The following is a 57,178-nucleotide window of genomic DNA, read 5'->3' as shown; positions in this document are numbered from 1 at the left end:
GGGGGACTTGTTGAGCACCAGCACCATCGCGTACTCGTTCCACGCCGCGATGAAGCCGAAGAGCGAGGTGGCCATGAGGCCGGGGGCGAGCAGCGGGAAGATCACCCTCAGGAACGCCTGGGCCCGGTTGCAGCCGTCGATCATGGCCGACTCCTCCAGCTCCTTCGGCACGGCGGCGATGAAGCCGCGCAGCGTCCAGATGGTGAAGGGCAGCGCCATGACGAAGTAGATGAGCGTCAGGGTGACCAGGCTGTTGAGCATCTCGGCGTCCCTGGCGTTCAGGTAGACGACGATGATCAGGATCTCCCAGGGCGCCATCTGCGCCATCATCACCGCGATCACCATTCCCCGGCGGCCCCTGAACTCCATCCGGGCGATGGCGAAGCTGGCGGCCAGCGCGACCAGGAGGGCCAGCAGCACGGCCCCGACGGTGACCACGAAGCTGTTGGCGACATAGGTCCAGAAGAGGTCGACCCCGGTGGCCGTCGAGTAGTGGTCGAAGGTCGGCGTGAAGAAGAAGACCGGGTCCTTCGTGAGGACCTGGGAGTTGTCCTTGAGGGAGGTGCTGAGCATCCAGTAGACCGGGAAGATGAACAGCACGGACAGCACCAGGGCCGTGCCGTTGAGCCAGAGCTTCCTCATGAGTTCTCCTTCTCCTGCTTGAGGATCAGCCGGAAGTAGAAGGACATGGCGATCATCAGGATCACCAGCGTCAGCACCGAGATCGCGGCGGCCATGCCGTACTGGTTCTGCCCCATGCCCTCGACATAGGCCATGACGGGGAGCGTCTCGGACTGCCGGTCGGGTCCGCCGCCGTTCATCGCGTAGATCTGCGCGAACGCCTTGAAGACCCAGATGATCTCCAGAAACGTGGTGATCATGAAGAAGGGCCGCATGATCGGCAGCAGGATGGACCAGAAGATCCGCGTCGAGGAGGCGCCGTCCATCCGCGCGGCCTCCCAGATCTCGCCGCTGACGGTGGTCAGCCCGGCGTAGAGGTTGAGGGCGACGAACGGGACGGACGTCCAGACGATCAGCAGGGTGACGATGGTCAGCGTGGAGAAGCCGCTGCCGAACCAGTTGTGCTGGTCGTAGCCGGAGAAGCCGAGGGTGCGCATCAGCCAGTTGGCGACGCCGAACTGGGTGTCGAAGAGCCAGCGGAAGACCGTGGTGGTGGCGATGACCGGCATCGCCCAGGCCGCGACCAGCGAGATCGCCAGGACCAGGCGCATCTTCTTGCCGAGGGCGTTGAGCAGCAGCCCCAGCAACGTGCCGATGATCATGATCAGGACCACGTTGGCGGCCATGAAGAGGAAGGTGCGGACCAGCGAGTCCCAGAAACGTTCGTTCTGGAGGACCGCCTTGTAGTTGTCCAGGCCGGTCCACTCGGTGGTGCGCGAGATCAGTTGCTTGCGGCCGAACTCCTGGAGGGAGATCAGCACGTTCCTGAAGAGCGCGTAGCCGAGGACCGCGAGGATGGCGGTCACCGCGGGCGCGAGCAGCAGGTAGGGCACCAGGCCCGAGGGCACTCTCCGGCGTGGGGGGCGGCGGTTCTCCCCCGGGCCCCGGGTGCCCTCGACCGGGGGTGGTGGTGCCGGTGCTTCCTCGATGTGCACGGTCATGCGTGTCTTCCCTCGGGTGGCGAACAAGGGCGAGGGGTGCCGTCGACGGGCGACGGCACCCCCTGGGGTGGGCTTACTCGCGGTTGATGCGGTCGGTGATCTCGGAGTCGGCCTCGCCGGCGGCGGCCTGGTAGTCCTCGCCGTTGAGCGCCTTGGTCATGAGCTCCTTGATCGGGTTGGGGTCGGTCTCGACGTTGGCCCATCCGGTGGTCAGCGGCGGCAGGTAGCCGACGTCGGCGGAGGCGACCATGGCCTCGGCGAAGCTGCCCTCCTCGGGCGTCGCGGTGACGTCGGTGCGGTTGGGCACCACGCCGCCGCCGTTGGCGTCGACGAACTTCTGCGCCCACTCCTGGGAGGTGGCCATGGCCAGCCACTCGTTGGCCATCTCGGAGTTCCCGGCGCGGCCGGAGACGGCGAGGTTGGAGCCGCCGAGGAAGACGTGGCCCAGCTGGTCGGGGGTCTCGCCGGGGATCGGGAAGTAGCCGAAGTCGGCCTCGCCGCCCTGCTCCTCGATGGCGGCGACGGCGCCGGCGGCCTCCCAGCCGAGGCCGATCCAGGAGGCGACCTCGCCGTTGGGCACGATGTCGACGGACTGCTGGGGCTCGGCCTCGTCGATCTCGGCGGGGGCGGTGGAGAACTCCTGGAGCTCGCCGTAGAACTCCATGCCGGCCTGCGCCTCGGGGGTGGCCAGCGCGCCGGCCCAGCCGTCGCCGTCCTCGACGGCGAAGCTGCCGCCCTCGTCGGCGACGAATCCGCCCATCACGTAGTAGCTCTGTCCTGGCAGGTAAATCGGTTCCGCATCGCTGTTCTCCCGGAGGGTCTCCAGCGCGGTGATCCACTCCTCGCGCGTGGTGGGCACCTCGGCGCCGGCCTCCTCCCAGATGCCCTTGTCATAGATCACCACGCGGTTGGCCCCGTACCACGGTGCCGCGTAGAGCGTGTCGTCCACCTCGGCGGACTCCAGCATCGCCTCGTTCCACGGCTCCCCCGCCAGGTCGCCCAGCTCGGCGAGGCCGCCGGTGTTGGCGTAGCCGACCGTCTGGGTGTTGCCGATCTCCAGCACGTCGACGGTGCCGTCCTCGGAGAGCGCGGTCGTGACCCGGTCCTGGATGCCGTCCCACTGCTGGATCTCGACGTTGACGGTGATGCCGTGCTCCGCCTCGAAGGCGGCGTTCAGCTCGTCGACCCACTCCTCGGGGGCCGAGCCGTCCATGAGCCAGACGGTGATGGCGTCAGAGCTGCCGCCACCTCCGCCGTCGTCGCCGGAACCGCAGGCGGCGACCGTGGCCGCCATGGTGGCCACGCCGATAGCAGCGATCAGCTTGCGCTTCACGTCACCCTCCTTCTCAGTGCCGGAACCCGTCCACATGGTGGTGGCGCGGGACGGCCGTCGCGATAGTGGTGTAGACAAGAGGTTTAGACCAGTTGACCGGAGCCTGGACCAGACCAGGAAGGGTGTCAAGGGCCGACGACTCCCCGGGCGGGTCCGTTACCGGACCGACATCTGCCCTGGGGCGGCGACCGGGACCGGCCCGTGCCACGATGTCAGCCGCGATCTTTCGGAGGAGCCGGTGACGGCAGAAAACAACGCGTCGGAGGGGTGGGACATGGCCGGTGAAACGGGTGCGGCGGACGCCGCCGACCGGGTTCGGACGGCACGCGTCCCGAAGTACTACCGCCTCAAGCGTCATCTTCAGCAGATGACGGAGACCATGCCACCCGGCACTCCGGTGCCGCCGGAACGTTCACTGGCGAGCGAGTTCGACACCTCCAGGACCACCGTGCGCCAGGCGTTGCAGGAGCTGGTGGTGGAGGGCCGCCTGGAACGCATCCAGGGCAAGGGCACCTTCGTCGCCAAGCCCAAGGTCTCGCAGACCCTGCAACTCACCTCCTACACCGAGGATATGCGCGCGCAGGGTCTGGAGCCCACCTCCCAGCTGCTGGAGATCGGCTACATCAACGCGGACGAGCGGCTGAGCCGCCTGTTGGGCCTTCCCGAGGGCGGGCGTGTCCTGCGGATCGAACGGCTGCGGCTCGCCAGCGGCGAGCCGATGGCCATAGAGACCACCCATCTCTCGCAGGAGCGCTTCCCCGCGCTGCGTCGCAGCCTGGTGCGCTACACCTCGCTGTACACCGCGCTCGCCGAGGTCTACGACGTCCATCTGGCGCACGCCGAGGAGACCATCGAGACCTCGCTGGCCAACCCGCGCGAGGCCGGGCTGCTCGGCACGGACGTCGGACTGCCGATGCTGATGCTCTCGCGCCACTCCCGGGACACCGGCGGTGAGCCGGTCGAGTGGGTGCGCTCCGTCTACCGGGGGGACCGCTACAAGTTCGTCGCCAACCTGGAGCGTCCGACGCCCTCCTGAGCCCCGCCCCGAGCCCCGCACACGCGCCGCGCGCGCTTGAAGTCACACCGGGCGGCGCACACCCCATGGTCAACGGGGCTCGCGTGGCCTAGATTCCCACGTCAGTCAGGCAGAACCGGCCGGTAGACGCGGGAGAGACCACGTGCAACTCCTCAGGCAGGCGGCGCGCCAGGCGCGACCACGTTCGATCGTCATCTGGAGCGTCGTCTCCGTCGTCGCCGCGATCGGCTGGGCCATGCTGGCCCTCGCCCGCGGGGAGGACGTCTCCGCGGCGTGGATGGTGGCCGCGGCGCTCGGCTCGTACGCGATCGGGTACCGCTTCTACTCCCGCTTCATCCTCCGCCGGGTGCTGCGGGCCGACCACAGCAGGGCCACTCCCGCCGAGCGGCTGGAGGACGGTCTGGACTACCAGCCGACCGACCGGCGGGTGCTGCTCGGCCACCACTTCGCCGGCATCTCCGGCGCGGGGCCGCTGGTGGGTCCCGTGCTGGCGGCGCAGATGGGCTATCTGCCGGGAACGATCTGGATCATCGTCGGCGTGATCTTCGCCGGCGCCGTCCAGGACATGGTGGTGCTCTTCTTCTCCACCCGCAGGGACGGCAAGAGCCTCGGCCAGATCGCCCGCGAGGAGATCGGCCCGGTGGGCGGCGTCGCCGGCGTGGTCGCGATCTTCAGCATCATGATCATCCTGCTGGCGGTGCTGGCGCTGGTCGTGGTGCAGGCGCTCGCCGAGTCGCCCTGGGGCACGTTCTCGGTCGGCATGACGATCCCGCTCGCCCTCTTCATGGGCGTCTACCTGCGCTATCTGCGCCCCGGGCGGGTCTCCGAGGTCACCATCGTCGGCGTCTCCCTGCTGCTGTTCGTCATCGTCGCCGGCCGCTGGGTGGCCAACTCGGGGATGGCCGACACGTTCACCCTCTCGCCGCGCACCCTGGTCGTGTGGCTGGTGATCTACGGCTTCGCCGCCTCGGTGCTGCCGGTGTGGCTGCTGCTGGTGCCGCGCGACTACCTGTCGACGTTCATGAAGATCGGCACCATCGGGCTGCTGGCGCTGGCGCTGGTCTTCACGCTGCCCACGCTCCAGATGGAGGCGGTCACCGACTTCGCGAGCAACGGTGAGGGACCGGTCTTCGCCGGCTCGCTCTTCCCGTTCGTCTTCATCACGATCGCCTGCGGCGCGCTCTCCGGGTTCCACGCGCTGATCTCCTCGGGCACCACGCCCAAGATGATCCAGAAGGAGACCCAGGTCCGCAGCATCGGCTACGGCGCGATGCTGATGGAGTCCTCGGTCGCGGTGATGGCGATCACCGCCGCCTGTGTGCTGGACCCGGGGGTCTACTTCGCGATGAACGCGCCCCCGGCGGTGATCGGGGACACCGTGCAGGCTGCGTCGGAGACGATCACGTCCTGGGGCTTCGTGGTCACACCCGAACAACTGAACGCCGCGGCCGAGTCCGTGGAGGAGGGTTCGCTGCTCTCCCGGACGGGCGGGGCGCCCACGTTGGCGCTCGGGCTGGCCTCGATCTTCTCGGACATCCTCGGCGGCGAGGCCATGATGAGCTTCTGGTACCACTTCGCCATCATGTTCGAGGCGCTCTTCATTCTGACCGCCATCGACGCCGGCACCCGGGTCGGCCGCTTCATCCTCCAGGACGCCCTGGCGAGCACCCACCCGCGGATGAGCCGCTTCCGCTCCACCGGCTGGCTGCCCGGCATCCTGCTGACCAGCGCGGCGGTGGTGGGCCTGTGGGGCTGGCTGCTGTGGGTCGGCGTCAACGACCCGCTGGGCGGCATCAACACGCTCTATCCGATCTTCGGCATCTCCAACCAGCTGCTGGGCGCGCTGGCGCTGGGGCTCTGCACGGTGCTGCTGATCAAGTCCGGGCGGCTGAAGTACGCCTGGGTGACCGCCGTGCCGATGGCGTGGGTGGCCGTCGTGACGCTCACGGCCAGCTGGCAGAAGGTCTTCTCCGGCGACCCGGCCGTCGGTTTCCTCGCCCGCCGCGACCAGTACCAGGAGGGCATCGACTCCGGCCAGCTGCTGCCCGGCGCCTCCGACATGGGCGAGATGCGGACCATCGTCAACAACGCGACGCTGGACGCCTTCCTCGCCGGCACGCTGGCGCTACTGGTGGTGGTCGTCTTCATCGACGCCTTCCGGGTCGCGCTGAAGGCGATCAGCTCCCCCGAGACGGTGCGGCTGCACGAGGCGCCCTACGTGAGGTCCCGGCTGGTCGCGCCGGCCGAACTCATCGCCACCAGGGAGGAGAAGGCCGAGCTGGTGCGCGCCGGCCTCGGCCCGGGCGGCGGCTTCCCCGAGGAGCGCGCCGAGGAGGCGCCCGGCGACGCGGATGCCCACGGGAACGGGAACGGCGCGGGCGCGAGGGACGCGGACGCGGAGGGGGACGGCCGATGAGCGTGCTGGCCGTACCGCGCCGGGCGCTGTCCTGGGTGCGCTGGTATGTCACCGAGCTGACCGGCGAGAACGCCTACGCGCGCTACCGGGAACGCGTCGCGCGCGAGGACCCGGACGCGAAGGTGCTCAGCCGCCGCGAGTTCGAGAAGTGGCGCACCGACCGAAAGTACGCGGACCCCACCGCGCACCACGGCTGCTGCTGATCCGCCCCGGCCCCCGGACCCGCCCCGGTCCGGGGGCCGCCGCACGCCGGGGGCCCGCACTGTCCTAGCGTTCGTCCTGACGGGGAACGGGAGGGCGAGGGAACGGGCATGGCGACCATCGAGCGGCAGCGGGTGGAGCCGGTCCGCGCTGAGCGGCCGGCGCGCACCGCGCGGGACCCCTACGTGTTGGCCGGCGTGCTCTTCGCGATGTACACGGTGCTCTCCGTCGGCCGCTACCGCGATCTGCGGACCCGCTCCTGGGACCTCGGGATATTCGAGCAGGCCGTCCGCTCCTACTCCGAGCTGCGGCGGCCGGTGGCCGACCTCAAGGGCGCCGACTTCCTCATCCTGGGCGACCACTTCAGCCCGGTGACCGCGCTGCTCGCCCCGTTCTACCGGGTCTTTCCCTCCCCCGTGACGCTGCTGGTGGCGCAGGCCGCGCTCTTCGCGCTGGCGGCGGTGCCGGTGACCAGGGTCGGCATCCGGCTGCTCGGCCGGGTGCGCGGGCTGACCGTCGGCGTGGTCTTCGGGCTCTCCTGGGGCGTGCAGCGGGCCGTGGACTTCGACTTCCACGAGATCTGCTTCGCGGTGCCGCTGATCGCGTTCTCGCTGGAGGCGCTGCTGCGTGAACGGTGGCGGGCCGCGCTGCTGTACGCGCTGCCGCTGGTGCTGGTGAAGGAGGACCTGGGGCTCACCACGGCAGCGATCGCGCTGGTGGTCGCGTGGCGGGCGCGTGGGCGGGCGCCCCGGGTGGCGCGCGCCGCGTGCGGGGTGGCGGTGCTCGGCGCGGCGCTGTGCGCGCTGACGCTGGGGGTGCTGATCCCGTCGTTCAACACCGGGGGCGGCTACGACTACTGGACCAAGCTCAGCGAGGAGGGCGGCGGGGGCGGCCCGTGGGCGGCGCTGTGGGCCGGCGCCGACACCAAGGCGGAGACGCTGCTGTGGCTGCTGCTGCCGACCAGCGGGCTGCTGGCACTGCGCTCCCCGCTGCTGCTGGTGGCGCTGCCGACGCTGGGCTGGCGTTTCGTCTCGCACGAGACGCACTACTGGGGCACGGACTTCCACTACAGCGCGGTCCTGATGCCCGTGCTGGCCCTGGCGTTGGTCGACGCGCTGGCCTCGGTCGGGGGCACGTCGGCGCGTTGGCTGCGGGACTACGCGCGCTTTCTGCCGGCGGGGCTGCTGGGGGCGACGCTGGCGCTGCTGCCGTCGCTGCCGGCCGCGCAGCTGACCGACGCGGCGACCTGGCGGCCGGGCCCGGTGGCCGAGGAGGGCGACCGGGTGCTCCGGGCGGTGCCGGACGGCGCCGAGGTGGCGGCCAACGTCCGGCCGGTCGCGCGACTCACCGGCCGCTGCCGGGTGTTCTGGATCGGCGACCGCGACATCGCGGCGCCCGAGTACCTGGCGTACCACGACCCCGGCGGGACGCGCGAGGGCATGGTGCGCCGGGCCGCGCAGCTCTACCCGGACGCCCGGTACACCGTGCTCGCCGACGGCGCCGGCTACTTCGTGCTCCAGCGGGAGTAACCCCGCTCCGGCGTGTCGCCCGCGCGGCCCGTCGCAACCGCACACACGGCCCGGCGCCCGGGCGGCGTGGAGCCGCCCGGGCGTTCGCAGGGAACTCACCGTTGCAACGAGACAGACAACACAACATATGGGGCTGCCCGTTGAACGCGGCACAAGATGTATGCTCGACCTCGCTGTCACGCAGGGGAATCCGGTGCGAGTCCGGAACTGTCCCGCAACGGTGTGTCATGGCGCGCTTTGCGCTGTCCTGACGAGTCCGAGTACCTGCCGACGGCTGATCACGTCCAAGCCCCGTGGGCTGGGCCGAGGGACGCGGTGCGGTTGAGCCATGCCTGGCACAGCCATGTCCGCACGTCGCTCGTCCCTCCCGCGGAGCCAACCGATCCGAGGGAGAGCACCGAGTGACCATCGCACCCGCCGCCCCCGCAGAGCCGGCCTCAGCGGCACTGACCCGCACCCTGGCCGACCTCACCGCCGACCTTCCCGCCACCGACCCCGCGCGGGTCGACGCGGCCGTCGCGCGGGGCCGGCATCCCGGCTCCGACGCGGCCGAGTCGCGGGAGTTGGCCATCGAGGCCGCGGCGGGGTTGATCGCCGAGGAGCCCTCCTACTCCCGGCTGGCCGCTCGGCTGCTCACCCTCGCGATCCGCGAGGAGGCCGCCGGTCAGGGCGCGGTGACCTTCGCCGACTCGGTGGCGGTCGGCCACCGGGAGGGGCTGATCGGGGACACCACCGCGGCGTTCGTGCGCACCCACGCCGAGGAGTTGAACGCGCTGCTGGCCCGCACCGTGGCCGAGGGCGCCGACGACCGGTTCGGCTACTTCGGGCTGCGCACCGTCCAGTCGCGCTATCTGCTGCGCCACCCGCTGCACCGCAAGGTGATCGAGACCCCGCAGCACTTCCTGCTGCGCGTCGCCTGCGGCCTGGCCCCCGACGACTCGGCGGACGCGCTGGCGCAGGTCGCCGAGTTGTACCGGCTGACCAGCTCGCTGGCGTATCTGCCGTCCTCGCCGACGCTCTTCAACTCGGGCACCAAGCACCCGCAGATGTCCTCCTGCTATCTGCTGGACTCCCCCGCCGACGAGCTGGACTCGATCTACGAGCGCTACCACCAGGTCGCCCGGCTCTCCAAGCACGCCGGCGGCATCGGTCTCTCCTACACCCGGGTGCGGGCCCGCGGTTCGCTGATCCGCGGCACCAACGGCGCCTCCAACGGGATCGTCCCGTTCCTGCGCACGCTGGACTCCTCGGTCGCCGCGGTCAACCAGGGCGGCCGGCGCAAGGGCGCGGCCTGCGTCTATCTGGAGACGTGGCACGCGGACATCGAGGAGTTCCTCGAACTGCGCGACAACACGGGCGAGGAGGCCAGGCGCACCCACAACCTGAACCTGGCGCACTGGATCCCCGACGAGTTCATGCGGCGGGTCGACGCGGACGCCGACTGGTCGCTGTTCTCCCCGGTGGACGTGCCGGAGCTGACCGACCTGTGGGGCGAGGAGTTCGACGCCGCCTACCGCGCGGCCGAGGCCAGGGGCCTGGCGCAGCGTCAGGTGCCGGCGCGGCAGCTGTACGCGCGGATGATGCGCACCCTGGCGCAGACCGGCAACGGCTGGATGACGTTCAAGGACGCCGCCAACCGCACCGCCAACCAGACCGCCAGGCCGGGCAACGTGGTGCACAGCTCCAACCTGTGCACCGAGATCCTGGAGGTCACCGACGACGACCAGACCGCCGTCTGCAACCTGGGCAGCGTCAACCTGGCCGCGCACCTCGGCGACGACGGCGGGATGGACTGGGAGCGGCTGGACGCCACCGTGCGGACCGCGGTGCTCTTCCTGGACCGCGTGGTGGACATCAACTTCTACCCGACCGAGCAGGCGGAGAACTCCAACTCCCGCTGGCGGCCGGTGGGTCTGGGCGTGATGGGCCTCCAGGACGTCTTCTTCCGGCTGGGGATGCCGTTCGACTCGCCGGCCGCCCGCGAGCTGTCCACGCGGATCGCTGAGCGGATCATGCTCGCCGCTTACGAGACCTCGGCGGAGCTGGCCGAGCGGCACGGCCCGCACCCGGCGTGGGAGGACACCCGCACGGCCCGCGGCGTGCTGCACCCGGACCACTACGCCGACGCGCACGCCGGCTGGCCGGAACGCTGGGAGGCGCTGCGCGAGCGGATCGGTCGCGTGGGGATGCGCAACTCGCTGCTGCTGGCGATCGCGCCGACCGCGACGATCGCCTCGATCGCCGGCGTCTACGAGTGCGTCGAGCCGCAGGTCTCCAACCTGTTCAAGCGCGAGACGCTCAGCGGTGAGTTCCTCCAGGTCAACACCTACCTGGTCGCCGAGTTGAAGCGGCTCGGCCGCTGGGACGAGGCGACGCGGCAGGCGCTGCGCGCCGGCAACGGCTCGGTCGCCGAGGTGCCGGGGCTGCCCGAGACGGTGCGGGAGCTGTACCGCACGGCGTGGGAGATCCCGCAGCGTTCGCTGATCGACATGGCGGCCGACCGCACCCCGTATCTGGACCAGAGCCAGTCGTTGAACCTCTTCATGGCCTCGCCGACCATCGGCAAGCTCAGCTCGATGTACGCCTACGCGTGGAAGCGCGGCCTGAAGACCACCTACTACCTGCGGTCGCGGCCGGCGACCCGGATCGCGCAGTCCGCGCGTTCCGCCGCCACGACGGCTCCCCTGCCCACCCCGGTCGCCGTCGCCGGCGACGACCCGCTTCCCGTCCCCGAGCAGGCCGTCGCCTGCTCCCTGGAGAACCCCGAGTCCTGCGAGGCGTGCCAGTGAGTGTCCCCACCCAGAACCCCGAACAGCCGAACGCGGGCGCCGGCCGGAAGAACCTGCTGGACCCCGGCTTCGAGCTGACGCTGCGCCCGATGCGCTACCCGGACTTCTACGAGCGCTACCGGGACGCCATCAAGAACACCTGGACGGTGGAGGAGGTCGACCTCCACTCGGACGTGACGGACCTGGCCAAGCTCTCGGCGGGGGAACAGCACCTGATCGGGCGGCTGGTGGCGTTCTTCGCGACCGGTGACTCGATCGTCGCCAACAACCTGGTGCTCACCCTCTACAAGCACATCAACTCCCCGGAGGCGCGGCTGTACCTGTCGCGGCAGCTCTTCGAGGAGGCCGTGCACGTCCAGTTCTATCTGACGCTGCTGGACACCTATCTGCCCGACCCGGACGAGCGGGCGGCGGCGTTCGCCGCGGTGGAGAACATCCCGTCGATCCGGGAGAAGGCGGAGTTCTGCTTCCGCTGGATCGACTCGGTGGACGACCTGACGCGGCTGGAGAGCAAGGCGGACCGGCGGCGTTTCCTGCTCAACCTGATCTGCTTCGCGGCCTGCATCGAGGGGCTGTTCTTCTACGGCGCCTTCGCCTACGTCTACTGGTTCCGCTCGCGCGGCCTGCTGCACGGGCTGGCCACCGGCACCAACTGGGTGTTCCGGGACGAGAGCATGCACATGGAGTTCGCGTTCTCCGTGGTGGACACCGTGCGCCAGGAGGAGCCGGACCTCTTCGACGAGGAGCTGGGCGAGCAGGTCACGGCGATGCTGCGCGAGGCGGTCGACGCCGAGTTGCAGTTCGCGCGTGACCTGTGCGGCGACGGGCTGGCCGGGATGAACACCGAGTCGATGCGCGAGTACCTGGAGTGCGTGGCCGACCAGCGGCTGGCGCGGCTGGGGCTCAAGCCGATCTACGGCTCGCGGAACCCGTTCTCCTTCATGGAGTTGCAGGACGTCCAGGAGCTGACCAACTTCTTCGAGCGGCGCCCCTCGGCCTACCAGGTCGCCGTGGAGGGCAACGTCTCCTTCGACGACGACTTCTGAGACCCCCGCTTGTCGTACCGGCCGTGCGGTCGGCGTGCTCTCACGCCGGCCGCACGGCCGTTTCGTCGCTCAGTCCGCCGGGGCCCCTCGGGGCGCGGCGTGGCTCAGATGCCGCAGCTGGGAGCGGACCAGAAGCGGCCACTCTGGGTGCCGAGGTGGGCGTGGTCGTTGTGACCGGGGTAGCCGGGGCCCAGGATCTCGTTGAAGCCGTGGTAGCGCGCCTGCTGCACGATCTGGCAGAAGGTCGGCGAGCCGACCAGGTCGATGCCACGACCGTAGAGGTGGTTGCTGTTGGAGGCGCCGCCGGCCGAGTTGTTGCACGCGTAGGAACGGAAGCCGCTGCTGGTGGTCAGCGGGCGGTCGCCGAGCGCGTGGCGCAGGGCCTCCAGCTTCCACATCGCCTGGAGCGCGTTGTTCCTGGCCGCGCTGGCGCTGACCGCGCCGCCTGACCAGTCGGAGTTGCACCGGTTCATCTCACCCCAGGTGAAGTGGATGGGGGTGCAGTCGTTGTCCTGCAACGAGTAGATCTTGCTGAAGGTCTGGTCGCCGGCGATGCCGTCGGCGCCCAGGCCGTAGGCCTGCTGGAAGCGGGTGACGGCGGCGGCCGTGGCCGGGCCGTACTCGCCGTCGATGGCCAGGACGGAGCCGTAGCCCGGGTATCCGGCGACGCGGATCTGGAGCTGCCGGACGTCCTCGCCGCTGCTGCCCTGGCTGAGGGTGCGGTTCCAGGTGTAGCAGCCGTCGGCCTGCGCCGTTCCGGCCGTCGCCACGGTACCGACCAGCGCTGCTGATGCGATCATGACAACGGCGAGGACGGTTCTCACCATGCGTCTGAACATGCTGCCTCCGAGAAGGAAGTGTGGAGAGACGCAACGAGAGTGCCCCAGCGGTCAACGCGCGTCAACTCCCTCCGGGGCGCCGATGATTGAACGCCCATCGACGCCCCGGAAGCGGAAGGAACGGTACCGCCCGAAGCTCCCCGTTCGGCCCCGTTCGCCCCCGCCCCGTCCTCGCTCCGTCCTCGCTCCGTCCTCGCCGCCCCCGCTACGCGCGCCGCTCCGCTACGCGCGCCGCGCGGGGCGTGGCTCAGCTCTCGTTGGGCACGGTCTCGTAGCGGGGAGTGCCCTCGGCCATCTGCTTCAGGGCGTTCTTGCGCTCCCGCTTGGAGAGCCGGTCCAGATACAGCCGGCCGTAGAGGTGGTCCGTCTCGTGCTGGAGGCAACGGGCGAAGTACCCCGTGCCGCGCACCAGGACGGGCTTGCCGCTGGTGTCCTGGCCGCGCACCACCGCGTAGTCGGGCCTGGCAAGCTCGGCGTAGGCGGTCGGCACCGAGAGGCAGCCCTCGTTGTTGTCGTCCAACACCCGGCGGTCGGCGGGGAGTTCTTCCAGGACGGGGTTGCAGACCACGCCGACGTGGCGCACGCCCTCGTCGTCCTCGCAGTCGTAGACGAAGACCTTGAGGTCAACCCCCACCTGGTTGGCGGCCAACCCGACGCCCGAAGCGGCGCGCTGGCTGGCGAACATGTCGTCGACCAGCGCGGCCAGACCCTCGTCGAACTCGGTGACATCGGCGCACTCGCGGTGCAGCACCGGGTTCCCCACCACGGTGATGGGCCGGACCGTCCCGCGCTCCCGGTGCGCCCGCTCCCGCTCATCGGCGTCCTGGGTGTCGTCGATGAACTCGCGCTCGTCGGTCTCTTGCTCCGCCATGGTCCGCCGTTCGCCTCTCGGTGTCTCGCCAGCGGGGCCCTCCCCGCACTGCCGGGACAAGCTTACGGCGCCACGGGACGGGGCGGCGCCGCTCCCCGGGACGGGGCGGGACCGCCCCGACGGCGTCCCGACGGCGTCCCAACGGGCTTGCTCAGCAGACCTCTTCGAGGTCCCGCCAGGCCCGCGCCTCCGGCCGGTCGCCGACCCAGCCGTCGAGCAGCCCGCGCACCAGCCCGCTGGGCGCGGCGATCCCGCACTCGCGCTCGGGCGACCACAGGGCGCCCGTGCCGGTGTGGCCGAGCGGGCCCGGGCGGCCGGGAACGCTGTGGTCGTGCGGATCGTGCTGGGCCATGCCGTCGCCCTCCTCGCTCGGCATCCGGCTCTCCGAGCACGACCGGCACAGCAGCCGGACCGACGACGACCAGTCCTCGGCCGCGTATCCGGCTTCGGCCGCCAGCCGCTCCAGAGCGTCCCTGTCGTCCTCGGTGGCCGCCTCGATCAGCACCACCCAGGTCGGCACGGCGGAGGGCGCCCACAGCTCGATCTCGTCGAAGACGGGGAAGACGGCCGAGCCGCCGCCCACCGCCGTGGTCCGCTCGCCGCGCGGCACGCCGTCGTGCAGCACCACCTCGCCCCAGCGGCGGCCGGAGGACGGCAGCGGGATGTTCCGCACCTCGACCCTGGCCGGGTCGAGGCGGCGGCCCCAGACCACCTCGGCCTCGCCCTCGGGCGAGAGGCGCACGGCGGCGCCGCCCAGCTCCATCCCGCGCGGCTCGTCGGCGACGGAGGACCCGGCCGGCACCGGCAGCCCGTACGCCTGCCAGGCGCGGCGGGCCAGCGGCCAGTCCTGGAGCGCGGTCGCGGCGATGCCCACGTTCCACCAGTCAGGAGCGCCCGCGTCCCGCTCCAGCAGGGCGACGGCGCGCAGCCCGGCGGAGCGCGCCTGCTCCCAGTCGTGGCGGAACTTGTGGAGCAGCGCGAGGTTGAACCAGGACTCCGACAGCCACGGCTCCATGTCGGCGGCGCGCGTCAGCAGCGCGTCCGCGTCCTCGTAGCGGCCGTCGTCGATGAGGGTGAAAGCCCGGTTGGTGGCCAGTCGCCAGTCCGTGGACGGACGCTGCCGCACCCTGCCGAAGATCCTCACGGTGTCCCGCCTGATTCCCGCCTCGTAGCCTGCACTTCACAGTTCTCCTGTCCGTCCCGCACCGCATCCAACCATGGGGCGAGCGCCGCCTGCTCACAGCATGGGTCAGCGAGCGGTCTCGCGCGAGACGGCGGAGGGGGGCGAAAGTCCAGCGGGGTGACCGGGCGGGTGGTCTCCTGAGGGCTCGGGGGCCCGGCTATGCCTCCTGGCGGTCCTGGGCCTCCTGGCGGCTCTGGGCCTCCCGGCAGTCCGGCTCCCCGGCCGGCCCCGCCGCGCGGCTCTCGTCCTCCCTGATGGCGTCGATCCGCTCCAGCACCTTGGCACGGAGGTCGGAGGGCACGTCGTCATGGCCACAGCAGCGTTTCACCAACTGCTTGACCGCCTGCTCCAGCCCGTACTTCTCCAGGCACGGAGAGCACTCGTCGATGTGCTCGCGCATCTTGTCGCTGTCCCCGTCGGGCATCTCGTGGTCGAGATACTCGTAGAGGTGGTCGAGCACCTCCGAGCAGTCCGAGGGACGCGGCTCCTCGCCGGTCATGACTCCGAACCCTTCTGCGCCCCGGCGGGAACCAGGCCGCGCTCCCGCGCGTAGTCCTGGAGCATGTCGCGCAGCTGTCGCCGGCCACGGTGCAGCCGGGACATCACCGTGCCGATGGGGGTACCCATGATGTCGGCGATCTCCTTGTACGCAAAGCCCTCGACGTCCGCGAGATAGACCGCGATCCGGAACTCCTCGGGGATCGCCTGGAGGGCCTGCTTCACGTCCGAGTCCGGCAGGTGGTCGAGGGCCTGGGACTCGGCGGAGCGCAGTCCGGTCGACATGTGCGACTCGGCCCTGGCCAGCTGCCAGTCCTCGATGTCCTCGGCCGCGCTGCGCTGTGGCTCGCGCTGCTTCTTGCGGTAGGAGTTGATGAAGGTGTTCGTGAGGATGCGGTACATCCATGCCTTGAGGTTGGTACCCCGGCGGAACTGGTGGAACGAGCCGTACGCCTTGGCGTAGGTCTCCTGGACGAGATCCTCGGCGTCGGCCGGGTTGCGCGTCATGCGCAGGGCCGCCGAGTACATCTGGTCCAGGTAGCCGAGGGCGTCGCGCTCGAACCGCGCGTTGCGCTCGGCCTCGGTCTCCTCGGCTCCCTCTGTCTCCCGGGACACGCCGTCTTCGGTGCCGGTGACCTGACCCACCTCCCTCGTGTAGGCGCCGAGCCCGAAAGCGGGCTCGCCCGACTGGGAGGATAGACGACGAACCGGTCCGTCCGCCGATGCGGAGCCCCCTTCCGCGGCGAGCCGCAGCGTCGCCCAGTCGACCTCGCTGGCGCGCGGGGTGCGCTGCTCGGCGGGACGTGACGGGCAGGCGATGGAACCCATCTGGCGGTCTCCCTCTCTCGCCCTCGGGCGAGGCTCGGGTGTGGTCGGTCCCGCTCGTCAACGCCGAACCCGCCCGGGGTATTCCGCCCACGCCGCGCGGGGTCCGTCTGCCCCTCTACCCCGTCTCCCGTGTCTCCCCCTCTCCCCCGACTCCCGTGCCGGTGCCGTGCCGGTGCCGTGCCGCGTCCGTCGCACCCCGGTGCCGTCCCGGCCGGAGGGGGCAGCCAGAGGGGCCAGCCAGAGGACTCAGAAGAGGGTGACCTCCTCGGGACCCGGCAGCTCGGCGACCAGCTCGGGGCCGTTGTTCCGCACGTTGCTCACGTCCGTGGAGACCGGGTAGGCGCGGAACGAGCCGGGCGGCGGCGGGGCCAGCAGCGGGCGTATCGCCTCGGGCTCCGTGGCGGCCGGGTCCAGCCAGGCGTCCCAGCGGTCCGGCGGCAGGGCCAGCGGCATCCTGGGGTGGATGTCGGCCAGGGTGCGCGGCCCCTCGTCCCCCTCGGCGCGGCCCGGCAGCGGGGCCCCCTCGGCCTCGGTGGTCACCACCGTGCAGGTCGCCCACCAGGCCGACGGGTGGTCGTCGGGCAGCGTGCCGTCCCGCCAGAACTCGTAGAGCCCGGCCAGCGCCATCACCGCCCCGTCCGCCGGGGTGACGAAGTACGGCTGCTTGCGCGACCGCTTGCGCTTCCCCTTCTCCTCTTCCGCGCGCTCCGCGTCACCGGTGACCCACTCGTAGTAGCCGTCCGCCGGGAGCAGGCAGCGGCGGGCGGCGAAGGGGCGGCGGTAGGAGGGCTTCTCGTGAACGGTCTCGGCCCTGGCGTTGATCATCCGGGCGCCGCCCTCGGGGGACTTGGACCAGGAGGGGACCAGCCCCCAGCGCAGCTTCCGCAGCTGGCGGACCGGCTCGGGGCCACGCTCGCGCACCGGGCGCTCCAGGACGGCGTACACCTCCTTGGTGGGCGCCACGTTCCAGTCCGCCGGGAGGGGCTGACCCGGGTCCACCAGCCCCACGTCGAAGAGGCCGGCCAGATCCTCGGGCCGTCGGCTCGCCGCATACCGTCCACACATGGCGCCCAAGGGTAGCGGCGGGCTCTGACAACCGGGATCCGAGCGCCGGGAGCGGCCTCGGCAGGACGGGCGCCCCGGCCAAACGACGCGAAGAGGAGGAGGAGTTGACGGCTGATGGGGCTCCCGTGGCCGTTTCGTCGCCGTCCCGTGGACGCGCTCCCGCGACGCTAGGGTGTGCGAAACCCCCACTGGTCCATCGCAACGGAACGGGGAGCCATGGACTACTGCGAGACGTGCCGCCGCCACATCAACGGCGCGCTGATCTGCCCCGGCTGCGGGGAGTTGGCCGCGTGGCCCGGCAGGGCGGGCGAGGCGGGCGCCGACCGCGCCGCCGCCGGCGAGCCCGCCGCCGCCCCGCCGGCCGCCGGCGGGCGCCGGGAGCGGCGCGAACGCGCGCGGGCCGGCGACGGCGGGACCGCCGCGCTCCCCGCCGCCGCCGAGGAGGAGCCCGGGGGCGCGTCGGAGGAGCGCCCGCGCCGGCGCGCGAGCCACGCGGCCAGCGGCCCGGGGCGCCGCCGCTATCTGATAGCCGGCGTGCTGGGGCTGCTGGTGCTGGGCGTGGCCGTGGCGGAGGTCGGCGAGGTGGTGATGCCGGCCAGCGAGTCGGAGGAGGAGGTGGCGGAGGCCAGGGACTCGCCCTCGGCCGCCGAGTCGGAGACGGCGGCGGACGACGACGCGGCGGACCCGGCGGCCGACGGCCCCACCGGCGACGGCACGGAGGACGCCACCGCGGACCCCGCGACCGCGGACGCCTCCGAGAGCGAGGACGAGGAAGGGGAGCGGACCCCGTCCGAGGAGCCCGAGGAGGAGCGGGAAGCCGAGTCGGAGCCGGCCCCCACCGAGCACGGGGGGACCGTCGAGCCGACCGACCCCGCCGACGGACCCGAGGAGCCGGGGCCGGACGACCCGGGTGAGGGCGGCGCCCCGTCCCCACCGGACCCCGACCCGACCACGCCCCCGGACGACGGCGGCGGCGAGGACCCGGGCGAGGACGAGGGGGACGACGACTCCTGCGTCCTGTGGTGGTGCTGGTGACGCCGGCCCGCCGATAGCGCCTGACACACGGGGAAGCCTGAACGGGAAGGGGGCGCGCGCCAGTTGGCGCGCGCCCCCTTCCTCTGTGCACCCGCCCCCAGGGAGGCGCGGCGAACCCGAGGGCCCTGGTGCGCTCTCACCAGGGCCCTCGGTGGTGCGTGGGGCCGGCGGGGAGCGGGGCACGCACGCGCGTCCCGTTCCCCACCGGCTACAGCTCCGTGAGAGAGGCTACGCCGCTCGGAGCCGGTTCATGCATCGTCCCGTCACTTACCGGCTCCGTTCGGCGACTTGCCGCGTCCGGACCGGGACGTAACCGGCTGTTCCGGATGGTTGGCACCGGTCCGCCACACCTCGTCGCGGACCGCCGCGCCTCATCGCGGACTCGTCACGCCTCCTCGCCGAAGAGGTTGGTGTAGGTGGCCAGCGCGATCGCGATGTCCGCCTGCGCCCAGAAGCGGTGGTAGGTGAACGTCGGCGCCTCGCCACCGTTCAGGTACTCCTCCACCTGCGGCCAGTCCGGGTCGTCCTGGTAGAAGGAGCGCAGCGACTCGAAGGTCGCGCCCGGCTCGATCACGTCGCCGTTGGGCATCGTGCCACTGAAGCCGGACGGGATGTAGACCTCGTCGCCGAAGCGGCTGAAGTCCTCGCGGGACTCCTCGGTGGCCACCCCGATGTCGTCGGAGTTGGCCAGCAGCGCGTCCAACAACCCGGCCGCCGTCTCCTGGGCCGCCGTGTCGCCGCTCGCCGCCGCGTAGTAGGTCAGCGCGTTCGCCAACGAACCGGCCACGCCCACGTCCTGGGAGTGTCCGACGACCTCGACGTGCAGGCCGGCGTTGTCGCCCGGGCTGGCCGGGTCCCAGGTGTCCGGCTGGCCGGACCAGGAGAGCGTCGCCGGGATCGCGAAGTCGGCGCCGTCGCCCACGGTCACCTCGGGCAGCACCCAGGCGACCCACTTGTCCAGCACCTCGCCGGCCAGTTCGTCGCCCGACTCGTAGTAGTACTCGGCCAGGCGCTGCATGGACCACGCCTGCATCCCGAACCACTCGTTGGACGGCGGGTCGTGGTAGACCGGGTCCTCGTCGTACCACATGCCGTAGAACGTGGAGGTGTCGGCCGGGGGATCGCCGTAGGCGCCGTCCCAGCTGTTGTTGGCGCCACCGGCGATGCCGCCCTCGGCGGACTGGAGCCAGCGGTAGAACTCGACCATCCGGTCCAGGCTCGCTCCCCAGTCCTCGCCCGCCGTCGGCGAGTCGGGGACCAGCGCGTCGTCCGAGGAGAGCGCGTAGGCGGCGAGCGGGTTCTGGTAGCCGAAGTGGTTGAAGCTGGAGCCGATCCGCCAGGACCAGCCGGCGGACGTGTCGAGCGCGCCGCCCCAGGCGAAGTACCAGGACATCAGGTACTGCGAGCTGTCCTTGCCGCTGCCGGCCGGGCACTCGTTCGGACCGACGCAGTCACCGACCTGCTTGAAGTACTTGTCGTACATCGAGTACCGCAGATAGTCGCCCAGTTGGGCCGCCTTCTCCACGGTCTCGGCGACCTGCGCCTGGTTGCCCTGTTCGGAGGCCCACTGGTTGGCCCAGTAGGCCGCCTGCACGGCGCGGGCGTCGGCGTCCGGGGCGTTGGTGTACCGCCACTGCTGGGCGTACGCCGCGTCGTCGGTGAACAGGTCGAGGTAGCCGTTCTCGCCACCGAAGCTGAAGTCGTCGCAGGAGGGGTGGGGAACGGTCTCCCACACCGACTCCTGCGGACCGCGCTGGAAGGTGTTGATGAACGACGGGCCGTCGGCGTTGCCGCCGCACGGGTCGCCCGGGGTGTTGCCGTAGCCGTAGACGTTGTCCACGTCCTGGAGCCAGTGCATGGCGTAGATGTCGTCCGTGCCGTAGGAGGACGACAGCTCGTTCGCCAACGGGTCCTCGCCGACGGGGACGTTGGGGTCCAACGGCGCCGGGTAGTTCGAGGGGTCGTCGGACTCCGGCGCGTAGGTCGCCGGGGACGACGGGTCGTAGAAGCTGTTGGTCGGCTGATCCGCGGCGCCGGGGATCATGTACTCCTCCATCAGCGCCCAGGAGTCGTTGAACGGCTCCCAGTCGCCGGTGACCTGGCCGTACTGCGCCTCCAGCCAGATCAGATAGGAGTAGGCCTCGGACGTGGTCTCGTGACCGTGGTCCGGGGCCTCGATGATCAGCGTCTCGACCGCGTGGTACGGGATGCCCTCGGGCGAGAAGTACCCGCTGGCCGGGTCCTTGATCTTCTCGTACAACTCCAGGAACTGGTCCTCGTACTGCGCCACGCCGACGCCGTCCCCGGCGGCCGGCGTGCTGGCGTTGCCGTTGCCCGCGGCGGTCAGCCCGAGCGGCAGGGACAGGGCCACGGCACCCGCGACCCAGAGTCGGCGGCTCTTGTTGCGTGTTCTCGCTCTTGTTGAAGTCCCGATGGGAGATCCACGGTGGATTCGCATCGAACCTCCTCGCGGCTCGGAGGGGGAAAAGAGGTGCCCGTCGGGGTGACGTGCACAGGCCAGTGGGAGCGCTCCCAAGAATCCGAGCATTACCTGAACACGTCAACCCCCCGAGGAAACCCCATGATTAAGCGGCAGGTCAGCGACGAATTCTTGAACGCCCCCTTGGCGGAAGGGGGGTGATTGCCCTACGGTCCCTTCAACCAGTGGGAGCGGTCCCAAGCCGATCGAGGCGCCAGGACGGGCGCAGGACGAACCGGAGCCGCTTCCGAGAGCACCCCCTTGTCCCCCACCACCCCACAGCCACCACGAGTGTTCGGCCACCCGTCGCCTGCCCGCCTCCGGCGGACGGCGGCACAGCGGAGGGCTCCTTCGCCCTCCGACCGGCCTCACCTGGAGGACGCGTGGGCGTGCGACGGGCGCGGGGCCCGGCGGCGCCTTCGGGGTCGTCCGGGCGACCGTTCCCGCCGACACGGCACGGGTCCGGTGAGCCCACCGGTTCGCCCTTCCTTACCTGACGCACGACGGCACGACCCGCACCCCAGGTCGCGCCGACGCAACCATCTGGAGGAAGCACCGCAATGAGCCGCACCAACCCCCCACGTCACCGCGCCAGGAAGCGGACCGCGCTCGTCGCGGGCGCCCTGCTCGGCGCCGGAGTGATGACACTCGGAACGCTCACCACGGCCAACGCCAACGACGACGCCCGGCCGCTCGAACGGGTCGACAACCCGTACGAGGGCGCCGGCGTCTACGTGAACCCCGACTGGTCGGCCAACGCCTCCGCCGAGCCGGGCGGCGACGCCATCGCCGACGAGCCCACCGCCGTCTGGCTGGACCAGATCTCCGCGATCGAAGGCGGCTCGGCCGGCAACAGCACCGGCCTGCGCGAGCACCTCGACAACGCGCTGGTCCAGGCCGAGGGCCAGGACAACTTCGTCTTCCAGGTCGTGATCTACAACCTGCCGGGTCGCGACTGCTCCGCGCTCGCCTCCAACGGCGAGCTCGGCCCGGACGAACTCGACCGCTACCAGTCGGAGTTCATCGACCCGATCGCCGAGATCATCGGCGACCCGGCCTACGCCGACCTGCGGATCGTCACGGTCATCGAGATCGACTCGCTGCCCAACCTGGTGACCAACGTCAGCCCGCGCGAGACCGCCACGCCCGAGTGCGACGAGATGCTGGCCAACGGCAACTACGTCAACGGCGTCGCGTACGCGCTGGAGACCCTGGGCGCCATCGAGAACGTCTACAACTACGTCGACGCCGGCCACTACGGCTGGCTCGGCTGGGACAGCAACTTCACCCCCTCGGCCGAGTTGTTCGCCGAGACCGTCTCCACCGGCGGCGCCAGCGCCGACGACGTGCACGGCTTCATCGTCAACACGGCCAACTTCGGCCCGACGGTCGAGCCCCACTACACCATCGACGACACCGTCAACGGCACCTCGGTGCGCGAGAGCGACTGGGTCGACTGGAACTACTACGTCGACAACCAGACCTTCGCCCAGGGCTTCCGCGAGGAACTGGTCTCCCAGGGCTTCAGCTCGGACATCGGGATGCTGATCGACACCTCGCGCAGCGGCTGGGGCGGCCCCGACCGGCCCAGCGGCCCCGGTCCCGAGACCGACGTGAACGCGTACGTCGAGGGCAGCCGCGTCGACCAGCGGATCCACGCCGGCAACTGGTGCAACCAGACCGGCGCCGGCATCGGCGAGCGTCCCGAGGCCTCGCCGGCCGAGGGCATCGACGCCTACGTGTGGGTCAAGCCTCCCGGCGAGTCGGACGGCTCCAGCGAGGAGATCCCGAACGACGAGGGCAAGGGCTTCGACCGGATGTGCGACCCCACCTACGAGGGGAACCCGCGCAACAACAACAACCCGTCGGGCGCCCTGGCGGACGCCCCGATCTCCGGGCACTGGTTCTCCGCGCAGTTCCAGGAGCTGCTGGCCAACGCCTACCCCCCGCTGTGATCGACCCGTCGATCACCGTGTGACCCGCGCCCCCGAGGGTCCGGCCCGGTGACTGACCGGACCCTCGGGGAGCCCGGTGGCGCACACTCCCCGAGAACCCCCCACGCGCCCGCCCCCGCTGCCCTGCCGGCAGCGGGGGCGCGGTGCGTCACGGGGCAGGCGGCTTCGGGCTTCCGGCTTCCGGCTTCCGGCTTCCGGCTTCCAGAAAGTGAACGTTTCGGCGGGGGCTTCGCGGCCGGGTCGGTCAGGGCGGCGGCAACGGCAACGGCCAGCTTCTCGCCCCGAACTGGGTCACCGTCACCAGCGTCCCACCGTCCGGCGAGAGGGCCACGCCGCCGTCGGCGGAGCCGAACGGTATCTCCGTCCACGTCCGCCGCGCCCCCGCGTCCCAGACCGCGCCCCAACCGTGACTGCCGGGGAAGTAGGCCCGGGGCCCGGCCGCCGACCAGACCAACTGGCCGTCCGGCTGGTCGAACATCGGCAGGTCGCGCACGGCGGTCACCGGCGGCACCGCCGCGCCGCCCGTCTCCTCCCCCACGGCCAGCAGCCACAGCCCCGCGTGCGCCCGGTGGGTCGCGCCGGCGACGGCCAGTGTCCGGCCGTCCGGCGCGAAGGCCAGCCCGGTGACCTGCCGCAGCCCGGCCGGAGCGGCGACCGGCACGACGCCGCCACCCGCCACCTCCCGGACCACCACCCGGCTCGCCGCGTCCCGCACGCCGAAGGCGACCCGCTCCCCCGCGGCGTCCAGCGCCGCCGTGTCCACCCGGACCCCGCGCCACGCGCTCCAGTCCCTGGCCGACCCGGTCTTCAGCGAGACCAACGGCTTCCCGCTCCGCACGTCCAACACCACGACGCGGCCGGTGACATGGGCGGCGAGCGCCACCCGCGAGCCGTCCGCGCTGAACGCGACGCGCAGCCGCTCCTCCTCGTCCCAGGGGACCGGGGGCAGCGTGTACACCCAGCGGGTGGTGCCCGTTCCCACCTCGTCGAGCGCCAGCGCCGACTCGTCGCCCAGCAGACCGCGGGCCAGGACCTCGCCCGAGGGGGCGAAGACCAGGTCGGAGAGGTAGGAGGAGCCGGGGACCTCGGGCAGCAGCCGGATGTGCGGCGGCCGTTCGCCGGCGCCGCCGTCCGGCCAGCGGCACAGGACCTGCGGCCGGCCGACCGAGTCCCGGTCCAGCTTGGCGCAGAAGGCGAGCGCCCGCGCGTCGTCCGCCACGGCGGCGACCCGCACCGACCAGTGGGAACAGGGCAGCTCGGCCGACTCGCCTCCGCCGGCCGAGACCGGTCCGGCGAGCGCGGGCGGCAGCCCGGCGAGCAGCACCCGGCCCGGCGGCGGCTCCTCCTCCGGCGCCTCCTCAGGCCGCTCAAGACCGGCGAGGAACCAGGCGTCGATCTCCTCCTGCACCACCACCAGCGCGCGGCCGTCCGGGGTGAAGGCCGCGATGGCGTTGGCCGGGTCGGCCCACAGGGTGCGGCCGGCGCCGTCGAAGAGCAGCGAACCGAAGTCGGCGCCGACGAAGCCGTAGGGGCCGCTCGGCGTCCAACAGGCCCGCGCGGTGATCGCCGCCGCGGGCGAGTCCGCGTCCAGGCCCTCGGGGAACTCGCGGGGCCGCAGCAGGGGTTGGCCGACCAGCGTGAGCTGGTCGCCGTCCCGCTCCACGGTCAGCCGACGGGCGGCAGGCCGCGCCGTCGTCCCGATGCCGGCGCGCTCCGGAGCGCCGCCCACCACCCCGCCGACCACGAAGAGCCCCTCCCCGTCCGGCGACAGCGCCAGCGCGGCGATCGAGCTGAGCCCCGTGTCGGCGACGGCCAGCACCCGGCCGTCCGGCACGGAGCGCAGCACCACCCGTCCCGCGGGCGCCGCGTGGGCCAGCGACTCCCCCGAGGCGTCCAGCGCGACCGGGCCGAACGCGTCGTCGCCCTCCAGCCGCAGCAGCACCGCGCCCGTGTCGGCGGCCAGCACGGCGACCACGTCGGAGCTGCCGGTGCCGACGGCGAGCCGCCGCCCGTCGGCCGAGAAGCCGAAGCGGACCAGGTCGTCCATGCTGACCTCGGCCTCCTCGGGGACGAGCCCCTCCTCCACGCCCTCCCCGCTCCCGGCAGCGTGGGGCCGGACCCGCCACAGCCGCTCGCCCGTCGCCGCCGACCAGGCGTGCCAGGCGCCCTCGACGGCGGCCACCGCGAGGTCGCCGTCCGGGGAGAGTTGCAGGTCGTAACACTCGTCGTGGAACTGGGTGCCGTCCAGGTACCAGACCAGCGGCGCGTCCCTCGTGGTCTCCCAGCGGGCGATGTCCCCGCCGTTGTGATGCCACTCGGCGGCGGCGGCCAACGCCAGCCAACGCAGCCCGGCGGGTGCGGCGACGGCGCTGGCGCCGTTGTAGAAGTACGCCGTGCGCGCCTCGTCCCCCGGTTGGTCGGCGGCGTGGGCCGGCGGAAGGACCACCGGGGGCGCCGTCGCCGGATCGTCCTCCTCCGCCCAGTCCTCCGCCACCGGGTGGTCGACCGTGCCGGTCTCCACGTGGTCGAGGCGGCCCAGCGCGCGAGTGCCGGCGAACGCGTGGTGCGGGCGCACGTCACCCGAGGTCCACCGCGCCCACCAGCCGTCCGGCATCGGGCGCTGGGCCGCGGGCCACCGCAGCGCCTCGGCGCGCAGCGCGTCCAGCCGCTCCGGAGGCACCAGCTCCAGCAGGCGGCATATCTCCCACCAGGCCCGCTCGCTCGGCCGCTCGGCGAGCAACGCCCGCACGGCCTCCTCGGGCGCGGTCTCCGAAGTGCCGTGCCGCGCGCGGCCGTCGGCCGGGTCGCGGGGGGTGGTGGGCGGTGGGGGGTCGGAGGCGTTCATGACGTCCGTCCTTGGTTCGGCGGGCGAAGTCAGGGGTCAGCCGAGGTCGTGACCACGTATCTCGGCCGGGGAGGCGACGACCAGCGCGCGGCCGTCGGGGGTGAGCGCCCAGGCCGTGGAACGGCCCAGGTCGGAAACGGAACGGAGCGGGCCGCCGCCGGCCAGGTCCCAGACCGTGACGGTGCGGTCGACGCGCAAAGCCGCCCTGGGGCCTGCCGCGCCCCAGACCGGGCGAAGCGTCTGGTGGGCGGCCTCGGCGGGCAGCGCGGCCAGGCGCCGCCGCTCGACCACCTCCTCGCCGGGGGGCAGCGCCGGGTCGAGAAGCACGGACTCGGCGGTGCCGTCCGCCGTGCCGACCACCATCAGCCGGGTGCCGTCGGGCGCGAAGACCAGCCCCGCGCACCAGTCGAGCCCCGTGGCCAGGACGCGCAACGCGCCGCCGTCCGGGGTGAGTACGGCGACGCCGCCGTCCGGGGCGCGCTCGTAGGGCCGGCAGAGCCGGAACGCGAGCCGCGAGCCGTCCGCGTCGACCGCGACCGCCTCGCTGCCGCCGACGCGGGGCGGCTCGGCGGAGCCGTCCACCAGCCGGGAGCCGTCGGCCGCCGACCACGCCAGCACGGAACGGCTCGCCTGGTCGCAGCCGGCGACCACCTCGCCGTCCCCGCTGACCGCGAGCCGCAGGCCACCGCACTCGCCGAAGGCGGCGTAGACCGGGCGGCTCAGCGCACGCCGCCAGCGCTCGACCGGCGTCGGCTCCAGCGTGAAGTGCGCCAACTGGCCGAGCTGTTGCTCCTCGCTGCCGCCGAGCGAGAGGGTCAGCGCCCGCCCTCCGCGGCTGAAGAGCAGGTCACGCACCACGGCGCCGCGCGGCCGGCGGGCCATGGGAAGACGCGTCGGCCGGCCGCCCTCGCCCGGGGAGAGCACCAGCAGCTCGGCGAGGCCGGGGAACCAGGGCGCCGCGGTGGCCACCGCGACACGGGAGAGCCCGGACGTGGCAGCGACCGCCGTGACCCGCTGCGCCGCGGCGGGCCGCCCGGGCAGCGGCCGGCGAAGATCGAGGTCGCCGGGCGCACAGAGTTGTCGAACAGCCATGCAAGGGACCATAGTCCGCGGCACCGACAGTCGATGCCCCCTTGCGCGGCCTTCTGGCTACCGACAACCGCCCCTACGTGGCCGATAAGTGCTGCGTGGGAGCGGTGCCATCGAAACGTCGTCGCACGGATGTGGCCAACGCGGCACCTCCGCGCCGCGCACGAGGCGGGCCCGCCCGCGCGGCCGGCCGGCCGCGCGGCGCTCCGGGGCCGGGGGCCGTGGCGCACGGCGCGCCGCGTCGGGACCGCCTCGGGACCGCGTCAGGAGGAGCCCCGCCGCACCAGCTCGGTGGGGAGCACCAGCCGGGGCCGGTCGGGCCCCGAGTCGCCGATCTCCGCCAGCAGCGCCCTGGTCATCGCGCGGCCCATGCCCTCCATCGGCTGCCGCACGCTGGTGAGCGCCGGGTCCATGTGCCGGGCCAGCGAGGAGTCGTCGAACCCGACGAGCGCCACGTCGCCCGGAACGGAACGCCCCAGCTCACGCAGGGCGCGCCGGGCTCCGATGGCCATCAGGTCGGAGGCGCAGAAGACCGCGTCCAACTCGGGCCTGCGGCGCATCAGCTTGTGCATGGCGGCGTGCCCGCTCTCCTCGGAGAAGTCCCCCTTGGCGATCAGGTCCTCGTCCGGCTCCCGCCCGGCGGCCCGCAGGGCCTCCTTGTAGCCGTCGACCCGGCACCTGGCCACGTACATGTCGGAGGGGCCCGTGATGGTCGCGACCGTGGAACGTCCCCGCCCCAGCAGGTGCTCCACGGCCAGCTGCGCGCCGCCGACGTTGTCACAGTCCACGTGGGGCACCAGCTCGTCCGAGGAACGACGTCCGTTCATCACCACGGGGATGCCCATTTCGGCCAATTGGTCGGGCATCGGATCGTCTCCGTGGACGGAGACGAGCAGCACGCCGTCCACCCGGTGGCTGGCCGCGTACTGCGAGAAGCGCTGCCGCTCCTTCGGGGTGCGGATCAGCGTCAACAGCAGCTGGATGTCGGTGTCCGCCAACTCCGCGCTCACTCCCCGGATGATTCCGGAGAAGTACGGCTCGGCGAACAGGCGCGTCTCGGCCTCGGGAACGACCAGGGCGATGGCGTCCGAACGGTTGGCGGCGAGCGCCCTGGCCGCGCGGTGCGGCACGTACCCCAGGTCGGCGATGGCCTGCTGAACGGCGGCACGTGTGCGCTCACTGACTCGCGGTGACCCGTTGATCACGCGCGAGACCGTGCCTCGCCCCACCCCGGCGCGGGCGGCGACCTGCTCCAGGGTCGGCCTTCCGTCGCGGCCCATGCCGCGCCTTGTCACTGCCATCGGTTCCTCCCGTTTGCGCCCCGGAGTCCAACTACATCACGGATACCGAAGCGACCTGTTCTATGACTTGACACTCGCCGAGGGCTCAGGAAGCCTTCAACCCATCACAACTGGGAGCGCTCCCACGCGCCCAAAACATTACAAGAACCCGCACGTTCCAAGCCCGGGCCCGACCCCCACAAGCGCAGCACCGGCCGGGGAGGCAACGTCATGTGTGCGCCAGGAGGACGATCCGTCATGCGCGACAGAGCACGCACCACTCACCGGCCCCTTCGCCGAAGCGCCAGGGTGCTCGCCCTCGGCGCCGCCGCGACCCTCGCCACCGGTCTCCTCGCCGGCTGCGGCAGCGATGACGGGGACGGGGGTGGCGACGGCGACGTGGAGATCAGCATCGGCGTCTTCGGCCAGTTCGGCTTCGAGGAGGCCGGGCTGTACGAGGAGTACGAGGAGCTGAACCCGGGCGTCACCATCACCCAGGACTCGATCACCGAGAACGGCGACTACATCGCCCAGCTCCGCACCCGCCTCGCGCAGAACAGCGGGCTGATGGACATCCAGGCCATCGAGGTCGGCAACATCGCCGAGATGACCGGAGACCTCAACGCCCGCTGGGTCGACTTCTCCGAGCACGCGGACGTGGACACCGGGCACTTCGAGCCCTGGAAGCTGGACCAGGCCACCACGGAGGACGGCCGGGTGATCGGGCTCGGCACCGACATCGGCCCGACCGGCATCTGCTACCGGACCGACTACTTCGAGGAGGCCGGGCTGCCCACCGACCGCGAGGAGGTGAGCGCGCTCTTCGCCGATTGGGAGTCCTACCTGGAGGTGGGCGAGGAGTTCGCCGCCAACGGGCCGGCCGACGTGGACTACCTCGACGGCGCCGGCGGCATGTTCAACGCCGTGGTGAACGCCTACGAGGAGCGGTACTACAGCCCCGACGGCGAGATCAACTACCAGGACAGCGCCGCCGTCCAGACCGCCTGGGACCTGTCGGTGCAGGCCGCCGAGGCGGGGCTGACCGACCAGCAGCAGCAGTTCAGCGACGAGTGGAACACCGCCTTCGCCAACGGCGCTTTCGCCACCGTCGCCTCCTGCCCCGCGTGGATGCTCGGCTACATCCAGTCCGAGGCGGGCGACAACGGGGCCGGCGTCTGGGACGTCGCCCAGTCCCCCGCGCCCTCCAACTGGGGCGGCTCCTTCATCGGTGTGCCCGAGGCGGGAAGCAACAAGGACGAGGCGGTCAAGCTCGCCGCCTGGCTGACCGCGCCCGAGCAGCAGGCCAAGCTCTTCACGGAGCGCGGCAGCTTCCCCAGCTCCGCCGCGGCGCACGAGCTGCCCGAGGTGCTGGAGGCGACGCACGAGTACTTCCAGGACGCCCCGATCGGCGAGATCTTCACGCAGGCGTCGGCCGAGATCCCGACCACCGTCATCGGTCCGCAGGACCAGGTGATCCAGGAGAACATCACCAACGGTCTGGTCGCGCTGGAACAGCAGGGGCTCTCCTCCGACGACGCCTGGAGCGGCGTCGTGAGCCAGCTGGACAACGCCCTCGCGGAATGACGTGGACAGGTAGATGACCACTGAGCACACCGCGTCCGCGCCCCCCGCCACCACGGGGGGCGCGGCCCCGCGCCCCGATTCCGAGAAGGCCGAAGGGCCGTCCCCCCAGGAGCGGAAGCGGATCGAACGCCGCTCCCGCTGGTACCGGTGGGACCTCAAGTTCAGCCCATACGCCTTCATCTCCCCCTTCTTCCTCTTCTTCGCCGCCTTCGGGCTCTTTCCCCTGCTGTACACCGGCTGGGCGGCGTTGCACCAGGCCTCGATGGTCAACCCGAACGAGATGGAGTGGGTCGGCTTCGACAACTTCTCTCGGCTCTGGAACGACGAGTTCTTCTGGAACGCGCTGCGCAACACCTTCACCATCGGGATCATCTCGACGGTGCCGCAGCTGCTGATGGCCCTGGGCCTGGCGCACGTCCTCAACTACCGGATGCGCGGCAGCATGGCGTTCCGGGTGGCCATGCTCACGCCCTACGCCACCTCGGTGGCGGCGGCCACGCTGGTCTTCGCGATGCTCTACGGGCGCGACTACGGCATGATCAACTGGGCGCTCGACCTGGTGGGCATCGACCCGGTGAACTGGGAGGCGGGCACCTGGACCTCGCAGTTCGCCATCTCGACGATCGTGATCTGGCGTTGGACCGGGTACAACACTTTGATCTACCTGGCCGCGATGCAGGCGGTGCCCAACGACCTCTACGAGTCCGCCTCGTTGGACGGGGCCTCGCGTTGGCAGCAGTTCCGCCACGTGACCATCCCGGCGCTGCGGCCGACCATCCTCTTCACCGTCGTGGTGTCCACCATCGGCGCCACCCAGCTCTTCGGCGAGCCCTACCTGTTGGCGGGCAGCGAGAACGGTGGCGCGCAGAGCCAGTACCAGACGCTGGGCCTCTACATGTACGAGACCGGCTGGTTCAACCTCCATCTCGGTCGCGCGGCGGCCATCGCCTGGACGATGTTCCTGCTGCTGATCGTCATCGGGATTCTCTACTGGGTGCTCACCCGGCTGGTGGGCAAGAGCAACGGCGAGGAGGCGTGATGGCCACGGCACCCGTCATCACCCCGGACACGGCGGAAGAGCTGGACCCGCCGCCGCCCGGCCGCGGCGGCCGGAAGCGGCGCGGAGGCGCCGGCCAGGCCGGTGGCCACCTGCGTGCCGGCTGGCTGTCCTATGTCATCCTCATCGTCTTCGGGCTCGGCTCGGTGCTTCCGCTGCTGTGGTCGGCGATCGCCGCCTCGCACAGCAACGCACGGCTGGCCGAGCCGACCCCGCCCTTCTGGTTCGGCGGGCGGCTCTTCAGCAACCTGGAGACGGCCTGGACCGACGCCCACATGGGCACGGCCATGATCAACACGATCTTCGTGGCCGGCACGATCACGGTCTCCACCGTGCTCTTCGCCACCCTGGCGGGCTTCGCCTTCGCCAAGCTCAGGTTCCGGGCGAAGAACCTGCTGCTCCTGCTGGTCATCGGCACCATGATGGTGCCGCCCCAACTCACGGTCGTCCCGCTCTTCATGGCGATCGCCGAGCTGGAGTGGACCGGGCAGCTCCAGGCGGTGATCCTGCCGACGATGGTCAGCGCCTTCGGCGTCTTCTTCATGCGGCAGTACCTGGTACAGGCGCTGCCGAGCGAGCTGATCGAGGCCGCCAGGGTGGACGGCGCCAACAGCCTGCGGGTGGTCTGGCACGTGGTCTTCCCGGCCGCGCGACCGGCGATGGCCGTGCTCGGGATGCTGACCTTCGTGGCGGCGTGGAACGAGTTCTTCTGGCCGATCATCGCGCTGACCCAGCAGAACCCGACGGTCCAGGTCGCCCTCACCGGGCTGGGCCAGGGATACGTCCCCGACCGTGGCGTGATCATGGCGGGCGCCTTCCTCGGCACGCTGCCCCTGCTGGTCGCCTTCGTGCTCTTCGGCAAGCAGATCGTCGGCGGCATCATGCACGGCGCACTCAAGGGCTGAGCCCCCCACCGACCCCGCTTCGTTACCCTCTCCACGAGCAAGAATGGGAGCGCTTCCATGACTGAAAAGCAACCACGGGTCTTCCCGGCCGACTTTCTCTGGGGATCGGCGACCGCGTCCTACCAGATCGAGGGGGCCGCCGACGAGGACGGCCGCACGCCGTCCATCTGGGACACCTTCTGCCGGACACCGGGGAAGGTCTTCCAGGGAGACACCGGCGACGTGGCGTGCGACCACTACCACCGCTGGGCCGACGACCTCGACCTGATGTCCGAACTGGGCCTGCGGGCCTACCGGTTCTCCGTCTCCTGGTCCCGGGTGCAGCCGACCGGCCGCGGCCCGGCCGTCCAGCGCGGGCTGGACTTCTACCGGGCGCTGACCGACGGGCTGCTGGAGCGCGGCATCGCCCCCGCGATCACCCTCTACCACTGGGACCTGCCCCAGGAGCTGGAGGACGCCGGCGGCTGGCCGGCGCGGGAGACGGCCGAACGCTTCGCCGAGTACGCGGCTCTCGTGGCCTCGGCGCTGGGCGACCGGATCCCGATGTGGACGACGCTCAACGAGCCCTTCTGCAGCTCCTTCCTCGGCTACGGCTCCGGCGTCCACGCGCCGGGCAGGACCGAGCCGGAGTCCGTGCTGAAGGCCGCCCACCACCTCAACCTCGCGCACGGCCTCGGCGTGCGGGCGCTGCGCGACACCCTGCCGGCGGACGCCAAGGTGGGAATCACCGTCAACCCGGGGGTGATCAGGGCGCGCACCGAGGCGCCCGAGGACCTGGACGCGGCGCGGCGGATCGACGCGCTGCACACCCGGATCTTCACCGACCCGCTGCTGCACGGCACCTACCCGGAGGATCTCCGGCAGGACACCGCGCACATCAGCGACTGGTCCTTCGTGCGGGACGGCGACGAGGCCGCGATCCACCAGGAGATCGACTTCCTCGGGCTCAACTACTACAACCCCAGCATCGTCGCGGCCCCCGTCGACGGCAGCCAGACGCCGCGCGACGACGGCCACGGCGCGTCCGAGCACTCGCCCTGGGTGGGGTCGGAGTCCGTCGAGTTCCACCTGGCGGCGGGCGAGCGCACCGACATGGGGTGGGTCGTCGACCCGACCGGTCTGACGGAGCTGCTGCGCCGCTTCGGCGCGGAGCGGCCCGACCTGCCGCTCTACGTCACGGAGAACGGCGCGGCCTTCGACGACAAGGTCGACGCCAGCGGCGCCGTGCACGACCCGAACCGGATCAGCTACCTGCACGGGCATCTGGACGCGGTGCACCAGGCCATCGGCCTCGGCGTCGACGTCCGCGGGTACTTCCTGTGGTCGCTGCTGGACAACTTCGAGTGGGCGTACGGCTACAGCAAGCGCTTCGGCGTCGTGCACGTGGACTTCGAGACGCTGCGCCGCACGCCGAAGGCGAGCGCCCGCTGGTACGCCGAGGTGGTCGGCTCCGGCCGGCTGCCCGCCGCCGGCTGAGCCACGGCCCGCGCGGGCGCCCGCGGCGGCGTCGCGCTTCCCCCGCCCACCCCGGATGCCTTCCCCTCGGGAAGGAGGGCGGGGGAGACCGGCCCCCGGCCCCGTACCGCGCCCCGCGCGGTCGGGCCGGGGGCCGCCGCACGCCGGGGCGCCGCGCGCACCCCGCGAAAGCCACCGTGTCCCCCGGCGCCACGCCCGCCGCATCCCGTCAAGGCTCCGGGCCCGCCGCACCCCGTCAACGCTCCACGCCCGCCGCACCCCGTCAAAGCTCCACGCACCCATGTGTCCCACCCCTGTCACAGCCGAAGCAACATTCGGTTACACACTGTGACACGGGGGTCTGACAACGCCCCCTCCTCCGGGGAGAACGCGGGCCAACGCCCGCCGCCCCGCGGGGAGATCAGCGGAAGACGCCGTCCGGCGGGGGCGGCGAGGGCCGGGCGGTGGCGTCGGTGACCACGGCGGCGCCGCCGGTGAAGTCCCCCAGCTCGCGCCCGGTGAGCAGCCGCGCGGGGTACGGGTCGCCGGCGGACCTGCGGGTCAGCTCGGCGACCGGCAACGGGTGGTCGGCGGCGCAGAACACTCCGTTGCCGTAGCGCCGGCCGCGCAGCACCGCCGGCTCGGCCATCAGGCAGACCTCGGGGAACCTGGCGAGCAACGTCGCCGCCTGGCCCCGCAGATGGGCGAGCGGCGGGCCGTCCGTGGAGTTGACGGCGTACCAACCGCCCACGGCGAGCGCCCCCCTGACCGCGTCGAGGAACTCGACGCTGGCGCAGTGCGCCGGGGTCCTGGCGTCGGCGAAGACATCGGTGATGACCAGGTCGGCCCAGCCCTGGGGCACCCTGGCCAGCGCCTCCCTGGCGTCGAGGGCGCGCACCCGCACGCGCGCGCCGTCGGGGAGCGGCAGCCGCTCGCGCACGAGCGCGGTCAGCCGCGTGTCCGGCTCTGCGACCTGCTGGCCCGAACGGGGCCTGGTCGCCGCGACGTACCGCGCCAGGGTCAGCGCGCCGCCGCCGAGATGGAGCACCCGTACGGGCCGCCCCGGGGGCGCGAGCAGGTCCACGAGATGGCCGAGCCTGCGCTGGTACTCGAAGGCGAGCCGGGTGGGGTCGGCGAGGTCGACATGGGACTGGGGGGCGCCGTCGATCAGCAGCTCCCAGGCGTCCTCCCGGTCCGGGTCGGGGACCAGGCGGGCCTCGCCGCCGTCCACCGTCTCGGTCACCTGTCCCCGGTCCGCCGACCGCCGCGCTCGTCTTCCCGCCACGTCCCCCAGTCTCCCCCGGCGACCGGGGGTCCCGACACTCGGGGCGCGCACGCCCGGCGCGCGGGTCGGCCGCGCGCCGTGCGGCTCAGGGGTGCGCGGTGCCTCCGCAACGGTCCACGACGGCCAGCGTGTTGACCGCCTCGTAGATCGCCGCCCGCAGCCGCTCGGGCTCCGTGGAACAGGTGACGGCGCCCTCCGGTGGCACCAGCCAGCCGCTGCCCCTGGCCCACGGCCGGCCGCCGGCGACGGGGGCCGCCGCGCCAGCCCTGGTGCAGGCGCTCCCCGGCAGGTTCCATCGGGCGGCGGTACCGGGAGGGACCAGAAAGCCCAGGGTGTCGCTCTCCCGGTCGTGCAGCACCGGGCCCACCCCGTGCCGAAGGCGCAGCAGGTCGACGGCTTCCAGTCCTTGCCGCGCCGGAACCGTGACCACGTCGCAGGCCGCGTCGCCGGTGTCCGCCATGGGTCCTCCTCCAGGGGTGCTGTCGGGTGCGCATGTCTAACGGCGGACCCCTGTCAACGGCTACGGCCGGGAACCCCTCCTTTGGATGGCAGTTCATGGCAGATCCACGAGCACGGGTGACCTCCGCCCCCAACTCCCGGTGCACGCACCGCTACAGCCGGTACCTTCGCCGTCATGGCGAGGTCATCACCCCCGTCCCGGTCGGCCACCCCCAACGAGACGTTCCGCCAACTGCGCGGCGGGCTCTCCCCCGGCGAGTTCGCCGCGGCGGTGCGGCGCGCGGCACGGGAGATCGGCGAACGCGTCTCCTGCGACGCACGCTATGTGGGACGTGTGGAAGCGGGCGAGATTCGGTGCCCTAACTACGCGTACGAACGGGTATTTCTTCATATGTTCCCGGGACGCACCCTGACCGACCTCGGCTTCGCGCCACGCCAGACGGTCCGAGGACGCGGTGCGCGCGCCGTCCCCCCGCCACGCGCCGAGCCGATTCCCCCCACAGCCGCCCCACCCCCGCCCGCGCGCGGGCGGGAGGGCACGCCCCCTGGCGGGCGCATCCACGACACGGAGGAGACCGACGTGCTGCGTCGTGCGTTCATGACGGGCGGCCCCGCCGCCCTCGCGTCCCTCGCGACGCTGGGCCCGGCGCCGCCGGTCTCGGCCGCCCCACGCCGGCCGGGGACCGCCGAGGTCGCCCGGGTCCGCGAGGCCGTGCGCGACATCCGGCTGCTCGACGACCAGCACGGGGCGCAGGCCCTCTACCGGCCTGCTGGCGAGGCGCTGCGCACCGCCTACGAGCTGCTCGACCTCGGCGCCAAGCGCTCCTCGGTCAACGACGAACTCCACTCGAACACCGGCGAGTTGGCGCTCTCCGTCGGCTGGCTCGCGCACGACTCGCGCCGCTGGGCCGAGGCCCGTTCCTACTACGGGGAGGCGCTGGCGACCGCGCGGGTGAGCGGCGATCCCGCGCTGGAGGCGCACGCGTTCTGCAACCTGGCCTTTCTCGCCAGGGACACGGGGCGCCCACGCGAGGCAGTGCGCGCCGCTCAGGCCGGCGCGCGCGCCGCCGAGGGGGTGGGCTCGGAGCGGCTGCGCTCCCTGCTGGCGCTGCGCGAGGCCGCCGGCTGGGCCGGCATGGGCGAACGCGCCGGCGCGCGACAGGCGATCGCCCAGGCCCAGGGTGCCTACGCGCGGGGTTCCGCCGCGATGACCCCGGAGTGGATGTCGTTCTTCGGCGACGGCGAGTTCGCCAGCCTGGAGGGGCAGTGCTGGGCGTTGCTCGGCGACTGGCCGCGCGCCGCCGAGTGCGCCGGGCGCGCGGTACGGGTGGCGCGGAGCGACCCGCACTTCGCCCGCAACATCGCGCTCTACTCGGCCGAGTTGGCGGGTTTTCTGGCCAGATCGGGCCGGCCCGAGGAGGCCGCCGCCGCGGGCCACCAGACGCTCGACCTGATGTCCGGCGTCCGCTCCACCCGGATCACCGAGCTGCTCGCCGACACGGCGACCCGGCTGAGGCCGGCGCGCGGTGAGCGGGCCGTCGCCCCGTTCATCGAACGGCAGCGCGCCGTCGGCGCGTAAGCGCGTCTCCCGCCGGCCGGCGCCGCCTCAGCTCGCCTCGGACAGGTGCGCGGTGTCGTTCCACCGCTCCAGGGCCGGCTCGCCGTAGGCCAGGGAGAGCACGCAGAGCGCCGCCGCCTCCAGCTTCAGCCGGGCGGCGAAGTCGACCTTCTGACCGAGCCAACGGGCCGCCACCGCGCGCAGGATGTGCCCGTGGGCGAAGACCACGGCGTCGCCCTCGACGCCGCCGGCCCAGGCGACCACCTCGTCGGCGCGCTCCGCCAGCCGCGCCATGGACTCGCCACCGCGCACGCCGTCGCGCCAGATCACCCAGTCACCGCCGCGCTCCCGGGCGATCTCCTCGGTGGTGCGGCCCTCCTCCTGGCCGTAGTCCCATTCCCGCAGCGCGTCCCAGGCGGTGGCCCGGTCGCCGAAGCCGGCCAACTCGCAGGTCTCCGCGGCCCTGGACAGCGGGCTGGTGCGGACCTCGGCCCCCGGCAGGCCGTCCCACGGCGCGCGCCGCAGCCGTTCCCCCAACGCCCTCGCCTGCGCGCGCCCCTCGTCGAGCAGGGGGACATCCGTCAGTCCGGTGTGCCGTCCGGAGACGGACCAGGCCGTCCTTCCGTGTCGGACCAACAGGATGCGCGGGGCCATGGAGTTCCTCTCGTGGGGCGGGTGCGGGTGAACGCGAGCGCTCGCGTCCCACACGTCTCACATCATTCCTCACGCAACCAGGAACAGCTCCCCGGCGTCTCTCCCGTAGCGGTTCGCCTTACGGTTAACTGACGTACGTCTGTCCAACAGTCGAAGACGAGATGATCCGGAGTTCCCGCCGATGCCCAAACAGCGGCCACGCTGGTGGACCGAGCTGCTGCTGATCCTGGTCGCCTACGGGGCCTACTCCGGAGCGAGACTGCTTGCGCGTGGGGACGTCACCACGGCGGTGGAGAACGGTCTCAGCATCCTACGGCTGGAGCGCGCGCTGTGGCTGCACGCGGAGGAGCCGCTCAACGAGCTGTTCACCCAGGAGCCCTGGCTCGGCATCCCGTCCTCGTTCGCCTACGCCTCCCTGCACTACCTGGTGACGCCACTGGTGCTGCTGTGGCTCTACCACCAGCGCCCGGCGCGGTACCGGCTGATGCGGACCTGGCTGCTGATCTCGACCATGATGGGCCTGGTCGGCTTCACGCTGATGCCGACCAGCCCGCCCCGGCTACTGCCCGGCGGGCACGGCTTCGTGGACAGCCTGGCGCAGTACAGCGACTGGGGCTGGTGGGCGGACGAGGCGAGCGCGCCCAGCGGGATGGGCGACCTGACCAACCAGTACGCGGCCATGCCGAGTCTGCACGTGGGCTGGGCGGTGTGGTGCGGGGTGGCGCTCTGGCACTTCGGGCGGCACTCGCGGTGGCTGCGCGCCGCGGCCGTCGGGTATCCGCTGATCACGGTGATGGTCGTCATGGGCACGGCCAACCACTACTTCCTGGACGCGGTCGCCGGGGTGACGGTGATGGTGGCGGGGCTGCTGCTGGCCCGGCCGGCGCTGCTGGTGTCGGCACGGATACGCGCCCGCTTCGGCTGGGACCGGGGCGAGGACGCCCCGCACTACGGCACGTTGCCCACGATCGACGAGGACGCCCGGCGCCCGCGCCGGCGTGAGCGGGAGGACCAGGCGGGCGCGAGCGCCCCCGGAGTCTCGTCGGCGATCCCCAGGGCGCGGCACAATGGATCGTCGACCGCACAGGAACGCCATCTGACTCCGCCGTCCTGAACCAGGAGGCTGATCGCCGCATGTCCGACCCAGGCCCCCGCCGCGAGCCCTCCGGCACACCCCCTCGGTACCGCCGTCCCGCCGCGCTCTTCTTCGAGCCGCCGGACGAGCGCTCCGACGAGGAGCACTTCTTCTCGCTGGAGTCGATCAGCGATCCACGCGAGCTGCTGGACCGCTCCACGGAGCTGGCGACGGCCTTCCAGCAGGCCGCCGACCGCTCGGTCGAGTACCAGGCGCTGGCCGCCGCGCAGCTGGCCGACCCGGCCCGGTTCGACTCGTTGAACGCGGCGGCGATCGCCGAGCGCGCGGGGTGGACCGAGGACTACGCGGTGAAGATGATCGAGTTCGGCCGGGAGCTGCGGGGGCGGCGGGCGTGAGGCCGGCCGCAGCCGTGGAGGCCGCCTCGGTGGCGTCCCCCGTGGGCTGGGCAAACGCCTCGTGGGCGGGCTCAGGAACCGATTTTTGCTTCACCGGTTCGGAGTGCTAATGTCTACGACGTCAGCAGGCGCCGCTAGCTCAGTTGGTTAGAGCAGCTGACTCTTAATCAGCGGGTCCGGGGTTCGAGTCCCTGGCGGCGCACCTGATGAAGGCCCTCCGGTCGAGAGACCGGGGGGCCTTTCCCATGGTCTCCCTTGCTCGCCCCTGGCCGGGGTTCCGGGGCTCACTCCTTGTCCACCCTGATGTGCCAGCCGCCGCTCGCCGTCCGCTCCCCCACCTCGATCCGCACCCCGGACGCCTCGTCGACATAGCTCTCGCCCGTCTCCAGCGGCGCGTCGGCCAGCCGGGGGTGCACCGAGGTGCCGTGGCAGGCGTCGGACTCCGGATGCCCGTCCACCACCCGCACCGGGCCCTCGGCGGAGGCCACGTCGCCCCGCACCCGGTAGAGGAGGACGCCCCGGGTGCACAGCGACCTGTCGTTGCCGATCGGCGTGCGCGCCTCGGCCACCAGCGCCTCCGAGGGGCCCGTGCGCACCACGGCGATCCGGGTGTCGGCGGCCGGGTCGCGCTCGTCCAGGGGGGCGCCCAGCGGCTGGAGGGTGTGCAGGCTGGTGCCGGAGGAACGGACGCAGGCGACGTGCTCGGGGTCGAGCCAGCCCAGCTTCCACTTGTGCCAGCCGAAGAGGTCGGGGGCGAGACCGAACTGGCTGCCCATCAGGTCCCAGTCCCCCACGTGGGTGTCCCAGTCGCCGCTGCCCTCGGTCGGCCGGTTGTAGAGGTCCGGCAGGTCGAAGACGTGGCCGGTCTCGTGGGCCAACACGTTGCGGTCGGGGCGGCGGTGTTCGAAGACGGTCACCAGGCGACGGATCTCGGCCTCCCCGACGGTGATCGGGGAGTTGAAGTTGACCACCTTTGTCGCGTCGGAGTCGACTCCGGGCGCGTCCGGGTCAGCGACCAGATAGACCACGTCGTAGGCCGCCAGGTCGGTCGCCGGGGCGACGACCGACAGCGCGTCGTGGAGGTAGTCGGCGCGCTGCTCGGCCGGCCAGTCGCGCTGTATGCCGTAGTCGACGGAGTCGGCCGGCATCTCCAGCCACTCCTCCACGACCTCGGTCTCCAGCGAGAGCCTGCCGTAGGAGGAGCGGTCGAAGTACTCCGTCGTGGCCGGGAAGTAGTCCTCGGCGATGCGCCCGGGGCTCAGTCGGGGCTCGGCGTCGGGGAAGGAGAGGAAGAGCATCACGGCGCGGACGGTGCCCACCGGGCGCGGGTAGTCGTCGTTCCAGCTGTCCAGCCCGAGCGAGTGGTGGACGGCGGCCGAACGCGGCAGGCCGCACGGCTCGTCGGCGAGGGCGCCGGTGCCGGGGGCGGCGGTCATCGTGGTGGCCAGAAGGGCGGCGAGCGCGGTCAGGACGGCCGCTGGGCGGCGATGGTCACGGCGCACTGCGACCTCCCGTCGTGCCGTTGTGGTACGCCGAGTCCACCTTGTTTGTTTTTGGAGCGGTTCGCCCTGTTTCGCTAGCCCGGTCAGGTAACGGAGTTTCGATTACTCCACGTGAACGACAGTCCCGAATGGTCGTTGAAAGAAAGCCGTCGAGCAGAAACGATCAACTGGTCGAAAACTTGTCGGGGAGACACTTTCTGGGAATCGAGACAGGCCCGTCGGGCACTGGCTCAGCCCACTCCCGAACCTCTATGATCGGCACATTTCCAGCGCGGATACGCCATGCGGGCAGCCGGGGAGTGCCCGAAGGCACGTCCGCGGGAGCCCCATCCCCTTCCGGAGCAAGCGGTGAACGGACCCCCCAAAGGACCGGGCCAGACCCCCGGAGGCGGCCTCGCCGCGACTCCCCACACCATCACGGAGAGTGAGGCTCACCGGGATTATCAGGCGGTCTTTCGCATCGCCGCGCTGCCGATGGCGCTCCTCGGCAGATCAGGGCAGATCATCTCCGCCAACCCCGCGCTCGGCGCGCTGCTGGGCCTCAGGCCCGAGGAGCTGGCGGGGCGTTCGGCGGACACGCTCGCCGGCATCGGCATCGACGACCGCACCCAGGGCTCCTACCGCGCGGTCCTCGCCGGCCACCGCGAGCTGCTGCGCTGCACCCGCCGGCTCAAGCACACCGACGGCCACACGCTCTGGGCCGACATCACCGTGACCCCCACGGGCGGGGGGCAGACCGTCGCCCTGCTGACGGTGGCCGACATCAGCGAGCGCCGAGAGCTGAAGGAGCGCCTGCGCCACATCGAGATGCACGACCCGGTCACCCGGCTGCCCAACCGCACGCTCTTCTTCGAACGGCTCACCCATGCCCTCGCCGACTCGGCCACCGGCCGGATCGGCCTGTGCTACCTGGGTCTTGACGGCTTCAAGGCCGTCAACGACACCCTGGGCCACCGGGTCGGCGACAAGCTGCTGAGCGCGGCGGCCAAACGGCTGACCGAGTGCGCCAGCGGAGCCGGCGGGCATCTGGTGGCCCGGCTCGGCGGGGACGAGTTCGCGGTGCTGGTGGAGAGCTCGACCAGCACCGAACAGCTGACCGTGCTGGCCAGCGCGATGCTGGCCGCGCTCCAGCACCCCTTCGACCTGGCCGGCCAGCGGCTGGCGGTCTCGGCCAGCATCGGCGTCGTGGAGCGGGAGTGCGCCAGCACGACCCCCACCGACCTGATGCAGGCCGCCGACACCACGCTGTACTGGGCGAAGGCCGACGGCAAGGCCCGTTGGACGCTCTTCGACCCCGAGCGCAACGCCCACCGGATGACGCGCCAGTCGCTCTCCTCCACCCTGCGTCACGCGGTGGAGCGCGGGGAGTTCCTGCTGGAGTACCAGCCGATCGTGGGGCTCGCGGACGACATCGTGCGCGGCGCCGAGGCGCTGGTGCGCTGGCGGCATCCGCAGTTCGGCACGCTGAGCCCCGACCGCTTCATCGGCCTGGCCGAGGAGAACGGCGCGATCGTCCCGCTCGGCCGCTGGGTGCTCCACGAGGCCTGCCGCCAGGCCCGCCGCTGGCAGCTGGAGCACCCGGGACCGCCGCTCTTCGTCTCCGTCAACGTGGCCGTCCGCCAGGTCTGGGACTCCGACCTGGTCAACGACGTGGCCTGCGCGCTCCGCGAGTCGGGGCTGCCCTCCGGGCTGCTCCAGCTGGAGCTGACCGAGTCCGACGTGATGGGCTCCGCCGGGCGCCCGCTCCAGGCCCTCCAGGCGCTCTCCGACATGGGTGTGCGGATCGCCATTGACGACTTCGGCACCGGCTACTCCAACCTGGCCTATCTCAGCCGGCTCCCGGTGCGCGCGCTGAAGTTGGACGGCACGTTCGTACGCGGCTTCCGCACCGCGCGCCATCTCAATCCGGCCGACGAGACCATCGTGACCTCACTGGTCCAGCTCGCCCACAAACTGGGCCTCACGGTGACCGCCGAATGCGTCGAGGGCCCGGCCCAGGCGGAACGGCTGCGGCGCATCGGCTGCGACACGGGCCAGGGCTGGCACTACGCCAGGCCGCTGCCACCGGAGCACCTGGCGGCGATGCTGGCGGGACGCTGAGCGCCCGCCGGCGCCGGGCGCGCGTCAGGGCGGGAGTACGCCAGCCCAGGGCGGGAGTACGCCACCCCCAACCCCTGTACGGGGCCGCACGGGGGCGGAATACTGCCCATCCATGAAGATCACGGCCGAAAGCATCACCCCGGAGAGATGCGACGTCCTGCTCGCGGACGAGTCCATCCCCGTGCTGCACCGCGCGCTCTGGCAGCTGCTGTGGGAGACGGACATCCGCGTGCTCGACCTGCTCTCGCTCGACGTGCGCGAGGTCGACCTCGCCGGCGGCCGGATCGTCAGAACGGGAACGTCCAGGCCGGCGGGAACGGCGGGGGGAGTCGGGACGGCGGAACCGGTCCCGCTCGGCGCCCGCTCCCTCGCACTGATCGCGCCACTGATCGCCGACCGCACCAAGGGGCCGCTTTTCGGGGCCGGCAACGAGCGTCTACGCGCACTGAGTTGGGAGGAGGCGGTCCGGGGCGCGCAGGAGCACGGTCAGGCCATCCACGCCTTCCGCACGGCCGGCAAGCGGTACCGCGAAGCGGTGTGAGAACCGGTGCCGGCGACCAGCCCCTGGCCACCGGCACATGGCCGCACGTCACCCCCCGCGAGGGGCGCGGGGGACGGCGCGGGCGACCAGCCGCCGGGTCGCACCCGACAACCGGTCAGCCTCGCGCGGCGAACAGCGTGCCCAGGGACGGGCAGACCGCCCGCTGGCCGAGGAGCCGGAGGCCCTCCCAGGCCGTGACCTGGTTCGCGGTCAGCACCGGCTTGCCCAACGCGGACTCCAGCTCGGCCACCCAGGCCGCCGAGTGCAGCGCGGTGTCCGGCAGCAGCACCGCCTCGGCGTCCGGGTCGTCCCCGGCGCGCGCGAGCCGCAGCACCTCCTCGCGCCCCCACGTGCCGACCTCGGCCGCCGTGATGATGCCGCTGCCGCGCGTCGCGACCACCTCGATGTCGGCGGCCTTCAGAAAGTCGGCGAAGAGCCCGGCCACGTCCTCCGGGTAGGTGGCCGCCACCGCCACCCGCCGCACGCCCAGCGCGGCCACCGCGCGGGCGAAGGCGAAGGAGGTCGAGGAGGCGGGCAGCCCGGCCGCGGCCGAGAGCCGGCGCACCTGCTCCCTGGCGCCCTCGTGGCCGAAGACGAAGCTGGCCGACGTGCAGGCCCACACCACCGCCTGGACGCCCTGCCCGGCCGTCAACTCGTCCAGCACCGCGGTCAGTCGGTCGACGGACCCCATCTCAAGAAGCGCGTCGACCCGGTGCGCGTCGATGCCGATGTCGGTGTGGACCAGCGGCAGCCTCACGTCGGCGCCCGCCTCGTTCAGCATGGCCTCCAGCCGGGGGAAGTCGTCCTCGGCCGAGTACCCCGGGTACAGGAAGCCAACCTTCGCGACCATCCGTCACCTCACCTCTCGTCGTCGGGGAAGACGTCCGGCAGCGCGTCGCCGAACGGATCGGGGAAACCCTCCTGGTAACCCTGCGGCGGCTCCACCGCCTCGGCCAGCGCCGGCTCGGGCAGCGCCGTGCCGGGCAGCGCGCCGTCCGCGACGGGCGGCAGCGGCGCCATCGAGGCGGGGCCGCGCCGCGCCGCCGGGTCCAGCAGCGCCTGGTAGGGGCCGACCGCGTCCTTGCCGAGCTGCCGCAGGGCCGCCCACATGGTCACCTGGTTGGCCGAGATCACCGGCATCCGCAGCTCGGCCTCCAGCTGCGGGATCACGTCGTAGGTGGGCAGGTTGGTACAGCTGATGAAGAGCGCGTCCGGCGCCTCGTGCACCGCCTCGCGCGCCATGTCCACCACGTCGCGGTACCCGACCCGCCAGATCTCCCTGGTCAGACCGAGGTAGCTGCGCCCGCAGACCCGGATCCCGGCCTCCCGCAGATAGTCCTCCAGGGAGTCGGTGACCGACTTCGTGTACGGCGTGATCACGGCGACACGCTCCGCGCCCAGCTCGCGCAGCGCGCTCAGCAGCGCGCCCGAGGTCGTGCACGCCGGGACCTCGCCCGCCTGGGTCATGGCCTCCGCCATCGCGCGCTCCCCGGCCAGGCCGCCGACGAAGCTGCCCGACGTGCAGGCGTAGGTCACCGCCTCGGGACTGACGGCGATCAGCGCGCGCACCGCCTCGCGGAGCGTCTCGTGCTCGCTGACCAGCCGGGCCAGGTCGAGGCTGACCTCGACGGGGACGAACGGGGTGCGGGTGAGATGGAGCGAGACGTCGTCGGGGACCCAACGCCACAGCTCGCGGTCGAGAGCGAAATCAAAGGGTGCGACGACTCCGACACCGCGCTGCGGTTGCGGCCCGCCCAAAAAGGAGACATCCATGTCGGGACCCCGATTCACAACGGAGGGGCGGCTTGGGGGAGGGGGAAACCCCGGCCGGGATACTGGCTTTCGCAGATGCCTTCGTTGACGAAGGTAGTTCCGGTTCCTAGCGTGGTCAATCCTCGCCATGCCAATCAAACAGCCATTCGTTTCGGAACGGTTTCTCCCTCATGACCGCACCTCGTGTCCTGGTTCTCGACGACGACCCACCACCCCGCCTCGACCGGCTCGAAGGCCGTGCCGAGGTGCTGATCAGCGACGCGAACTCGCTGGCCACACGGCTGCCCGACGCGGATGTCCTACTCGTCTGGGACTTCCTGTCCGACGCCGTTCGACACGCCTGGCCGGGGCCGGGTCCGCGCCCGACCTGGGTACACACGGCAAGCGCCGGAGTCGACCGGCTGCTCTTTCCCGAACTGCTGGAATCCGACACCGTGATCACGAACGCCCGTGGCGTCTTCGATCGCCCGATCGCCGAATATGTCGCCGGTTTGGTGTTGGCTCTGGCAAAGGATTTTCGGGGAACCTGGGCCGCGCAGGACCAGCGCCGCTGGGTTCACCGGGAGACGGCAAAGGTCTACGGCAGCAACGCCGTGGTGGTCGGCACGGGCCCGATCGGACGGCGGATCGGGGCGCTGCTCCAAACCCTGGGCGTGACCGTCGAGTTGGTCGGCCGGCGCGCCAGGGAGCGGGATCCGGCCTTCGGGCGCGTGCACGCCGCCGGCTCACTCCCCGAACTGCTTCCCGAGGCGGACTGGGTGATCTGCGCCGCGCCACTCACCCCGCAGACCACCGGAATGTTCGACGCGGCGACCCTGGCGCTGATGCGGCCGACCGCCCGGCTGATCAACATCGGCCGGGGCGCCCACGTGGTCGTCGACGACCTGGCCGAGGCGCTGCGGGCCGGCCGCATCGCCGGCGCGGCGCTGGACGTGCTGCCGGAGGAGCCGCCGGCCGGGGACAGCCCGCTGTGGGACGTGCCGAACCTGATGCTCTCGCCGCACATGAGCGGCGACACCTTCGGCTGGCGCGACGATCTGGCCCATCAGTTTCTGGACAACTTCGACCGCTGGCACGCGGGCCGGCCGCTGCTCAACGTCGTCGACAAGCGACTGGGTTACGTCCCCGGGGAGGAAACATGACGGATCTGGCCACGTTGACCGCCGCCGAGCTGGCGGCGGTGTTCGCGGCGGGCGAGGCGTCGCCCACGGAGGCGACCGCCGCCGTGCTGGAGCGCGCGGAGCTGGCGCGGTCGACGGTGAACGCGTTCACGCTGATCGACCACGAGGGCGCGGCCGAGCAGGCGCGGGCGGCGACGGAACGGTGGCGGCGGCGAGAACCGCTGAGCCCGGTGGACGGGGTGCCGGCGACCGTGAAGGACATCCTGCTGCAGCGCGGCCATCCGACGCGCCGCGGCTCGGCCGCCGTGCCGGCCGGGGAGCGGTGGGAGGAGGACGCGCCCTCGGTGGCGCGGCTGCGGGAGGCGGGCGCGGTGCTGGTGGGGAAGACGACCACGCCCGAGTTCGGCTGGAAGGGGGTCACCGACTCGCCGCTGCACGGCGCGACGGGCAACCCGTACGCCCCCGAGCGCACCGCGGGCGGCTCCAGCGGCGGCTCGGCCGCCGCCGTGGCACTGGGTGCCGGGCCGCTCAGCCTGGGCACGGACGGCGGGGGCTCGGTGCGCATCCCGGCGGCGTTCTGCGGGATCTTCGCGCTCAAGCCGACCTACGGGCGGGTGCCGCTGTACCCGGCGAGCGCGTTCGGCACGCTGGCCCATGTCGGGCCGATGACCAGGGACGCGCGGGACGCCGCCCTGCTGCTGGACGTGATCAGCGGCCCGGACGCCAGGGACTGGTCCCAACTGGCGCCAGCCACCGGCAGTTTCGCGAACGCGCTGGTGGGCGGCGCGGAACGGGTGCGGGGCCTGCGGGTCGCCTACTCGCCCCGGCTGCGCGAGGTGGTGGTCGCGCCGGAGGTCGCCGCCGCGGTGGAGCGGGCGGTCGCGCGGCTCGGCGAGTTGGGCGCGGAGGTCGACGAGGTCGATCCGCCGCTGCCGTCGCTGGACGAGCTGCGCGAGGCGTTCCACGTGCTGTGGTTCAGCGGGGCCGCGCGCGTCACCGAGTTCTTCGACGAGCGTCAGGTGGCGGCGCTGGACCCGGGGTTGGCGGAGATCCGGGAGCGGGGCGCGCGGTACAGCGCGTTGGACTACCTGGCCGCCGTGGACGTGCGGATGGCGCTGGGGCGCGCGATGGGGGGCTTCCACGAGCGGTACGACCTGCTGGTCACGCCGACGCTGCCGATCACCGCGTTCGCCAAGGGCGTGGAGGTGCCCGAGGGGTCCGGGCAGCGGCGGTGGACGGAGTGGACGCCGTTCACCTATCCGTTCAACCTGACGCAGCAGCCCGCCGCCTCACTGCCCTGCGGGCGGGACGCGGCGGGGCTGCCGATCGGTCTTCAGCTGGTGGGGCCGCGGCACGGCGACGCGGCGGTGCTGCGGGCCGCCCACGCCCTTGAGGTGGCGGGGATCGCCGGGGTGCCGGAGCCGGCGCCGCCGCCGGCGCCGCCGACGACGCCGCCTACGCGCGGCGGAAGGTGAGGCTCTCCCCCAGCGCGCCCGCGCGCCACAGGTCCTGGCAGGCGTCGGCCATCCGGTCCAGCCCGTCGACGACGCTGCCCCAGACGATGCCGGGCACCCAGCCGGCGTCGCCGTTGATCAGCAGGTTGTTGCGCTCGTAGAAGAGCGCGAGGTCGACGACGGTGGTCCGGCCCTGGTGCTTGGCGTCGTTCTCGTAACCGTAGGAGCTGGTGCCCAACTGCGTGTCGGTGAAGGTGAAGTAGCACAGGTCGCCGGGGATGGGGGTGATGGTCGGGTTCTCCAGCGGCGGTTCCTGGGGCGCGAACGGCGGGACCAGCGCGTAGATCTCGTTGCGCGCGTACTTGGCGTGGTAGACGTCCCCGCCCAGCGGCAGGGCGTTCCACACCGCGTCGCAGGTGATCGGAGCGCGGTCGGCGAGCAGCTTCGCGGTACAGCTGACGCCCCGCTTCTCCAGTGAGACGGTGATGAAGCGCTCGGTCGTCCCAGCCTCGTTTCCGGACATCACGGCTGCCTCCTTGGTCGTGCGCGACACTGTCCGGGCATGGTCGCACGCCACACCCACCGGGGAGGTTTCCCGGTGAACGCGGAGATGTGTCCAGGGGTGGCGGGGGTGGGCAGGTGACCGTGAGCCACTTCTCCCCCCGATCGCCCGTCCGATAGGTTCATCCCATGCCTGGCCGACTGATGGAACTCCACGTCGAGAACTTCCGCAGCCTGCGGAACGTCACCATTCCGCTGCGGCCTCTGACCGTACTGGTAGGGCCCAACGGTGTGGGCAAGTCCAATGTCCTGAAAGTTTTCGACTTTCTCGCCGCCATCATTCGCACCGATCTCCAGCCTGCTCTGGAAGAACGCGGAGGGTTCGACGAAGTCGCCTTCTGGGGCGGGGAAAAACCCCCCACTTCCATGGCGATCCGGCTGAAGGCCAACTGGACCACGCACGCAAGCGCAGGAGCCCCCGACGAGTACTCGTTGACCATTCGGCGGCGCGCGTCCCCGAACCGGAGCGAGGGTTACTCGCTATCGCGCCAGGAGAGTTTCCAGTTCAAGCGGAAGCGGGGCCGGGGGCGACGCATCACCATCTCCGGCGAGGAGGCACGGGTCGCCAGCGGGAATGCCGGGAAAGACACAGACAGCAGCTTCGGAATCCAACGACTCAGCAGTGGGCTCTCCACACTCCCCCGACTGGGAAGGTCGGACGGCGGCGAGGAGGTGACCAGGGTCGCGGATCGGCTCTCTTCCTTCCGGGTGTTCGAGGTGGACGTCGACGCCGCCCGGCTGCCGACTCGCCCCCGAGGTGTCGGCGCGGGACGCCTCGACGCGAAGGCGAGGAACCTGGCGGCTTTTCTGGTGTCGCTGAGCGCGGACGAGGGATGCTGGAGCGCCCTCACGAATGACGCCAGACGCATTCTTCCCCAGTTGGAGAGCATCGAGTTCGAGCAGGTCGGCGGTGATGTCGAGCGGTTGGCAGTCGTACTGCACGAGCGGGGGCTTCGCCGCACCACGCCACTCGCGGACGCCTCCTTCGGCACCGTGCGGCTGCTCGGGTTGCTCGCCATGCTCCACGACCCGCACCCACCGGCGCTCACCTGCGTCGAGGAGATCGACCACGGTCTGCATCCACAGGCCCTGGAACTCATCGTGGAACGCCTTCGTGAGGCGTCGGAACGCACACAGCTCATCGTGGCCACCCATTCCCCGGCACTCGTCGACCGACTGGTGCCTGATGAGTTCGTCGTCTGTGACCGGGACGAGAACGGCGCGTCGGACATCCCGGCGTTGACGACCGAAGAGGTCACGGAAATCGTCGCGGAGACCGGGGACCAACCCCTCGGAGAGCTGTGGTTCTCAGGAGTGCTGGGCGGGGATCTCACGGAGGACGAGCTGTGAGTCCGGCGCGCAGAACGAGGGTCTCGAAGCCCAAGGCCATCGTCGTCCTCGCCGGAGAGAGCGGAAACGACCGACGGATACTGGCCACGCTCATCAGAGCCGCGCATCCCCGACTGGCGTCCTCGGTCACCTTCGTGGAGATCACCGACCAGGTCCGGCTGCGCAAGAAGTCGGGCGCCGCGCTTTCCGAGGCCGCAGGCACACTCGTCAAGAAGGCACGTGGAAAGGCGAAGCACAAGGCTGGAACTCTCGCCGGCATTGTCATCCACGAGGACATGGACGAGTGCGTCGGCCCCGCCTACGACTCTGCCCGCCGGGAGGTATCGGCGGCTCTCGACCGAGAGAGCGAGGGCATCGCATCGGTTTACGCCCTGGCTGCGGCCGAGGCGGAGGCGTGGCTTCTTCTGTTCCCAGACGCTTTCCCCCACTACCGCGCCTCCTGGAAGATACCGGCGCAGTACCGGGAACGTGACACGGGGCGTCGAAGAACACCGAAGGAGGACCTCATGTCCGTTCTGCGTAATCCCGTCTTCCGGGAGAGCGACGGTCCCGAGGTTCTGTCCCGGGCACTGACCGAGGGCCTACTCGTCAAGCCGGTGGGGTTCAATCGTTCCTACGACGACTTCGTCAGCGACCTCGCCCGGTGGGAGGCACCGGGCTGATCGTCACGATGGCGCGCGGGGAGGCCGTGGCGGGAATCGAACCCGCGTAACTCGCTTTGCAGGCGAGTCCCTGAACCACTCGGGTACACGGCCGGGGTGCTGCTGGTACGAGCGTGCCGGGTGCCCGGGTGGGGTTCAAGGGGCGAGTGGGGGATGCCATGGGATTGGCATCGGGGGTCACACGGTGTTCATGGACGGGCGGGGCGCGGGGCGAGTGCGACGGGGACGCGGCGGCCGGTGCGCTGGGCCTCGACGCCGGCGGCGGAGACGGCGGCGACGGCGTAGCCGTCCCAGCTGGTGGCGCCGACGGTGGTGCCGTGGCGGACGGCGTCGACCCAGGCGCGGAGTTCCCGGTCGTAGGCGTCGGCGAAGCGGGTGAGGTAGTCCTGGGCGATCTCGCCGCCCCAGCGGCCGGCCGTGTTGGTCATCAGGCCGTGGTCCTCGCCGATGCGGGCGGTGCCGCGGGCGCAGACGGCCTCGGTCTGGACCTGGTAGCCGAAGCCGCCGTTGGCGAGGATCTCGACGTCGACGACGACCCCGCCGTCCGTCTCGAAGACGACGAGCTGCGGGTCGTGGAGCCCGGTGTGGTCGGGCAGCGCGGCGGTGGGGCGGTGGACCTGGACGGCGGTGATCTCCTGGCCGAGGAGCCAGCGGGCGGAGTCGATCTCGTGGGCGACCGAGTCCGTGATCAGCATCGCCTCGGTGAAGTAGGGGTGGACGGCGAGGTTGCGGTGGCGGCAGTGCAGGAGGCGGGGCACGCCCAGCTCGTCGGCGTCCAACAGGGCCTTCAGCCGCTGGTGTTCGGCGTCGAAGCGGCGCATGAAGCCGACGGATATGAGCGGTCGGCCGCCCTTGGCCTCGGCCTCGACGACCCGGAGCGCGGCCTCGGGCTCGGGGACGAGCGGCTTCTCGCAGAAGATCGGCAGGCCCCGGTCGAGGGCGGCGAGCAGCGCCTCCTCGTGGGCCGGGCCGGGCGAGGCGATCAGCACGGCGTCGACGCCTTCGGCGTCGAGCGCGGCGAGCGGGTCGGTGACGGCGGCGCAGCCCTCGATCTCCTCGGCGACGGAGGCGACGCGCTCCGGGTGGGGGTCGGCGACGGCGGCGACGCGGGCGCCGCCGATCAGGCGGTCGACGCGGCGCACATGGTCGGCGCCCATCTTTCCGGCCCCGAGAACGGCGACTCCGAGGGGTCCTGACGGCGAGGGGGATACGGGCATGGGGGTCCCTTCACGCGGGGCGGCGGGCTCGAACAAGAATGCACCACCGGAACATGTGCCCAGGTCGCGGGTGGGTAACGCGCCGTCAGGGGGCGTGTTCGAGCGGGGCGCGCCCGGCCCTCGCGCCGGCGCGTCCGCCGACGAGCTGGGCGACGCCGGCGACCAGCAGGGAGAGCACGGTGCCCACCAGGAGCCCGGCCCAGGCCCCGTCGAACGCGGCGCCGCCCCAGTAGCCGAGGCCGACGCTGTAGGAGGCCCAGACGATCTCGGCGACGGCCGAGCCCAGCAGGAAGCGGCGGAACGGGAAGCCGACGACGGCCGCGGTCAGCCCCCCGACCAGCCGGCCGCTGGGCAGGAACCGCATCCCGATCACGAACGGCACCCCGTGCCGCGCGAGGCGTTCGGCCATCCACTCCAGCGCGGAGCGGCGCGCCGGCCTGCGCTGGAGCCAGCCGCGGACGCGGGGCCCGGCCAGCCGGCCGAGGCCGTAGACCAGGGCGTCACCGGCGAGGGCGCCGCCGGCGACGGCGGCGAGGACCAGCCAGAGGTCGAGCTCGCCGGACTGGGCGAGCATTCCGGCCGAGGCGATCAGCGCGGCGTTGGGAACGAGCGGCGGGGCGGTCGTCAGTGCCAGCAGAACATACATCCACAGCGCGCCGTCCATCTTCGCCCCGACTCCCCGTCCACTCGACTCCGCGGGCGGGACCGTCCACCCGGGCCAACCCGTCAGCCAAAACTGGCATGTCGCCGGGGCCGGGAGTAGCGCCGAAAGTCGATCAGGGAGGAGGCGCGGGGTCCGCCTTTAGTCGGGGAAGGGTCGGCTGGGGGAGCACCCCTAGGGGAAGATCCCCGGGCGCCGTGGACCGATTTCGGACGCACGACGCCCCGGCCGCCGAGGGCGACCGGGGCGTGGTGGAGAGATTTGGGAAACGCCCCGCAGGCGGGTCCCCCCACAGGGCCCGGCACGGGGCGCTTCCTGCCGTCCGCTCAGAGCGTCCCCCCACGGGACCCCGGCCGGACGACCGCTGGCGTGGATCCAGCCGAATCCGCGCCAACTCTGACCGGTTAGACCCACAGCTCCCTCAAAGGTTGCACACCTTGTGGTGTGACCTGCGTCACATGCTTCAGCGCTGCTCGACCGGGAGGTAGGAACGCTCAGCGACACCGGTGTAGATCTGCCGCGGGCGGCCGATCCTGGTGCTCGGGTCGTTGATCATCTCGTGCCACTGGGCGATCCAGCCGGGCAGCCGGCCGAGGGCGAACAGCACGGTGAACATGCTGGTCGGGAAGCCCATGGCGCGGTAGATCAGACCGGTGTAGAAGTCGACGTTCGGGTACAGGTTGCGCGAGACGAAGTAGTCGTCGCTCAACGCCCGCTCCTCCAGCCGCAGGGCGATGTCCAGCAGCTCGTCGGACTTGCCCAGCGCGGAGAGCACGTCGTGCGCCGCGGTCTTGATGATCTTCGCGCGCGGGTCGAAGCTCTTGTACACCCGGTGCCCGAAGCCCATCAGGCGGACGCCCTGCTCCTTGTTCTTGACCTTGGTGATGAAGGAGTCGACGTCACCGCCCTGGGCCTGGATGCTCTCCAGCATCTCCAGCACCGCCGCGTTGGCGCCGCCGTGCAGCGGGCCCCACAGGGCGTTGATGCCGGCGGAGATCGAGACGAACAGGTTCGCCTGCGAGGAGCCGACCATCCGGACCGTGGAGGCGGAGCAGTTCTGCTCGTGGTCGGCGTGCAGGATGAGCAGCTTGTCCAGCGCGTTGACCACGACCGGGTCGAGGGCGTACTCCTCGGCGGGCACCGAGAAGGTCATCCGCAGGAAGTTCTCCACGTAGCCGAGGTCGTTGCGCGGGTAGACCACCGGGTGGCCGGCCGCCTTCTTGAAGGCGTAGGCGGCGATCGTCGGCAGCTTGGCGAGCAGCCGGATGGTCGAGATGTGGCGCTGCCGCTCGTCGAACGGGTTGTGGCTGTCCTGGTAGAACGTCGACAGGGCACTCACCACGGAGGAGAGCATCGCCATCGGGTGCGCGTCCCGGGGGAAGCCGTCGTAGAAGCGCTTGACGTCCTCGTGCAGCAGCGTGTGCTGGGTGATCTCGTCGCGGAAGCCGGCCAGCTCGTCAACGGTCGGAAGCTCGCCGTTGATCAGCAGATAGGCCGTCTCCAGAAAAGTGCCGTGCTCGGCGAGCTGCTCGATCGGGTAGCCCCGGTAGCGCAGGATGCCGCGCTCACCGTCCAGATAGGTGACCGCCGACTCGCAGGCCGCCGTGTTGCCGAAGCCGGAGTCCAGGGTCACCAGACCGGTCTGGGCACGGAGCTTGCCGATATCGAAGCCGCGGTCCCCGACCGTGCTCTCGACGAGGGGATAGGTGTACTCCCCGTCGCCGTGCCGCACTACTACTGCATTGTCTGCGTTGCGGTTTTCGCTCACGTCATCCCTCACCGACGTAGTGCCTCTTCTTCGAGGTGCCCTGACTCACCTCTACTGTCCCCCATCTGGCGCCAGGATGTGCACTCGGGGTCGGCCATCGGGCCGTTTTCTGGCACGCCGTGCCGCGCGATTCGGGACCTTAGGTGTGTATCGCACCGGCCAGGCGCGCGTCCAGAGCCGTGCACCGACGTCCTGCCGAGACGCTCCGCACAGCCTGGGCCAACGCGCGCCGCGAACCGACCAGCACGACCAGACGCTTGGCGCGCGTCACCGCCGTGTACAGCAGGTTTCGCTGGAGCATCATCCAGGCGCTGGTCGTCACGGGGATGACCACGCACGGATACTCGCTGCCCTGCGAGCGGTGGATGGTGACCGCGTAGGCGTGCGACAGCTCGTCCAACTCGGCGAAGTCGTAGGGGACCTCCTCGTCCTCGTCCGTGCGCACGGTCAGCCGCTGCTCGTCCACGTCCAGCCCCGTGACCACGCCGACCGTGCCGTTGAAGACGCCGTTGGCGCCCTTGTCGTAGTTGTTCCTGATCTGGGTGACCTTGTCGCCGACGCGGAACACCCGGCCGCCGAAGCGCTTCTCCGGCAGCCCGGGGCGGGCGGGGGTGACCGACTCCTGGAGCAGCCCGTTGAGCGCGCCGGCCCCGGCCGGGCCCCGGTGCATCGGGGTCAGCACCTGGACGTCGCGGCGCGGGTCGAGCCCGAAGCGGGCGGGCACCCGGCGGGCCGCCACGTCCACCGCCAGCCGGCCGGCCTGCTCGGTGTCCTCCTCGGCGAAGAGGAAGAAGTCCGCGAGCCCCGAGGTGACCGGCGGCAGGCCCTCGTTGATCCGGTGCGCGTTGGTGACCACGCCGGACTGCTGGGCCTGCCGGAAGATCCGCGTCAGCCGCACCGCCGGCACGGGCCCGCCGGGGGCCAGCAGGTCGCGCAGCACCTCGCCCGCGCCCACCGACGGCAGCTGGTCTACGTCGCCGACCAGCAGCAGATGGGCACCGGGGGCCACGGCCTTGACCAGCTTGTTGGCCAGCAGCAGGTCCAGCATCGACGCCTCGTCCACCACCACCAGGTCGGCGTCCAGCGGCCGGTCCCTGTCGTAGGCCGCGTCCCCGCCCGGCTTCAGCTCCAGCAGCCGGTGAACCGTGGACGCCTCGGCGCCGGTCAGCTCGGCCAGCCGCTTGGCCGCCCGACCGGTGGGCGCGGCCAGCACCACCTTGGCCCCCTTGGCCCTGGCCAGCTCCACCACGGAACGCACGGTGAACGACTTCCCGCAGCCGGGGCCGCCGGTCAGCACCGCGACCCGCTCCGTCAACGCCAGCCGCACCGCCTCCTCCTGCTCCGGCGCCAGCTCGGCGCCCGTCCGCCCCGCCAGCCAGCCCAGCGCACGCTTCCAGTCCACCGAGGCGAACGCGGCCAGCCGGTCCTCCTCGGCCCGCAGCAGCCGCCGCACCTGGCCGGCCAGCGACAGCTCGGCGCGGTGGAACGGCGGCAGATAGACCGCCGTGACCCGGGCATCGCCGTCCCGCTCGCCCTCCGGGTCGGGCACCGCCTCCCGCACCGCGCCCTCCGGGTCCTCGGTCAGCTCGCCCAGGCACTCGATCACGAGGCCGGTGTCCACGCCCAGCAGCTTCACCGCGTCGGCGATCAGCCGCTCCTCGGGGAGATAGCAGTGCCCCTGGTCGCTGGCCTGCGAAAGGGCGTAACGCAGACCGGCCTTGACCCGCTCGGGGCTGTCCTCGGGGATGCCGACGGCACGGGCGATCCGGTCCGCGGTCAGAAAGCCGATGCCCCACACGTCCGAGGCCAGCCGGTACGGCTCGTCGCGCACCACGGAGATGGAGGCGTCCCCGTACTTCTTGTAGATCCGCACGGCGATCGAGGTGGAGACCTCCACGCTCTGGAGGAAGACCATCACCTCCTTGATCGCCTTCTGCTCCTCCCAGGCGGAGGCGATCAGCGCCGTGCGCTTCGGCCCGAGGCCCGGGACGGCGATCAGCGCCTTCGCGTCCGCCTCGATCACCTCCAGCGTCCCGACGCCGAAGTGGTCGACGATGCGCTCGGCCGTCTTGGGGCCGATGCCCTTGATCAGGCCGGAGCCCAGATAGCGCCGGATGCCCTGGACCGTGGCCGGCAGCACGGTCGTGTAGTTCTCCACGTGGAACTGGCGGCCGTACTGCGGGTGCGAGCCCCAACGCCCGGTCATCCGCAGGGACTCGCCGACCTGGGCGCCGAGCAGCGAGCCCACCACCGTCAGCAGCTCACCGCCGCCTCTGCCCGTGTCCACCCGGGCGACGGTGTAGCCGTTCTCCTCGTTGGCGTAGGTGATGCGCTCCAGCACACCCTCCAGCACGGCACCGGCCGCGCCCGCCCCACCCGCGCCGCGCGGGCCCGCAATTGGCGACATGTGCCGACCGTAACGCCCCCCACCGACAGCGGGTACGCGGCCCAGGGGGCCGGTCCGCCCCGGACCGACCCCCTCGACTCCCCTCCTGCCCCCCTCGGTGGCCGAGAGCGCTCCCGGTCACCGCTGCGAGAGACTCCGTTCCCCCGCGCCTGGTTGCCTCACGCCGTCGTTCCCGCCGCGCGCGCCTCCGTCGACCGCCGGCCGGCCGCCGTGCCCTCCTCGCCGCCCGGGGTGCCGCACCACCCGGGCGGCGACGGGGCGAGGGAGCGTGCGGGCGCGCGTGAGGGGCGTGGACACCGGGATCGCCACGGCGCGCGTGCGCCCCCGCGCGCCGTGTTGGTCGGGCCCTCGCGTGGATACTCTCCGCCCTCCCCAACTGGTCCCGCTCCCGGTCAGGTGGACGAGGGAACTCCGCGTCCTTCTCCCCGGGCGACGGGCCGTGAGCGGTTACGGAGGCGGAGGATGAGCGATACGGAGTCCGTGCGAAGAGACGACGCCGCGGGGGCCGTTGGGCCCCGGGCACTGGGGGTGGCATGGGAGCTGGGTGATCCGCGCGCGACCCGCGCCGAGGTGGTGGGCGGCAAGGCAGCGGCGCTGGCCAGGGCGCGGGGGGTGGGGCTGCCGGCGCTGCCGGGGTTCGTGGTGCTGCCCGCGGCCAGTGGGCAGCGCGGAGAGGACCCGCTGACGCTCTGGCGGCGGCTGAGCGACGACGGGCGCCACCCCCTGGTGGTGCGGTCCTCGTCGGCCGCCGAGGACACGGCGGACTCGGCGATGGCCGGGCGTTTCCTCTCGGTGTTGAACGTGCGCGACCTGGAGGGCTTCCGGTCGGCGCTGCGCGCGGTGCGCGACTCCGCCGCGGCGGGCGGCGGGACGAGGGCGCCGATGGCCGTGCTGGTCCAGCCCATGGTGGAGTGCCGGATGGGCGGGGTGCTCTTCGGCGCCGACCCGGTGACGGGGGCCCGCGACCGGCTGCTGGTCAGCACGGTGGACGGCGGCCCCGACCAGCTGGTCAGCGGCGCCGTGCAGGGCGAGGAGGCGCGGCTCAGCCCGCGCGGGCGCCTGCTGGAGGGCCCGGGCCCGCTGGATCGGGAACAGGCGCGCGCGCTGGCCGCGTTGGCGCGCCGGGCCGGGCGGGTCTTCGGCGGCCCGCAGGACATCGAGTTCGGGTTCGCCGCCGAGGACGGGCGGCTGCACCTCTTCCAGTCGCGGCCGATCACCGCCACCGGCAGCGGGCCGGCGCGCGGCGCCAGGCTGCTCGGGCCGGGGCCGGTCGCGGAGACGCTGCCGGATCCGTTGAGCCCGCTGGAGGAGGACCTGTGGGTGACGCCGCTCTCCCAGGGGCTGGCCACCGCGCTGGACCTCGCGGGCGCGGCGTCGCGGCGCCGGCTGCGCCGGGAGCCGGTGGTGCGCACGGTCCAGGGGCGCGCGGTGGCCGACCTCGCGCTGCTGGGGCTGACGCCGCCGGGGAACCGGCTGCTGACCTGGCTCAACCCGCTCCCGCCCGCCCGCCGGCTCGTCGCCGCCTGGGGCATCGGCCGGCTGCGCGGGGCGCTGCCGGGGTTGGCCGTCGCGCTCCAGGCCGACGTCGACCGGGAGTTGACCGAGGCGCCGGCGCCCGCCGAGCTGACGCCCGCCGACCTGGTGGGCGCGTTGCGCTGGTCGCGCGCCACCCTG

General features: G+C 72.0%; 45 protein-coding genes, 2 tRNA genes, 1 pseudogene and 1 riboswitch (2 of these 49 only partly in view). Of the genes and pseudogenes, 23 read left to right on the top strand and 25 right to left on the bottom strand.

Annotation, left to right across the window (positions count from 1 at the left end; translation table 11 throughout):
• The 3 genes from FH715_RS06460 to FH715_RS06450 all read right to left on the bottom strand — a co-directional run.
• On the bottom strand, window positions 1–642 hold the 5' portion of the coding sequence (locus FH715_RS06460) for a carbohydrate ABC transporter permease (RefSeq protein WP_139641615.1). 171 nt of this gene lie to the left of the window's left edge; only the first 642 of its 813 coding nucleotides appear in the window; it begins with the start codon at window positions 640–642; its stop codon lies beyond the left edge, outside the window.
• On the bottom strand, window positions 639–1,622 hold the full coding sequence (locus FH715_RS06455; protein WP_139641613.1) for a carbohydrate ABC transporter permease: 984 nt from the start codon (window positions 1,620–1,622) through the stop codon (window positions 639–641). Before FH715_RS06455 ends, FH715_RS06460 begins: the two co-directional genes overlap by 4 nt.
• Before the next feature lie 73 nt (window positions 1,623–1,695).
• Complete coding sequence (locus FH715_RS06450) at window positions 1,696–2,955, bottom strand: extracellular solute-binding protein (protein WP_139641611.1); 1,260 nt, start codon at window positions 2,953–2,955, stop codon at window positions 1,696–1,698.
• A gap of 274 nt (window positions 2,956–3,229) precedes the next feature.
• Between FH715_RS06450 and FH715_RS06445 the strand changes: the two genes are divergently transcribed.
• From FH715_RS06445 to FH715_RS06420, 6 genes are all read left to right on the top strand, one after another.
• Entirely contained in the window at window positions 3,230–3,991 is a 762-nt protein-coding gene (locus FH715_RS06445; protein WP_139641609.1) for a GntR family transcriptional regulator, read from the top strand.
• A gap of 235 nt (window positions 3,992–4,226) precedes the next feature.
• Window positions 4,227–6,407, top strand: coding sequence for a carbon starvation CstA family protein (locus tag FH715_RS06440; protein WP_139641762.1), 2,181 nt, complete (start codon window positions 4,227–4,229; stop codon window positions 6,405–6,407).
• A complete protein-coding gene (locus FH715_RS06435; protein WP_139641608.1) occupies window positions 6,404–6,610 on the top strand; it encodes a YbdD/YjiX family protein in 207 nt (68 codons plus the stop codon). Before FH715_RS06440 ends, FH715_RS06435 begins: the two co-directional genes overlap by 4 nt.
• 108 nt (window positions 6,611–6,718) lie before the next feature.
• Window positions 6,719–8,137, top strand: coding sequence for a DUF2079 domain-containing protein (locus tag FH715_RS06430; RefSeq protein ID WP_139641606.1), 1,419 nt, complete (start codon window positions 6,719–6,721; stop codon window positions 8,135–8,137).
• A 120-nt stretch (window positions 8,138–8,257) separates the two neighbouring features.
• A riboswitch (cobalamin riboswitch) is annotated at window positions 8,258–8,423 on the top strand.
• Window positions 8,424–8,538: 115 nt separating this feature from the next.
• Window positions 8,539–10,926 (top strand): ribonucleoside-diphosphate reductase subunit alpha, encoded by a 2,388-nt coding sequence (locus FH715_RS06425; RefSeq protein ID WP_139641605.1) that lies wholly within the window; start codon window positions 8,539–8,541, stop codon window positions 10,924–10,926.
• Entirely contained in the window at window positions 10,923–11,972 is a 1,050-nt protein-coding gene (locus FH715_RS06420) for a ribonucleotide-diphosphate reductase subunit beta (protein ID WP_139641603.1), read from the top strand. The genes FH715_RS06425 and FH715_RS06420 overlap by 4 nt, the downstream gene beginning before the upstream one ends.
• A 104-nt stretch (window positions 11,973–12,076) precedes the next feature.
• Here FH715_RS06420 and FH715_RS06415 read toward each other — a convergent pair whose 3' ends face one another.
• The 6 genes from FH715_RS06415 to FH715_RS06390 all read right to left on the bottom strand — a co-directional run bounded on the left by FH715_RS06415 (window position 12,077) and on the right by FH715_RS06390 (window position 17,256).
• Window positions 12,077–12,811 (bottom strand): D-Ala-D-Ala carboxypeptidase family metallohydrolase, encoded by a 735-nt coding sequence (locus FH715_RS06415; RefSeq protein WP_139641601.1) that lies wholly within the window; start codon window positions 12,809–12,811, stop codon window positions 12,077–12,079.
• A gap of 247 nt (window positions 12,812–13,058) precedes the next feature.
• Window positions 13,059–13,682 carry a peptide deformylase gene (gene def, locus FH715_RS06410; RefSeq protein WP_139641598.1) on the bottom strand — a complete coding sequence of 208 codons (624 nt, stop codon included), beginning with the start codon at window positions 13,680–13,682 and terminating at the stop codon, window positions 13,059–13,061.
• Between the two features lie 151 nt (window positions 13,683–13,833).
• A complete protein-coding gene (locus FH715_RS06405) occupies window positions 13,834–14,826 on the bottom strand; it encodes a tetratricopeptide repeat protein (RefSeq protein ID WP_139641596.1) in 993 nt (330 codons plus the stop codon).
• Between the two features lie 196 nt (window positions 14,827–15,022).
• The gene (gene rsrA / locus FH715_RS06400; protein ID WP_139641594.1) at window positions 15,023–15,364 is read right to left on the bottom strand and encodes a mycothiol system anti-sigma-R factor; all 342 of its coding nucleotides are present in this window, start codon (window positions 15,362–15,364) and stop codon (window positions 15,023–15,025) included.
• Window positions 15,361–16,191 carry a sigma-70 family RNA polymerase sigma factor gene (locus FH715_RS06395; protein WP_139641592.1) on the bottom strand — a complete coding sequence of 277 codons (831 nt, stop codon included), beginning with the start codon at window positions 16,189–16,191 and terminating at the stop codon, window positions 15,361–15,363. Before FH715_RS06395 ends, rsrA begins: the two co-directional genes overlap by 4 nt.
• Window positions 16,192–16,437: 246 nt before the next feature.
• Window positions 16,438–17,256 (bottom strand): SOS response-associated peptidase, encoded by an 819-nt coding sequence (locus tag FH715_RS06390; RefSeq protein WP_139641590.1) that lies wholly within the window; start codon window positions 17,254–17,256, stop codon window positions 16,438–16,440.
• 216 nt (window positions 17,257–17,472) lie between these two features.
• On the opposite strand from FH715_RS06390, the gene FH715_RS06385 reads away from it, so the two are divergent.
• On the top strand, window positions 17,473–18,291 hold the full coding sequence (locus FH715_RS06385) for an SCO2400 family protein (protein WP_139641588.1): 819 nt from the start codon (window positions 17,473–17,475) through the stop codon (window positions 18,289–18,291).
• Between the two features lie 385 nt (window positions 18,292–18,676).
• Here the strand turns inward: FH715_RS06385 and FH715_RS06380 are convergent.
• A pseudogene (locus tag FH715_RS06380) lies at window positions 18,677–20,635 on the bottom strand (glycoside hydrolase family 48 protein); the annotation flags it as partial.
• 695 nt (window positions 20,636–21,330) lie between these two features.
• Here FH715_RS06380 and FH715_RS06375 point away from each other — a divergent pair.
• Entirely contained in the window at window positions 21,331–22,725 is a 1,395-nt protein-coding gene (locus FH715_RS06375; protein ID WP_139641585.1) for a glycoside hydrolase family 6 protein, read from the top strand.
• Window positions 22,726–22,969: 244 nt separating this feature from the next.
• On the opposite strand, the gene FH715_RS06370 is transcribed toward FH715_RS06375, so the two are convergent.
• The 3 genes from FH715_RS06370 to FH715_RS06360 all read right to left on the bottom strand — a co-directional run bounded on the left by FH715_RS06370 (window position 22,970) and on the right by FH715_RS06360 (window position 27,960).
• Window positions 22,970–25,570, bottom strand: a complete 2,601-nt coding sequence (locus tag FH715_RS06370; RefSeq protein ID WP_139641583.1) for a hypothetical protein — start codon at window positions 25,568–25,570, stop codon at window positions 22,970–22,972.
• Window positions 25,571–25,606: 36 nt separating this feature from the next.
• Window positions 25,607–26,662: a WD40 repeat domain-containing protein gene (locus tag FH715_RS06365; protein ID WP_139641581.1), complete on the bottom strand. Its 1,056-nt coding sequence runs from the start codon at window positions 26,660–26,662 to the stop codon at window positions 25,607–25,609.
• 260 nt (window positions 26,663–26,922) lie between these two features.
• Window positions 26,923–27,960, bottom strand: coding sequence for a LacI family DNA-binding transcriptional regulator (locus FH715_RS06360; protein WP_139641579.1), 1,038 nt, complete (start codon window positions 27,958–27,960; stop codon window positions 26,923–26,925).
• A gap of 237 nt (window positions 27,961–28,197) precedes the next feature.
• Here FH715_RS06360 and FH715_RS06355 point away from each other — a divergent pair, with 237 nt between their 5' ends.
• From FH715_RS06355 to FH715_RS06340, 4 genes are read left to right on the top strand one after another with little or no spacing between them, the layout of a single operon-like run.
• Window positions 28,198–29,523, top strand: coding sequence for an ABC transporter substrate-binding protein (locus tag FH715_RS06355; protein ID WP_139641577.1), 1,326 nt, complete (start codon window positions 28,198–28,200; stop codon window positions 29,521–29,523).
• A gap of 13 nt (window positions 29,524–29,536) precedes the next feature.
• Window positions 29,537–30,562: a carbohydrate ABC transporter permease gene (locus FH715_RS06350; protein WP_139641575.1), complete on the top strand. Its 1,026-nt coding sequence runs from the start codon at window positions 29,537–29,539 to the stop codon at window positions 30,560–30,562.
• Window positions 30,562–31,485, top strand: a complete 924-nt coding sequence (locus tag FH715_RS06345) for a carbohydrate ABC transporter permease (protein WP_139641573.1) — start codon at window positions 30,562–30,564, stop codon at window positions 31,483–31,485. The genes FH715_RS06350 and FH715_RS06345 overlap by 1 nt, the downstream gene beginning before the upstream one ends.
• Before the next feature lie 57 nt (window positions 31,486–31,542).
• Window positions 31,543–32,961 (top strand): GH1 family beta-glucosidase, encoded by a 1,419-nt coding sequence (locus FH715_RS06340; protein ID WP_139641571.1) that lies wholly within the window; start codon window positions 31,543–31,545, stop codon window positions 32,959–32,961.
• A gap of 400 nt (window positions 32,962–33,361) precedes the next feature.
• Here FH715_RS06340 and FH715_RS06335 read toward each other — a convergent pair whose 3' ends face one another.
• Window positions 33,362–34,225, bottom strand: a complete 864-nt coding sequence (locus FH715_RS06335; protein ID WP_139641569.1) for a spermidine synthase — start codon at window positions 34,223–34,225, stop codon at window positions 33,362–33,364.
• A gap of 85 nt (window positions 34,226–34,310) precedes the next feature.
• A complete protein-coding gene (locus tag FH715_RS06330) occupies window positions 34,311–34,685 on the bottom strand; it encodes a hypothetical protein (RefSeq protein ID WP_139641567.1) in 375 nt (124 codons plus the stop codon).
• Window positions 34,686–34,859: 174 nt separating this feature from the next.
• On the opposite strand from FH715_RS06330, the gene FH715_RS06325 reads away from it, so the two are divergent.
• The gene (locus FH715_RS06325; RefSeq protein ID WP_139641566.1) at window positions 34,860–36,263 is read left to right on the top strand and encodes an NsdA family TPR-like regulatory protein; all 1,404 of its coding nucleotides are present in this window, start codon (window positions 34,860–34,862) and stop codon (window positions 36,261–36,263) included.
• A gap of 27 nt (window positions 36,264–36,290) precedes the next feature.
• Here the strand turns inward: FH715_RS06325 and FH715_RS06320 are convergent, their stop codons facing one another.
• A complete protein-coding gene (locus tag FH715_RS06320) occupies window positions 36,291–36,896 on the bottom strand; it encodes a histidine phosphatase family protein (protein WP_139641564.1) in 606 nt (201 codons plus the stop codon).
• A gap of 181 nt (window positions 36,897–37,077) precedes the next feature.
• Between FH715_RS06320 and FH715_RS06315 the strand changes: the two genes are divergently transcribed.
• The 3 genes from FH715_RS06315 (at window position 37,078) to FH715_RS06305 (ending at window position 38,589) form a co-directional block, all read left to right on the top strand.
• Entirely contained in the window at window positions 37,078–38,010 is a 933-nt protein-coding gene (locus FH715_RS06315) for a phosphatase PAP2 family protein (protein WP_139641562.1), read from the top strand.
• Between the two features lie 20 nt (window positions 38,011–38,030).
• Window positions 38,031–38,387: a hypothetical protein gene (locus FH715_RS06310; protein ID WP_139641560.1), complete on the top strand. Its 357-nt coding sequence runs from the start codon at window positions 38,031–38,033 to the stop codon at window positions 38,385–38,387.
• A gap of 128 nt (window positions 38,388–38,515) precedes the next feature.
• Window positions 38,516–38,589: transfer RNA gene (locus FH715_RS06305), tRNA-Lys, on the top strand.
• Between the two features lie 82 nt (window positions 38,590–38,671).
• Here the strand turns inward: FH715_RS06305 and FH715_RS06300 are convergent.
• Window positions 38,672–39,889 (bottom strand): M6 family metalloprotease domain-containing protein, encoded by a 1,218-nt coding sequence (locus FH715_RS06300; protein WP_246108590.1) that lies wholly within the window; start codon window positions 39,887–39,889, stop codon window positions 38,672–38,674.
• A 282-nt stretch (window positions 39,890–40,171) separates the two neighbouring features.
• On the opposite strand from FH715_RS06300, the gene FH715_RS06295 reads away from it, so the two are divergent.
• Entirely contained in the window at window positions 40,172–41,989 is a 1,818-nt protein-coding gene (locus tag FH715_RS06295; protein WP_139641558.1) for a putative bifunctional diguanylate cyclase/phosphodiesterase, read from the top strand.
• Window positions 41,990–42,101: 112 nt separating this feature from the next.
• The gene (locus tag FH715_RS06290) at window positions 42,102–42,530 is read left to right on the top strand and encodes a site-specific integrase (protein WP_139641556.1); all 429 of its coding nucleotides are present in this window, start codon (window positions 42,102–42,104) and stop codon (window positions 42,528–42,530) included.
• A gap of 115 nt (window positions 42,531–42,645) precedes the next feature.
• Here FH715_RS06290 and FH715_RS06285 read toward each other — a convergent pair whose 3' ends face one another.
• A complete protein-coding gene (locus FH715_RS06285; RefSeq protein ID WP_139641554.1) occupies window positions 42,646–43,380 on the bottom strand; it encodes a maleate cis-trans isomerase family protein in 735 nt (244 codons plus the stop codon).
• An 8-nt stretch (window positions 43,381–43,388) separates the two neighbouring features.
• A complete protein-coding gene (locus tag FH715_RS06280) occupies window positions 43,389–44,303 on the bottom strand; it encodes a maleate cis-trans isomerase family protein (RefSeq protein WP_139641552.1) in 915 nt (304 codons plus the stop codon).
• Window positions 44,304–44,473: 170 nt separating this feature from the next.
• On the opposite strand from FH715_RS06280, the gene FH715_RS06275 reads away from it, so the two are divergent.
• Window positions 44,474–45,445, top strand: a complete 972-nt coding sequence (locus FH715_RS06275; protein ID WP_139641550.1) for a D-2-hydroxyacid dehydrogenase — start codon at window positions 44,474–44,476, stop codon at window positions 45,443–45,445.
• Window positions 45,442–46,899 (top strand): amidase, encoded by a 1,458-nt coding sequence (locus tag FH715_RS06270; RefSeq protein WP_139641548.1) that lies wholly within the window; start codon window positions 45,442–45,444, stop codon window positions 46,897–46,899. The genes FH715_RS06275 and FH715_RS06270 overlap by 4 nt, the downstream gene beginning before the upstream one ends.
• Here FH715_RS06270 and FH715_RS06265 read toward each other — a convergent pair.
• On the bottom strand, window positions 46,880–47,401 hold the full coding sequence (locus FH715_RS06265; protein WP_139641546.1) for a DUF3830 family protein: 522 nt from the start codon (window positions 47,399–47,401) through the stop codon (window positions 46,880–46,882). The genes FH715_RS06270 and FH715_RS06265 overlap by 20 nt on opposite strands.
• Window positions 47,402–47,568: 167 nt before the next feature.
• On the opposite strand from FH715_RS06265, the gene FH715_RS06260 reads away from it, so the two are divergent.
• Window positions 47,569–48,789 (top strand): AAA family ATPase, encoded by a 1,221-nt coding sequence (locus FH715_RS06260; RefSeq protein ID WP_139641544.1) that lies wholly within the window; start codon window positions 47,569–47,571, stop codon window positions 48,787–48,789.
• On the top strand, window positions 48,786–49,451 hold the full coding sequence (locus FH715_RS06255) for a hypothetical protein (protein ID WP_246108589.1): 666 nt from the start codon (window positions 48,786–48,788) through the stop codon (window positions 49,449–49,451). Before FH715_RS06260 ends, FH715_RS06255 begins: the two co-directional genes overlap by 4 nt.
• Before the next feature lie 21 nt (window positions 49,452–49,472).
• Here the strand turns inward: FH715_RS06255 and FH715_RS06250 are convergent.
• The 5 genes from FH715_RS06250 to recD2 form a co-directional block, all read right to left on the bottom strand.
• Window positions 49,473–49,544: transfer RNA gene (locus FH715_RS06250), tRNA-Cys, on the bottom strand.
• 95 nt (window positions 49,545–49,639) lie between these two features.
• Window positions 49,640–50,668, bottom strand: a complete 1,029-nt coding sequence (locus FH715_RS06245) for a Gfo/Idh/MocA family oxidoreductase (protein WP_139641541.1) — start codon at window positions 50,666–50,668, stop codon at window positions 49,640–49,642.
• 85 nt (window positions 50,669–50,753) lie between these two features.
• Window positions 50,754–51,332 (bottom strand): DedA family protein, encoded by a 579-nt coding sequence (locus FH715_RS06240; RefSeq protein WP_139641539.1) that lies wholly within the window; start codon window positions 51,330–51,332, stop codon window positions 50,754–50,756.
• A 460-nt stretch (window positions 51,333–51,792) separates the two neighbouring features.
• A complete protein-coding gene (locus FH715_RS06235; RefSeq protein WP_139641537.1) occupies window positions 51,793–53,097 on the bottom strand; it encodes a citrate synthase in 1,305 nt (434 codons plus the stop codon).
• Between the two features lie 139 nt (window positions 53,098–53,236).
• A complete protein-coding gene (gene recD2 / locus FH715_RS06230; protein ID WP_139641535.1) occupies window positions 53,237–55,504 on the bottom strand; it encodes an SF1B family DNA helicase RecD2 in 2,268 nt (755 codons plus the stop codon).
• 528 nt (window positions 55,505–56,032) lie between these two features.
• On the opposite strand from recD2, the gene FH715_RS06225 reads away from it, so the two are divergent.
• Window positions 56,033–57,178: the 5' portion of a PEP/pyruvate-binding domain-containing protein gene (locus FH715_RS06225; protein ID WP_246108588.1), read on the top strand. It continues 849 nt past the right edge of the window; only the first 1,146 of its 1,995 coding nucleotides appear in the window; its start codon is at window positions 56,033–56,035; its stop codon lies beyond the right edge, outside the window.

The sequence above is a fragment of the Streptomyces sedi genome, from assembly GCF_006335015.1.
GTDB lineage: Bacteria > Actinomycetota > Actinomycetes > Streptomycetales > Streptomycetaceae > Streptomyces > Streptomyces sedi.
This window is presented reverse-complemented; position numbering and strand designations above follow the sequence as displayed.

What these genes read in the sequence shown, in the direction of transcription:
- FH715_RS06455 (WP_139641613.1), bottom strand. Translation starts at nt 1,622, where the DNA reads ATGACCGTGCACATCGAGGAAGCACCGGCACCACCACCCCCGGTCGAG.
- FH715_RS06445 (WP_139641609.1), top strand. Translation starts at nt 3,230, where the DNA reads ATGGCCGGTGAAACGGGTGCGGCGGACGCCGCCGACCGGGTTCGGACG.
- FH715_RS06440 (WP_139641762.1), top strand. Translation starts at nt 4,227, where the DNA reads ATGCTGGCCCTCGCCCGCGGGGAGGACGTCTCCGCGGCGTGGATGGTG.
- FH715_RS06435 (WP_139641608.1), top strand. Translation starts at nt 6,404, where the DNA reads ATGAGCGTGCTGGCCGTACCGCGCCGGGCGCTGTCCTGGGTGCGCTGG.
- FH715_RS06430 (WP_139641606.1), top strand. Translation starts at nt 6,719, where the DNA reads ATGGCGACCATCGAGCGGCAGCGGGTGGAGCCGGTCCGCGCTGAGCGG.
- FH715_RS06415 (WP_139641601.1), bottom strand. Translation starts at nt 12,811, where the DNA reads ATGTTCAGACGCATGGTGAGAACCGTCCTCGCCGTTGTCATGATCGCA.
- def (WP_139641598.1), bottom strand. Translation starts at nt 13,682, where the DNA reads ATGGCGGAGCAAGAGACCGACGAGCGCGAGTTCATCGACGACACCCAG.
- rsrA (WP_139641594.1), bottom strand. Translation starts at nt 15,364, where the DNA reads ATGACCGGCGAGGAGCCGCGTCCCTCGGACTGCTCGGAGGTGCTCGAC.
- FH715_RS06395 (WP_139641592.1), bottom strand. Translation starts at nt 16,191, where the DNA reads ATGGGTTCCATCGCCTGCCCGTCACGTCCCGCCGAGCAGCGCACCCCG.
- FH715_RS06390 (WP_139641590.1), bottom strand. Translation starts at nt 17,256, where the DNA reads ATGTGTGGACGGTATGCGGCGAGCCGACGGCCCGAGGATCTGGCCGGC.
- FH715_RS06385 (WP_139641588.1), top strand. Translation starts at nt 17,473, where the DNA reads ATGGACTACTGCGAGACGTGCCGCCGCCACATCAACGGCGCGCTGATC.
- FH715_RS06375 (WP_139641585.1), top strand. Translation starts at nt 21,331, where the DNA reads ATGAGCCGCACCAACCCCCCACGTCACCGCGCCAGGAAGCGGACCGCG.
- FH715_RS06370 (WP_139641583.1), bottom strand. Translation starts at nt 25,570, where the DNA reads ATGAACGCCTCCGACCCCCCACCGCCCACCACCCCCCGCGACCCGGCC.
- FH715_RS06365 (WP_139641581.1), bottom strand. Translation starts at nt 26,662, where the DNA reads ATGGCTGTTCGACAACTCTGTGCGCCCGGCGACCTCGATCTTCGCCGG.
- FH715_RS06360 (WP_139641579.1), bottom strand. Translation starts at nt 27,960, where the DNA reads ATGGCAGTGACAAGGCGCGGCATGGGCCGCGACGGAAGGCCGACCCTG.
- FH715_RS06355 (WP_139641577.1), top strand. Translation starts at nt 28,198, where the DNA reads ATGCGCGACAGAGCACGCACCACTCACCGGCCCCTTCGCCGAAGCGCC.
- FH715_RS06350 (WP_139641575.1), top strand. Translation starts at nt 29,537, where the DNA reads ATGACCACTGAGCACACCGCGTCCGCGCCCCCCGCCACCACGGGGGGC.
- FH715_RS06345 (WP_139641573.1), top strand. Translation starts at nt 30,562, where the DNA reads ATGGCCACGGCACCCGTCATCACCCCGGACACGGCGGAAGAGCTGGAC.
- FH715_RS06340 (WP_139641571.1), top strand. Translation starts at nt 31,543, where the DNA reads ATGACTGAAAAGCAACCACGGGTCTTCCCGGCCGACTTTCTCTGGGGA.
- FH715_RS06330 (WP_139641567.1), bottom strand. Translation starts at nt 34,685, where the DNA reads ATGGCGGACACCGGCGACGCGGCCTGCGACGTGGTCACGGTTCCGGCG.
- FH715_RS06325 (WP_139641566.1), top strand. Translation starts at nt 34,860, where the DNA reads ATGGCGAGGTCATCACCCCCGTCCCGGTCGGCCACCCCCAACGAGACG.
- FH715_RS06320 (WP_139641564.1), bottom strand. Translation starts at nt 36,896, where the DNA reads ATGGCCCCGCGCATCCTGTTGGTCCGACACGGAAGGACGGCCTGGTCC.
- FH715_RS06315 (WP_139641562.1), top strand. Translation starts at nt 37,078, where the DNA reads ATGCCCAAACAGCGGCCACGCTGGTGGACCGAGCTGCTGCTGATCCTG.
- FH715_RS06310 (WP_139641560.1), top strand. Translation starts at nt 38,031, where the DNA reads ATGTCCGACCCAGGCCCCCGCCGCGAGCCCTCCGGCACACCCCCTCGG.
- FH715_RS06295 (WP_139641558.1), top strand. Translation starts at nt 40,172, where the DNA reads ATGCGGGCAGCCGGGGAGTGCCCGAAGGCACGTCCGCGGGAGCCCCAT.
- FH715_RS06290 (WP_139641556.1), top strand. Translation starts at nt 42,102, where the DNA reads ATGAAGATCACGGCCGAAAGCATCACCCCGGAGAGATGCGACGTCCTG.
- FH715_RS06285 (WP_139641554.1), bottom strand. Translation starts at nt 43,380, where the DNA reads ATGGTCGCGAAGGTTGGCTTCCTGTACCCGGGGTACTCGGCCGAGGAC.
- FH715_RS06280 (WP_139641552.1), bottom strand. Translation starts at nt 44,303, where the DNA reads ATGGATGTCTCCTTTTTGGGCGGGCCGCAACCGCAGCGCGGTGTCGGA.
- FH715_RS06275 (WP_139641550.1), top strand. Translation starts at nt 44,474, where the DNA reads ATGACCGCACCTCGTGTCCTGGTTCTCGACGACGACCCACCACCCCGC.
- FH715_RS06270 (WP_139641548.1), top strand. Translation starts at nt 45,442, where the DNA reads ATGACGGATCTGGCCACGTTGACCGCCGCCGAGCTGGCGGCGGTGTTC.
- FH715_RS06265 (WP_139641546.1), bottom strand. Translation starts at nt 47,401, where the DNA reads ATGTCCGGAAACGAGGCTGGGACGACCGAGCGCTTCATCACCGTCTCA.
- FH715_RS06260 (WP_139641544.1), top strand. Translation starts at nt 47,569, where the DNA reads ATGCCTGGCCGACTGATGGAACTCCACGTCGAGAACTTCCGCAGCCTG.
- FH715_RS06245 (WP_139641541.1), bottom strand. Translation starts at nt 50,668, where the DNA reads ATGCCCGTATCCCCCTCGCCGTCAGGACCCCTCGGAGTCGCCGTTCTC.
- FH715_RS06240 (WP_139641539.1), bottom strand. Translation starts at nt 51,332, where the DNA reads ATGGACGGCGCGCTGTGGATGTATGTTCTGCTGGCACTGACGACCGCC.
- recD2 (WP_139641535.1), bottom strand. Translation starts at nt 55,504, where the DNA reads ATGTCGCCAATTGCGGGCCCGCGCGGCGCGGGTGGGGCGGGCGCGGCC.